We start from the raw sequence: 54375 nt of genomic DNA, 5'->3' as shown, positions 1-54375 counted from the left end.
CGTCGCGGGCGGGGGCGGCTTCTCGGGGGAGACTTCCGGACGGGGAGTCGTCTCGGAAGGCGCAGGCGAGACCGGTGCCGGGGCGATGGTCGACAGGCCCGGCCCCGCGGGCTGCACCGGCGTGGAACCCTCGCCGCCGCGACCGCCGACGGCGATCGCGCCGACCACGATCACCGCGACCGTCGCCAGCGAACTCCCCGCCACCGCCAGCCGTTTGCGTCGTCGCCGGATCCGGCCACCCCGCTCGATGATGTCCGCCGCCCGGATACCCAGCGGGGGACCGCTCGCCCCGTGCGAAAGCACGCCTTTGATGTCCTCGTCCATCTCCTCACCTCCCATCGTCGTGCGCTCCGCTCAAGGCCAGTTCGCTGAAATGCGGTCCGAGCCGCTTGCGCAGGGTCGCCAGACCCCGCGCAGCCTGGCTCTTCACGTTGCCGGTGCTGCAGCCCAGCGCCGCGGCCGTCTCTTCGACGCCGAGATCTTCGAAGTAGCGCAGCACCAGTACGGCCCGTTGCTTCGGGGCGATGCCGGACAGCGCGTGCCTGACCAGCATCTCCTGTTCGGTGCCCCCTGCCTCGCTCGGGACGTCGGGAAGGGCGTCGGTGAGCTTCTCCCGTTTGCGCCACACGCGCCGGTGCTCGGAGAGGAACGTCCGCAGCACGATCTTGCGCGCGTAGCCGTCGAGCGCGTCGTGCCGGGAGAGCCTCGGCCAAGCCAGGTACAGCTTCAGCAGCGCGGCCTGGGTGATGTCCTCGGCCTGGTGCCAGTCGCCGCACAAGAGGTACGCGGTGGCACGCAGGCTGTGCGCGCGCTCGTCGAAGTACCGGGCGAACTCGCCGTCCCACGGCGAGCCCGTCCCGGTCTTCGACGAGCGGCTCAGCGACACCTAGTTACCGGCTCCTTCGACGATGGCGGGGAGGTGCAGATCCCCGGTCGGCCCGGCGGGAACGGCCTTGGGCACGCGGTGCTCACCCGGCTTCACGACGGCGGCGCCGGTCTTCGCCGGGGCCGGCGCCGGCGGGGCGGCGGTGGCGCGGGTCGGTTCGCCCGGTGCCACGGTGGGCGCCTTGGTCGGCGGCTGGGGCGCCTGAGTGGTCGTCGGCGACGGGGCGCTCTGATCGGCCGACGCCAGCGACGTGGTCGCGAAGGCGGCGCCGCCCGCCAGCAGCAGCGCGCCGAGGGAAAGAGCGATACGAGTACGCAAGAGTGTCTCCTCGATCCGGGCGCCGCTCATTGGCCGCGGCGCCTTACGTCGTTAGACATGCGTCCCGCTCGTTCTGGGGTTGCATCGAGTTTCGGAAGTTCGCGGAAGGTGCCAGTCAGCGCACGGCAACGAACACGAACGGCCGGAGACCGCGAAGGTCTCCGGCCGCCCGGTTCCATGGAAGTACTTCAGCTCGCGAGAGCGGACAGCTTGGTCCACTCGTCCCAGGAGTAGGTCCAGTCGCTGTAGTCGCGCGCGCGGTTGATCTTCACCGTGCTGCCCTCGATCTCGACGGGGTCGCCGACCAGGGCGCCGTCCATGTACGCCTTGGCGTTCGCCGGCGCCAGGTTCACGCACCCGTGCGAGATGTTCTTCTTGCCTTGCGCCCAGATCGAGGGCGCGTAGCCGTGGATGAACTCGCCGTTGGTCGAGAACCGCACCGCGGACGGCACGACGATGTTCTCGTAGTTGTAGCGCTCGTTGGTCATCGAGTACGTGTCGTGCTTGGACATCACCACGTGCGTGCCACTCGGCGTGACGCGGCCCGGATCGGCGTCGAGGCCGTAGCTGGCCGGGTAGTCCGCGATCTGCTGCCCGTCACGGACCACCACGAGCCGGTGGGTCTGAGTGTTGCCCTTGACGATCTGCGAGCGGCCGATCGTGAAGCTCGCCGAGCGGTCTTCCTTGCCGTACACGCCTTCGCCGATCTTGACGCCGTAGATCTTGGCGTTGAACTTCACCGTGGTGCCGGGCTGCCAGTAGGCCTTCGGCCGCCAGTGCACCGAGGTGTCGTCGTGGACCCAGGCCCAGGACCCCTCGGTCTTCGGCGTGGTCTCGACCGAGAGCGCCTTCTCGACCGACGCCTTGTCGGTGACCTTGCTCGGGAACGTCAGCGTGATCGGCATGGCGACGCCGTACGTCTGCCCGTCGAAGACGTTGATGTTCGCGCCCACCTGCTTGCGCGGCTTGACGGTGGTGAAGTTCCCGCCGATCTCGACGGGCTTGCCGTCGGTGCCGGTGGCCTTGCCGGACCACGTGTAGGCCTTGCCGTAGCCGAGCTGTTCGGTGGTGGACCAGCTCTTCTTGTCCTCGGACGGCTGACCCGCGACCTGCTTGCCGTCCGGATTGGTCAGCACGACCTGGTCGAGCGTGCCGTCGGCGACGCTGACCTTGATGGGCTGCCCCGGTGCGACGTCCTGCGCGCCCGCCGCGGGCTCGTACGTCAGTTTGGCGGGCGCGGGCGCCTTCCCGCCGGTGTCACTGCTGACCGGCCCGCCGCCGTCCGGCCCGCTGGCCGACACGGTCGGCTCGCTGCTGCACGCCCCCAGCGTCAGAACCGCCACCAACCCCAGTGCCGCGAACGCCGCCCGGCGGCGCGCGGTTTCCGTGAACCTCAAAGCTTCCCCTTTGCTCCCCTGTACACCGACCATGACGTCCGGACCGCCCCTTAAGTTGATCCCACCGAGAGTGATGCGAGTCACAATCGGGTGGATCGTAGTTCACGATCGGGGCATGGCCGACTTCGTTCCGTGTCCGGCGATGACCTGAGGTCGGCGTACGGCGAAAGGGTAGCGAGGGGGTCCGACAGAAGCCGGATCCGCGTACGACGTTCCGGTGACCTTGGTACTTGGGGGCGCCCAGAGTCCGATCACGGGCTTCAAATATGGCCAGATCCCGGTACGCTGCCATCAGGCCGTCGTTTTGCGTGTTCGTGGCTTCACACTCGCGGAACTTCTGACGCGAGCCATGAGCCGGTGACGCGCTCTTCGCTCGACTCGTTGGAACCGCCCGGGACGGTCTGGGTGTCGCTTCGGAGGCACTCGAAGCGGATGTGCAACGAGGAGTACAGCGGTGGCGCAAGGCACTGTGAAGTGGTTCAACGCGGAGAAGGGCTTCGGCTTCATCGCGCAGGATGGCGGCGAGGGCGACGTCTTCGTTCACTACTCGGAGATCGAGGGTCGCGGGTTCCGCACGCTCGAGGAGAACCAGCGAGTGGAGTTCGAGGTCGGTCAGGGCCAGAAGGGCCCGCAGGCCCAGAAGGTCCGCGCGATCTGAGTCCGCCCTTCAGGCGTTGCTCAGACTGATCAGAAAAGCCCCCGGCGATCGCCGGGGGCTTTTCTCTTGTCCGAAGGCTTCTTCTGTTGTGCTGTTCCGTTCCGGGGGACCGGGGTCAGCGGGGGACGGGCTGCTCCCACGCGTTGGCGTCGAAGCGGAATTCGTCGGTGTGGGCTTCCTCGTGGCGGCGCTGCTGGGCCGAGTTGGCCTGCGATTCCCACGAGAGGCGCTCGAGGATCCATTCCTGCGCCAGCGCCTGCGGCGACAGGTTGCGCTCGGCGGCGGCGTCCTTGAGCTGTTCGCAGGCGATGAGGTTCATGCGCAGCTGGAACACCTGCGCTTCACCGAAGCGCTTGCCGGTGCCGGTGCTTTCCGGGTCGTTCTCAGGGGCGAGGGCACGAAGGTAGCTGGTGAGCTCCGTGTCTTCGACGACCGCTTCGGCCTCCTTGGAGGCGGAGTTGCGGTGACGACCGGGGTTGACCGGCTTCAGGTTCGTGCGGCTGCCGCTACGACGGCTCAGGGAAGGAAGGGGCACCGGGCCACGATAACGGTTCGGTCTCGGCAAACCAACCACAGTGAGCCACGACACACCCATTATTTCGTCTCGAATGGCCCAACCCCGACAGGAAACCCTTTTCCCATGATCACAACCCGCAATCACAAGCGCCCCGGAAGAAATTCGATCAAGGTTCCCGGTCCTGGGCTGCCAACCGCCGCCACAAGGAACCTGGGGTCTGGGGGTGGCCCCCAGAAAACGGAGCGACCCCCGCGCCAGGGGGAGGAACGCGGGGGTCGGAGGGGATCTCCACAGGCGCTGACCGGGGGTGTGTCAGCAAATCGATTGTTGCACGGTTTGCTGAGAAGGGCGAGTGGGCGCGGGCAGAATTCCGGGCAGGGCGCCACCTGTGGTTCGCCTGGGGTTCATGTGGCGCGGCCGCATGCGCGATCGCTCTGCGTTGTGCGGAGCGTGGCGACAGGTTCACTCTCCGGGGGGCTGTGTGTCGCGGCCGGCTCTGGCTAGCCTCGCGGCCAAGCTGTTCGTTGGCCGTCTGGAGGAACCATGGGTGGGTCTGTGGAAGTTCGGCAGTTCCTCCTTCGGTACGAAGGTGCCGATGGGGGAAGCTCGACGACGTTGGCCGGTGGTCTGCCGGCGCAGCGCACGGGTCAGGGGGACGCGCAGCGCGTGTCCGACGACCAGGTGCGCCGTGCCCGGCTGGCGGTGGCCAATGGGGCGTTGGGTGTCGATGACTGTGTCCAGCTGCTGGACATGCTGGGGTTGACGCTGGACGAGGACGGGCAGGCGCCCGTCCAGCGCTGAGTTCGTTCACGGGGCCCTGCCGCGCGGGGGTGTGCCGCGCGGCAGGGCTTCGTTTCAGGTCCGGGCGGCGGCTCGGGCCTGATATCCTGAACTCGCCGCGTTCTCGCAGGTCCCAGCCCTGTGAACAACTAAGGGACCCCCTGTGCGGAAGCGGAAACGGGGGTGTCCTATAGTTATGTTCGCTCCCGGGGACACCGGAGAGCGCGGGTCGGTCGGTTCGCCGAAACCGAACCGGGCTCCCATCGTCCAGCGGCCTAGGACTCCGCCCTTTCAAGGCGGCAACGCGGGTTCGAATCCCGTTGGGAGTACGCAGTACAGTTACACCGCAGTATGCAAGGCCCTGTGGCGCAGTTGGTTAGCGCGTCGCCCTGTCACGGCGAAGGTCGCGGGTTCGAGTCCCGTCAGGGTCGCAAGATCGTTCGGCTCCTTGCCGGCGTTCCCGGCCAGGTAGCTCAGTTGGTACGAGCGTCCGCCTGAAAAGCGGAAGGTCGCCGGTTCGACCCCGGCCCTGGCCACCGCTCAACGAACCGCCTCGATGCACATCGAGGCGGTTTTTTCATGCCTGGGGCCGGGTCCGCGGCCCCGCGCGGTGGCGTCCGATGTCGCAGGAGCATCGGGCGCCACCGCGCGGTGCGGGCTTGGCGTTCTACTTACCGGTCTGCTGCTTGACCCAGTCGGAGAACGCGGTCACGTCGGTGTAGATGCCCGGCATCTCCGGGCAGCTCGCGGTCTGACCGCGGCTGGTGGCGCCGACCAGCGTCCACTTGTCACCCGACTTCACGACGGCAGGGCCGCCCGAGTCGCCGTAGCAGGCGCTCGCCTTGCCGCCCTGGTTGTCCATGCACAGCTCGGTCTGCGCGTCGTAGGCGCCGGAGCCGGAGCACCCGGAGTCTTCGGCGATCTTGGTGTCGAGCTGCTGGAGCACCACAGGGGCGGAACCGCAGCCGCGCGTGGGGCAGGTCAGCCCCCAGCCGATCTCCCGCACGTCGGTACCCGCCGCCGGCGACTGGCCGATCTCGATCGGCGCCGCCTCCGCCGGCTTGGTCAGGTGCACCAGGGCGATGTCGTACGGGCCGGAGCCGTCGTACTTCTCGTGGACCACGAACTTGTCCACCTCGGCGACCTCGCCGCCCTTGGTGTGGTCGGTGGTGTTGAGGCGGTACTGCCAGTTGGCGGGCTGCTCACCCTCGACGCAGTGCGCGGCGGTCACCAGCCACTCCGGTGAGATCAGGGACGCGCCGCAGTTGTGGTCACCGCTCTTGGTCTGCATGGACGCCATGAAGCTGTAGGTCTCGGTCGCGTCCACACCGCCCACGATCAGCGGCTGAACGCCCGAGGGCGGTTCGGCGGCGGAAGCCGGCATCGCCAACCCGAGCACGGCGGCCGCTCCGGTCAGCAGACCGGCGACGAGGGTACGAGTCCTCATCTGCTTTCTCCTTCCACGCCGGTGTGTTTCACCGGCTCACTCCGGAAGGGTGGCCAATCGTCACTCGTCCGTGAACTGACGAAAGTCGGGGGCCGTTGCCAGTTACCAGTTGGGGTAACGGTTTTCCGCGGCCAAGATCGACCTTGACTTCAAGTAAGGTCGAGGTGTCAATCTCGAAGCATGACAATCGCACCTGAGCAGGTCGACGAATGGACCATCGACACCCTCGACCTCGACGCGTACCTCGGCCGGATCGGCCAGGACCGCGCGAAGCCCTCCGCCGCCGCGTTGCGTGAGCTGGCGAAGGCGCACGTCCTGGCCGTCCCGTTCGAGAATGTCGACGTTGTTTTGGGGCAGCACAAGGGAATCGCGCTCGAAGACGTGATCGGCAAACTCGTCCACCGCCATCGTGGCGGCTACTGCTACGAGCACGGAAGCCTGTTCGCGGCGGCCGCGGAGCAGCTCGGCTACCCCGTACGCCGCCTGGTCGCGCGGGTGCAGCCGCAGAAGAACGGGCCGTACACGCATATGACGCTCGTGGTCGAGGCGGACGGCGTCCCGCATCTGGTCGACGTCGGATTCGGCGCCGGGATGCTGGTGCCGATGCCGCTGGCCGATGGCGCCGTGGTGGATCAGGCGGGCTGGCCGCACCGGCTCGTCGCCGACGGCGACTGGTGGCGCCTGCAGAAAAAGGAGGGCGACGACTGGACCGACCTGCACGCCTTCACACTCACACCGATGCACCGGATCGACTACGAGGTCTACCACCACTACACGTCGACGCATCCGCGGTCGCCGTTCACTGGGCAGCTGGTGGTCATGCGGCTGGAGGAAGGACTCAGCCGCAAACTGGTCGGTGAGGAGTTCATCGTCGAACGCCCGGACGGGACCAAGGAGACCACCACGGTCCCGCCCGAGCGGCTCGACGCGACACTGCGCGAGCTGGACGTCGTCCTCACCGAGGACGAGCTCGCGAAACTGCTGACGATCTATCCGGGCTGAGGCTCAGAGTTCGAATTCGGCGCGTTTGTCCTCGGGGACGAGGTCCTCGTACTCACGGTGCTTCGCGATGAACGAGCGCACGTACGGGCAGTAGGGCAGGACGGATCTGCCCTGCGACCGGACGTCGTCGAGCGCCGCGGTCACGAGCTTGCCGGCGAGACCCTGTCCCGCGAAGTCGTCCGAGATCTCGGTGTGCAGGAACAGGATCGCGTCCGGGCGGGTGCGGGTTTCCAGGAACCCGGCGATCTTCCCGTCCACGACGATGTCGTAGCGGTCTTTTCCGGCTTTGATCTCGACACTCATCCCACGGCTCCGAAAAGTTCGTCCGGCGGCGCGGGGCGACCGAGATGGAAGCCCTGCGCCTGGTCACAGCGCAGCTCACGCAGGATCGTGAGCTGCTTATCGTCTTCGACACCTTCGGCGACGACGATCAGGTCGACGGCGTGCGCCATCGCGATGATGCTCTTGACGATCGCCGCCGCGTCGCGCGATTCCGCGATACCGGTGACGAAGGTGCGGTCGATCTTGAGCGTATCCAAGGGGAGCCGTTGCAGCTGGGCGAGCGACGAGTAGCCGGTGCCGAAGTCGTCGATCGCCAGTGAGACACCGAGATCGCGCAACGACATCAGGACTTCGGCGGCCGCGGCCCGGTCTCGCATCAGCGCGCTCTCGGTGACCTCCAGGGTCAGCGCGTGCGGCGGGAGCCCGGTGGTCTTCAGCGCGTCCTGCACCCCGGCGACCAGATGCGGGTCGTCCAGCTGGCGGGCCGAGAGGTTCACCTTGAGGTTGAGGTCGATGCCGAGTTGCTCGCGCCGTCTGGCGATCTCGCGGGTGGTGGTGCGCAGGACGTACTTGCCGATCAGGTTGATCAGGTCGCTTTCCTCGGCCAGCGGGATGAACTCGGCGGGCGAGACGCTGCCGTGCGCCGGATGTTTCCAGCGCAGCAACGCCTCCACGGCGACCATCTCGCCGGATTCGATGTCCACGACCGGCTGGTACGCCGTCCAGAGTTCCTCGTTCTGCAGGGCGTCGCGCAGGTCCTGCTCCATGCGCAGCCGCCGTTGCATCCGCTCGCGCAGCTCGACGTCGAAGAACTCGTAGCGCGCCCGGCCGAGCGTTTTCGCTTGGTACATCGCGACATCCGCGTCGCGCAGGAGATCTTCGGCGGTCCGGGTGTCGTCGTTTGCGGCGGTGACGATGCCGATGCTGGCGTCGATGTGCAGCTGCCTGCCGTTGACGGTGATCGGTTCGGTCAGCGCTTCGCGCAGATGCTCGGCCAGCGCCTTGATCTCGTGCGGCTCGGTGATCTCCGCGGTCACGACGACGAATTCGTCGCCGCCGAGCCTGCCGACGAGATCGTTCTCTCCGATCCCCCGCCGCAGCCGTTCGCCCGCGATGCGGAGCACCTTGTCCCCGACCGAATGCCCGAGGGAATCGTTGATCACCTTGAACTTGTCGAGATCGATGAACAGCAGTGTGGTCAGCTCGGCGCGGCCCGCGCCGGACAGCGCCTCGGCGAGGCTGTCGAGCACCAGCGTCCGGTTCGCGAGTTCGGTGAGCGGGTCGTGCGTCGCCTCGTGGGCGAGCCGTTCGCCGATGGCGCGGCGTTCGGTGATGTCGGTGAACGAGGCGACCACAGCCTGGGCCGACGGGTCTTCCGGCGGCAGCAGCCGCGAGGTCAGCGAGATCCAGACGTCGTCGCCGGCGGGCCTGCGCAGCCGCAGCACGAGACCGGTCAGCGTGACCCCGGTGCGCCGGGTGATCACCGACGGCATCCGGGCGGGCGGGATCCGGCCCTGTTCGTCGTACAGCTCCAGCGTCACGCACGGGACGCCGATGAGGTCGTCGTGGTCGATGCCGATGATCCGGCACGCCGCCGGGTTGGCCGATTCGATGAGGCCGCCGGGGCCGATCACGACCACGCCTTCGTCGAGGGACGCGACCACTGTGCTGTAGTGCTGTTCGGCGCGCCGCCGGGCCGTTTCGTCGGCGCAGACCAGGACGAACCCGTCGTTCATCTCCGCGGCCGAGATGCGGATGGCCAAGGTCGAACCGTTGCGATGGCGGTGGGTCGTCTGCATGACGCCGCCCCTGCGCAGCACCGTTTCCGGATCCAGCTCGGCGCCGACGAGATCGCTGACCGTGCCGCCGATCGCCTCTCCGGCCGTCCAGCCGTAGACGTTCTCGGCGGCGGGGTTCCAGCTGGTCACCACGCCGGTGCCGCTGGTCGCGATGATCGCGTCGCTGACGTGGCTGATCAGTGCGGCCTGGTAGCGCAGGGTCGCTTCGGCGGCCTTCTGCGCGCTGATGTCGCGCATGATGACCTGGAACGCGGGCCTGCCCTCCCAGGTCGTGCGCACCGAAATGCTCTGGACCAGGTACTTCATGCCGTCGAGGCGGAGCATGACGGTGTCGGCGGGGTCGGTCGACGCGCCTTGGCGGTGAAGCGACGCGATCCTGTCCAGCAGGGCCGGGAGCGACTCGTCGGCGACGAAGTCCATGATCGGCCGCCCGATCAGCTCGGCGGTCGAAGACGCTCCGAGCGCGGTGACGGCCGCCCGGTTGACGTACGTGACAACGCCGGCTTCGTGGACACAGACCGCGTCCGGGCTGAGTTCCACCAAAAGCCGGTAACGGTCAGTGAGATCTTCGAGGGCTTGCCGGTTCTCGCGGACGTCGGTCACGTCGGTGGCGATGCCGAGCAGGCCCGTCGAGCCGTTGTCGTCACCGATCGTGCGCGCACGCAGCCGGACCCAGCGGACCTCGCCCGCCGGGTTCAGGAACGACTGCTCGAGTTCGAACTCGCGCCACGGCGGGGAAGTGCGGGTGCCGGAGGTCAGCGGGGCCACCAGATCGGCGAGCCTGGACTCTATCTCGGCTTCGGTGAGGACGCCTCCGCCCAGCAGGTTCTCGAGTCCTGGCAGCCAGGACAGGGTCTCGTGCTCGAAGTCGTACGACCAGATGGCGGCGTGGTCGCCCGCGAGGCCGAGATCGCCGACCGGCCCGTTTCCGAGCGGGGCGCCTGCCGGGCGACCGGAATTACCGGCTCCGGGCACGGCGAGGGCGTCAGCCTCCATGATCCGTCCGAACCCCCTCTTCCGGTGCTGGCACCGTCGATTACACCACCCGCGGGGGACGCTGTATACGCGAACCGAAGGTCCGTCACCGCCGATATGAGCGGAAGCGGATGAATACACGCTGTGTGACTGGCCTACGCTGGCGTGTTCCATCGGGTGAATAATTTTTGGTTAACTTCACCCATTCGGCGGTGAGTTGCGGTAAAACTACTCTTCGCTCGTTCCCGGTGCGAAAGGTTTCAGCTGGTGGATGACGACGACGTTTCGGTCGCCGACCTGCTTATTCGCGAGGGCTGGGACGACCACGAGGAGTCACGGGCAAAGTCACGCTGGAGAGTTATCGCGGTGGTGATCGCCGTGGTCGTCGCCTGCGGCGCGGCCGCTGTTCTCGTCGGGTTCGATGCGGACCCCGAACCGAATGCGGCGCCGAACCAGATGAGCGTCATCGAGATGCCGAAGCGGCCTTCGGAAAACGGGGGAGCGGGCGCGACGTCGGCGGTCCCGTCCACCGAGACGGTCGAAACCGGCATCGGGGAGCCTTCGTCGCGCCCCAGCCGGACGACGTCCAGCCGCCGCACGTCGAGTTCGGCCGCGTCGACGTCCGACTCCCCGGATCCCACCACGCCGACGTCATCGAACGGGCCCGCCGATCCGCCGAGGACGACCGGGTCCACCGTCGTTCCGCAGCCGCCCAACCCGACGCCGCCGCCGCCCTCGACGACGCCGACCGAAGAGTGCAACCTGTGGCCGAAGTGGCTGTTCTGCTAGGGCGCTCGCAGTAGATCCGGCTCCCGGCGTTTGCCGAGGTGGTTGAACAACAGGTTGAGGGTGAAGGCGACGATCGCGGCGACCGTGATCGGGCTGCCGCAGATGGTCTGAAGCCACGCCGGGAAGTGCTGGAAGAAGATCGAGTTCCCGAACCGGTTCGTGGCGAACGCGGGCAGCAGCCCGACCCCGACCGACACCGCGACGATGAAAGTGTTGTGGTTGCCCGAGAACTCCACCTTCTTCAGGTTCTGCACGCCGACCGCGGCGACCATCGCGAACATGACCACCGCGACCGCGCCGATCACCGGCTCCGGTACGGCCGCGACGAAGGCGCCGACCTTCGGCACCAGGCCCATCAGCACGAGCAGGCCACCCGCCATCGCGACTACCCATCGGCTGCGCACCCCGGTCATCTGCACGAGGCCGACGTTCTGCGCGAAAGCGGTGTCCGGGAACGAGTTCATCGTGCCGCCGAGGATGGCCGAGAGGCCGTCGGTGGCGAGACCCCGCGCGAGGTCGGAGTCCGTCGCCGGCCGTCCGGTGATCTCGCCGACAGCGACCAGGTCCGCGGTGGATTCGGTATAGGTCACCAGCATCACGACGCACATCGAGAGCACGGCCGCGATCGGGAAGGTCGGCGGGCCGAAGTGGAACGGTGACGCGAGGCCGAACCAGCCGGCGTCGGCGATGCCCTTGAAGCTCACCAAGCCCATCGGGATGGCCGCGACCAGGCCGATCAACAGCGCCAGCAGTGGGCCGATCTGGCTCGCGAACCCGCGCAGGACCCGGGTGAACAGGACGATCACCGCGATCACGCCGAACGCGAGCGCGATGTTGGCGGGCTTCGCGTAGTCCGGTGAACCGGTGTCGTGTCCGGCGATCAGGCCGACGCCCGGGCCGATGAGCGAAATGCCGATGACCATGAGCAGCGTGCCCGAGACGAGCGGCGGGAAGAATCGGATCATCTTCGCGAACGGTTTCGCGATGAGCAGGCCGAAGACACCCGACGCGATCATCGCGCCGTAGACGGCTTGCATGCCGTACTGGGACGCGATCATGATCATCGGGTTGACCACGGTGAACGTCGCGCCCGCCACCACCGGCAACCGGATGCCGAAGATCTTCCCGATCCCGACCGCCTGTATCAGCGTCGCGATGCCCGCGACCAGCAGATCCGCGTTGACCAGCAACGCGATCGTCGCCGCGTCCAGGTTCAGCGCGCTGCCCACGACGAGCGGGACGGCCACCGAGCCCGCGTACATGATCGTCATGTGCTGCAGGCCGAGCAAGGTCAGCTTCGGCAGCGGCGGGCAGGCGTCGACCGGGTGGACCTCTGGCCTGCTCATGGAGCCCCCTTCTCAGTGCGGTAACAAGCAGTGGACTCGCCGGGCATGACCGTAGCGCGTCCGCCGCGTGAGGATCATGTTGCGAAGGGGCGGTGTTGAATGGACATCGGGTACAACGGAAGGAGCGCCGATGGAGACCGTCCTCGTCGTAGGGGCCGGGCAGAGCGGGTTCGGAGTGGCGACCTCGCTGCGGGACAAGGGGTTCGACGGCCGGGTGGTGCTGATCGGTGACGAACCCGGCCTCCCGTATCAGCGGCCTCCGCTTTCGAAGGGCTACCTCGCCGGGACCGCGGGCGACGCCCAGTTGCGTTTGCGGCCTGAGGACTTCTTCGCGGAGAAGGACATCGAGCTGATCCCCGGCCGTGTCGCATCGGTGGATCGCGATGACACGAAGGTGGTACTCGAGGACGGGAGTGCCCATGAGTACGACCATCTCGTCCTCGCGACGGGCGCGGACAACCGTGTCCTGCCGGTTCCCGGTTCCACTTTGGACGGTGTGTTCACCCTGCGAACCAAGGACGACGCCGATGTGTTGCGTGCCGCGCTGGAAAGCGCGGAGAACGTGGTGGTGGTCGGAGGCGGGTTCATCGGGCTCGAATTCGCCGCGCACGCCGGACGGCCCGTGACGATCGTGGAGGCGCAGGACAGGCTGCTGGCCCGTGTCGCGACTTCCGAGGTCTCGGCGTACTTCGCGGCTCTGCACGAAGGGGCCGGGCACACCATCCTGATCGGCACGGGGGTCGCCGCGTTGCACGGTGACGGCAGGGTGGCCGAGGTGGAACTGAGCGACGGCAGCCGTCTGCTCGCCGACCTGGTGCTGGTCGGGGTCGGGGTGGTGCCGCGGACACGACTGGCCGAAGAGGCGGGGCTCGCCGTGGCGAACGGTGTCGTCGTCGACGAGCACCTGCGCACGAGCGACCCGAAGATCTCGGCGGTGGGGGACTGCGCGAACTTCCCGTGTGTCCAGGCGGGGACGGCGACCCGGCTGGAGTCGGTGCAGAACGCCGTCGACCAGGCGCGGGCCGTCGCGGCCGTCATCGTCGGCGAACCCGCGCCCTACGAGAGCCTGCCGTGGTTCTGGACCGACCAGCTCGGCGCGAAACTGCAGATCGCCGGGCTGTTGACCGGCGCGGACAAGACCGTCGTGACCGGGGATCGGGAGGGCGGGAAGTTCTCGGTGCTGTCGTTCCGCGACGGCGTGCTCGTCGGGGTCGAGTCGGTGAACCGGCCGCCGGACCACATCGCCGCGCGTCGCCTGTTCGCCGCGGATCCGGAACCACGGTTCGAGACGCTGGAGGCCGACGGCTTCGACCTCAAGGCCGCCTTTGCGTCAACCCGTGGTTGACGATGGCTGATCGTCAACCTAAAGTTGACGATATGACGAATCCGGTCCGGCTCGACGACCTCATCTCCCATATCAAGCAGCAGCATCTCGACGGAGACGTGCTCGGCCAGTTGTCCGACGCGGTCTTCCTCGGCGAGCACCTCGGCGAAGTGGCCGACCATCTGATCGGTCACTTCGTCGACCAGGCACGACGTTCCGGCGCGTCCTGGACCGAAATCGGCAAGAACATGGGTGTGTCCAAGCAGGCAGCCCAGAAGCGCTTCGTCGACTCCAGCGGCTCTTCGCTGGAAGACCTGGTGAAGGTGTTCAGCCGCTACACCGATCGCGCGCGGCACGTCGTCGTCGCGTCACGGGACGCGGCGGTCTCGGCGAGGAGCCCGCAGATCGAGCCCGTGCATCTGGTTCTCGGTCTGCTCTCGGAACCGGCCGCGCTCGCCGCCGGGGCGATCGTGGCACAGAACGTGACTCTCGAGGCCGTCCGTGAGGCCGCGGAGGCCAGGCTGCCGGAACCCGCCGACGAACCGGCGGAGGCGGCGAAGATGGCGTTCGGCGCGCAGGCCAAGAAGGCGCTGGAACTGACCATGCGGGAGTCGCTGCGGCTCGGGCACAACTACATCGGCACCGAGCACATCCTGCTGGCTCTGTTCGAACTCGGCGACGACCTGCTGACCGGGCTCGGGCTCACGAAGGAGAAGACCGAGGCGGTGATTTCGCGGGCGCTGGCGGAGATAGTCGCGGCGCGCGGGGAATGACGCGGATCGCGCTCACCGTCCTGGTGTTCGTCGCCCTTGTCCTGTTGGCCGCGTGATGGCCCCCTGGCAGTCGGGGGCCATCACGGGACTCTGTCAGGCCGAGGCCTCGGGGCGGCCGTCGGCTGCCCAGGCGGTGTGGAACGAACCTTCGCGGTCGACGCGGCGGTACGTGTGGGCACCGAAGTAGTCCCGCTGCCCCTGCACCAGCGCGGCGGGGAGCCGCTCCGCGCGCAGACCGTCGTAGTAGGCGAGCGCGGTCGAGAAGCCCGGGGTCGGGATGCCGAGCCGCACCGCCGTGGAGATCACCGAACGCCAAGAGTCCTGGGCGTCCTCGACGGCCTTGCGGAAGCCACCTGAAGTCAGCAGCGTCGGCAGCGCGGGCTCTTCGGCGTACGCGGCCGTGATGTCGTTCAGGAACTTCGCGCGGATGATGCAGCCCCCGCGCCAGATCGACGCGACCTTGCCGAGATCGATGTCCCAGCCGTATTCGGCACCGCCCGCCTGGATCTGGTTGAAGCCCTGGGCGTACGCCACCACCTTCGACGCGTACAGCGCCTGCTCGACGTCGTCCGCGAAGGTGTCCAGAGCGGACCCCGTCAGCGGAGCGCGCGCGGGACCACCGAGTCCGCGGGAGGCCTCGCGCAGGTTCGACGAGCCGGACAGCGAACGCGCGAAGACGGCTTCGGCGATGCCGCTGATCGGCACGCCCAGGTCCAGTCCGATTTGGACGGTCCAGCGGCCGGTGCCCTTCTGCTCCGCCTGGTCCGCCACGATGTCGACGAACGGTTTGCCGGAGGCTGCGTCGGTGTGGGCCAGTACCTGCGAGGTGATCTCGATCAGGTACGAGTCCAGCCGCCCCGCGTTCCAGGTGCGGAACACCTCGGCGATCTCGGCCGGGGAGTAGCCGCCGGCGCCGCGCAGGAGATCGAACGACTCGGCGATCAGCTGCATGTCGGCGTACTCGATGCCGTTGTGCACCATCTTCACGAAATGCCCGGCGCCGTCCGCGCCCACGTGCGTGCAGCACGGTTCGCCGTCGACCTTCGCCGAGATGTCCTCGAACAGCGGCCCGAGCGACTGGTACGACTCCTTGGACCCGCCCGGCATGATGCTCGGCCCGTGCAGCGCGCCCTCCTCGCCGCCGGACACACCGGTGCCGACGAAGTGGATGCCCTTCTCGCGCAGCGCGGCCTCGCGGCGACGGGTGTCCGCGAAGTGCGCGTTGCCCGCGTCGACGATCACGTCGCCCTTCTCGAGGAGCGGGACGAACTCGTCGATCACGGCGTCCGTCGGCGCACCTGCCTTGACCATGATCACGACCTGGCGCGGCCGCTCCAGCGCGTCGACGAACTCCTGCGCCGAATACGCCGGGATGAAGTCGCCTTCGTCGCCGAACTGCTCGACCAGTTCCTTCGTCCGCTGCTCGGAACGGTTGTGCAGGGCCACCGTGTGCCCGTGCCTCGCGAGGTTCCTGGCCAGGTTGCGGCCCATGACCGCCAGGCCGGTGACCCCGATGCTCGCCTTCTTGCTCATCCGCACCCTTCCGCTTCGATTCCCGTGCCGAGCCTATCCCCGTCGAGGGATACGGCGCCGGGGCGAGAAGGGATCAACCGGGAGTTGTCCACAACCGGGCCTGGCTGTGGACAACTCGCCTTACGCGCCCCGGCCCGCCCCCTCTCGCCGGTACGCTGGGTTCGGGGTCGCCCCCCAGGGACGGGTGGGGGCTGCGTGTGGGGGCTGCGTGTGGGGCTTTCAAGACATCGGGTGCGGGTGCCCTGGGGAGGGCACGGGTGCCGGGAGGGTTGCTGTGGCTTTCGCAACAGCGGCGGCACCGTCAGCGGACAGGCGGCGGGGCCGTCAGGAGAAGCACCGGATCGGGGCGCCGTTGAAGGTGACCATGTCCGCCAGCGCGGCACCCAGGTCGATCGGCGCGCCCCACTCGAGACCGTCCAGTTCGGCATACGCCCGGTGCAGGTTCGCCGGCAGCCGCTCCTGTTCGGACAGTGCCGCGTAGGGCCCCAGATCCGCATCGCGAGCGGCCTGAAGCGGTGTCAACCCGGCGGCCTTCCCGTACGAAGCGAGTTTTTGCAGGAAGCCCAGGTATCCGTCGACGACGTCGATCGCTTCGGGGCCGCACACCGGCCCGTGGCCCGGCACGATCGTCTCCGGTTCCAGCTCGCGAACCAGGTCCAGCGCCTTCCGCCAACCGGCCGGTGAGCCCATCAAAGCGAACGGACTGCCGCCGTTGAAGATCAGGTCGCCGACGAACAGCACCCGCCGTTCCGGCAGCCAGACGAGGACGTCGTTGGTGGTGTGCGCGGCATGTCCGGGGTGGATCAGCTCCAGCCGGACGTCGCCGGCGTGCACGGTCAGCCGGTCGTCGAACAGCACCTCGGGCGGCCGCAGCTCCAGATGGCCCCAGTCGTTGCCGGTGAACGAGTTCTCGTAGGTGTTGATCCCGGTCGCGACCATCACTTCGCGCGTCTTCCGGTGCCCGACGATCGTTGCGCCGGTCGCCAGGTGGTTGCCGTTCGTATGGTCGCCGTGGTGATGCGTGTTGACCACGGTGGTCACCGGCGCCCCGCCCACCGACTCCGCCGTCGCCAGCAGCGCCCTGGTACGCCGTTCGGTGGAACAGGTGTCGATCACCACCGTGTGATCGCCCGCGGCGACGATCCCGCAGTTGTTGATCCACCACGAGCCGTCCGGCTGGACGTACCCGAAGACACCATCGGTGACTTGCCTGGCGAAGGGGGATTGGTCCACTCGGTCACTATGCCCGACCGGCGTGCCCGAAATGTGACGAGATCGATCCGCCACCAGGGTGACGTACCAGGTGACTGGTGTTTTCGGGCGTTTCCTGGAACGCTGCGCAATGTCATCATCGAACCCCTCAAGGTGAAGTACCCTGGGTGGGTTCGAGTATTCGCGCGCAGGACCGCGGGCAGCCGCGGTCCTGGTTATGTGGTCCGGGAGAGCAAGGCGATGGCCAGCACCGTCACCTCGCGCCGGAAGCAGCTCGGGAACGAGCTCCGGCATGCCCGCAACGCCGCGCGGATGACACAGCAGCAGGTCGCCGAGGTTCTCGGCTGCACCCAGGGCAAGGTCAACAAGATCGAGTCCGGTGCCGTCGGGGTCAAGCTCGGGGATGTGCGATCCATGCTGAACGCGTTCGGGATCAACGGCGACGAGGCCGACACGTTGATGAACCTGGCCCGCGCCGCGGCCGGGCAGCGCGGCCACTGGTCCGGCTACCGATCCGTGGTGCCGCACTGGTTCCGCACCTTCACCGACCTCGAACCCGCGGCCGCGGAGATCCTCACCTGGCACGGCGAGCGCATCCCCGGCCCGTTGCAGTCCGAGCACTACATGCTCAAGCAGTTCACCGAAGCGGGCGCCACCGACGTGACCTCACTGGTCCGCAACCGGCTGGACCGCAAGGCCGTCTTCGAACAGCAGCAGCCGCCCTACTACCGGTTCATCATCAGCGAAGGCGCCTTGCGCCGCGCTCCCGGCGGCTCCGCCCCGGCGGTGATGCTGGATCAGGTCGAGCATCTGCTGGCGCTGGACAGGCATCCGCGCGTGTATGTGCACGTGTTGCCGTTCGGCGCGCGGCTCGCCGCGGTGCCCAACGACTTCACCATCATGCGTTTTCCCGATCGCACCAGGGATTTCGTCTACATCGAACATTCCGCGGGCGGGTTGTACCTCGACGACGTCAAGGACTTCAACATCTTCGTCGACTCTTGGGACCGGCTGCGCGGCGCCGCGCTGGAGCGTCAGGAGACCCGGCAGTTCCTCAAGGAACTCGCCGAGCTGTACAGAACCCAGATGCAATCCTGAGATGGACCCGCGATTCCTGCCCGACGGCGTGGATCTCGAGCGGCCCAACGCCGCCCGGATCTACGACTGGGCGCTCGGCGGAACCGCGAACTGGGCGGTGGACAGGGAATTCGGCGAACAGCTGGTCAAGACCTTCCCGCTCATCCGCTCGCTCGCCAGGGCCAACCGCGCCTACCTCGGCCGCGCGGTGCGGCATTGCGCCGAGCATGGGGTGAACCAGTTCCTCGACCTCGGGTCCGGCGTGCCGACGGTCGGCAACGTCCACGAGATCGCCGACGACGTCGACGGCGACAGCCGGTGCGTGTACGTCGACAACGAACCGGTCGCCGTGGCGCACGCCAGGATCCTGCTGGAGAAGAACGGGAATCCCGCCAGGCACGCGGTGCTCGGCGGCGACCTGCGCGACGCGGACGACATCTGGGAACGCGCCATCGACACCGGCGTGCTCGATCCGGCGAAACCGGTGGCCCTGCTCACCGTCGCGGTCCTGCATTTCGTGCCGGACCCCGGGCTCCCCGACGTCATCGCGCGATACCGGCGCCTGCTGCCCGCGGGCTCCTTCTATGTCCTGTCCCACGTCACTATGTCCGGCGTGGAAGGTGACGAGCTGGACCAGGTCCAGCGCGTCGTGAAGCAGTACGAGCAGTCGAGCACGCCCGCGTCCTTTCGCGACAAGGGAGAGATCCTCGGTTTCTTCGGCGATTTCGACCTCGTGGCACCGGGTCTGGTCCCGGTCGGCGCATGGCGGCTGGACGACCCCCACTCGCCTGCGCTTAACTGCGCCATCGGCGGGGTCGCCCGCAAACCCGGTTTCTGACGAGGTGTGACGGTATGACGACGCAGCAGGACCCCGAAGTTCCCGAAGGTGTCGATCTCGAACGGCCCAACGTGGCCAGGGTGTACGACTGGTTCCTCGGCGGTTCGGCCAACTGGGCCATCGACCGCGAGTTCGGCACGCAGGTGCTGAAGCAGTTCCCGGAGGTCAAGACGTTCGCCCGCGTCGGCCGCGACTTCCTCGGCCGCGGCGTGGGTTACCTGGCCCGTCAGGGGATCACGCAGTTCCTCGACATCGGCTCAGGCGTGCCCACCGTCGGCAACGTCCACCAGATCGCGAGCGCGATCAACCCCGATTCGCGGGTCGTGTACGTGGACATCGAGCCGGTCGCCGTCGCGCATTCCCAGCTGCTGCTGGAACGGGAGGGGTTGCTCGGGCGGCACGCGGTCCTGCAGGGCGACGTGCGGGATCCCGCCGACATCTGGAAACGCGCCCTCGAGACCGGGGTGATCGACCCGCGGCAGCCGATCGGGCTGGTGCTGGTCGGCCTGCTGTACTTCCTCGGCCCGGAGGAGCCCGTGCACGAGATGGTCCAGCGGTACCTCGATTTCCTGCCGTCGGGTTCGTACTTCCTGTCCTCGCATCTGACCGAGGACGGCGTCACCCGCAAGGAAGGCGACAACCGGGAGAACGTCCAGGAGCTGTACAAGAAGACGAGCGCGCCGTTCCATCTGCGGTCCCGCGCGGAATTCGCCGCGTTCTTCGACGGGCTGGAGATGGTGGAGCCGGGCATCGACTGGATGGCCACCTGGCATCTCGACGAAGCGGATTCCCGGGCGAGCGACCGGTTCGCGGACGACCCGACCTTCACCGGCGGACTCGGCGGGCTGGGCCGCAAGCCCTGAGTGTCTGTAGGTGAACCCGCGTCCGCGATCGACGTCGGCAGGACGTGACCTGGTCTTTCAGGTTACGAAGGTGGTGAAGGGCGCCCTGCCACCGCGATAGCGGGGCCTTCGGCCGGGCGGGTTCACGTCTATGGCCACTTTCCGGACGAAACCTCAGCTCCGCCAACAGGCCCTGAGCGGTCAGGCCCGGCCGGTCAGATGCCCGATCAGGGGCGTCAGCTCGAACTGACCTTCGAGCGGCCGGCCGGTCCTGATCAGGTCTCGGTGCGCGCCGGGCGCGTCGACTTCGGAGTTCCACGGCGGCTGTTTGCGCAGCGGGGCCTGGATGAGGCTGAACCCGAACCGCTGACGCAGTTCGAGCCCGATGGTGCGGTGGTGCTTCGCCGAGGCCAGGCGTTCGTCCTCACGGCGGAACAGCAGCGTGGTGAGACGGACGGCCATGGCGGTCACACCCCCCGGCTCGGACGCGGCAACCGCGCCTGGTCGGCCGAACCGGCGAGGCCGAGGCAACGCTCACAGGGCATCCCCGAACCGACGGGTACCCATTCCAAGTGGTCGTACGGCATCGCGGCGCCGCAGCGGGCGTGCAGGAACTCGGGGTGCGAACCCCCGGTGTGCAAATCGAAGAGATGCGCGGAGCGGCGGCTTTCGCCCGCCGTCCCGGCCATGAGCCTGCCGACGGCGAGTACCGTCGCCGGCATGGTGTCCTGAATGATCACGCTGATCCTCCCCCACGAGGTCGGCGGTGGGTGGTCATGCGCCGCGGGGTGGGTGTCCCCGCCGGTCACCTGCCGTCGGTGGCCTGCCGGAACGGCGAAACTCCCTGCTGACGCACCCGGTGACGTCCGTCGCCGGGATGTCCGCGTACTGCGAGCGAATCACCAACAACCGAGCCCCGGCCGCTGCGATTAATCCTACTCCTGGAATAATCTTCATGTCGAGGGTGGGCGGAGTTGATCACCCACTTGGCCGTGCGGGATAGTCCCGTTGAGGCAGGGAGAAGCCGGGACGGTGACGGTTCGCGCAGGTCGCGGCCCGCACCCCCGACCGACGTTCGGAGGTACGACCAATGGCCGATTATCCATCGGCGGTGGATTACGATCCGACCACGGCCGTGTCGCTGTTCGACGACTCCGCGTGGGAGAAATCCTTCGCGAGTGAGCCCAACGGGGGGAACTGCGTCGAGGTCAATCTCGGCAGGGAAGGCCTGGTGGGGGTCCGTGACACCAAGCTGGCCCAAAGTCCCGTCTTCGTCTTCGATTCCGGTGAGTGGAACGCCTTCCTCGAGGCGGTCAAGGCCGGACAGTTCGATTTGAGCCCATGACGAAAGGCTCGCGTGCCCATCGGGACACGCGAGCCATCCGACCTTCGGTCACTTCGAGTCACACCGTGGCGGGGAGCCCGTTCCCGCGCAGCCTGGATTTCGTTCTGCGCCAGGCGACGGCGATCAGGACGGCGAGGACGATCAGCGGGATCAGGCTGATCGACCAGCTCACCGCCATCGGCGGACCCGGCTGTTCGAGCACCGCCAGATCCCGCAGTTCTCCCGTGCCCTTGCCCGCGGGGCCCTCGATCTCGAACCGGAACGTCCACGAGCCCTGTGTCTGCAGGGCACGGATGTCCAGCCCCCACACCTCCAGTTTCCGCGGATGCTTCGCGAGCGGCTGCGGACGCCCCAGCCGCCCGGTCTCCGGATTGACGAACGCGAGCGTCCCCGACTTGCCGGCGATCCCGTCGTCCGGGATGAACGTGAAGTCCAGCGATTGCATGGCGCGCAAGGGCCACGTGCTGAATCCGACCGTCATCCCGTACGGACCGACCTGGACCCGTTCGGTGTGGACGATGTTCACCGGTTCGTAGGCGTTCGCCGTGGGCGTGGTCGCGAACAGCAGACCGATCACCGCCGCCAGGGCCAGCAGTGTCTTACGCATGCGCGTTGTCCCCCTTCGCCGGGGCCAGCAGCCCCAGCATCCCGCCGAAACGCCACCCGGCGAACCCGCCGAGCAGCCCGGCCACCGCGCCGGCGGCGGCCGTCGCGAACACGACCGCCCACGGCATCCGGTCGGCGCCGTAGACGATCGCGTTCTGGATCGGCATGCTCGCGCCGACCAGGAGGCCGCCGATCGCGCCCGCCGGCACCGAAACGCGGCCCGCGGACCAGCCGCGTCGCGAAAGCAGATATACCGCCTCGAGCACGGCCGCGATGGGCAGCAGCGCCATCGGCATCATCGAGGGCATCGCGGGAACGCCGTCGATGTAGTCGCGCATGGGCAGACCGACGGCTCCCGCGTACGCCTCCGCGGCCCAGGGCGAGAACCACCACGTGATCGCCTGGATGACCGCCAGTGCCGCGGCGACCCGGACCGCGCCGCCGGGCCGTGCCCAGAATCCGGCGCCCGCCGAGACCAGCAGCACCGAAAGCAGCGCGATGCCGACGGAGACGACGTCGAGCCCGTCGACGTCGATCTGCTGCAGTCCCAGCACGGTCACCGTGCTGAACGCGATCAGCACACCGAGGCTGCCGACCACGCCGACGGTGCCCCAGCGGTGTTCCCGAGCGGCCGCGAACACCATGACCGTGCCGATGATGCTCAGCGTGATCGACAGCAGCAGCCCGATGTGCGGCGGCGAGTCGATCACCGCGTCGAAGCCGTAGAGGCCGTGCCACCACTGGTCCCACAGGCCGTACAGCAGGAACATCGCCGCGCCCGCACCGGTCACCAGGTAGCCGGCCGGTGCGGCGAAGACCTTGCCGAAGACATTGATCGCGCGGCCGCCGACCCTGGCATCGACCGGGCGGCCTGCCCGGCGCGCCGCCGTGGTCATCAGCACGACCGCGAGGCTCGCGAGCCCGGAGATCGCGCTGCCCGAATACAGGAACAGGTGCGGCATCGTGAAGAAAGTGTCCGGACCGACATCGCCGTGCCATTGGATGTCCCAGGTCAGCCCGATCAGCGAGATCACCGATCCGGCCAGCACCGTGCCCGCCGGTACGAGACCGGTGCGTTCACTTCGCGCCACCGAGACGGCCCTCGCTCCTCCCGCGGTGAGTTCCATACCCCCGACCTCTCTCTTTACTTGACCAGCAAAGGAAAAACGTGCTGCGTGGCGCCGGACGGCCCGCGCAGTGAAACGGTGATCTCCCATTGCCCCGACATCGGCAGCAGGACGTCGCCGGTGCGGAACCGGCCAGGCCCCTCCGCGATCGCGGGCGAAGGGGCGAGCGCGTGCCCCATCTGCGGCATCACGGGTTCGAGGGTGACGACGTCCGGCGTGGCGCCCGTGACGGTCAGCGCGAAGACATTCTCGCCTTGGTGCGGATCTTCGACCGACAGCTGCACCGTGTACGGGCCCTGTGTCGAGCGCTGGACCTGCGCGCCGCCGCTGCTCGGCCAGACCAGCCAGGCCACGATCGCCACCACGAGCACCGAGACGACGGAAATCAGCAGGACGGGCTTGCGTCTGTCCACGGTGGAACTCATTGCGGTACCCCTTCCTGCGGGACCTCGATCTGCAGGGGCACGGTCAGCACCGTGTAGTCGCGTTCGGCCTGCAACCAGATCCGGTACTTGCCGGGCGCGGAGAAGGTGTAGGTGAACGGGACGTCGGGCCCGTACGCGGCGACGGTCTCATCCGGCTTCCCCGGCATACCAGGGGATTGCGGGATCATCGAGTGCACATGGGCCCAGGTCGGCGCGGCAGCGGCATCCGCGCCGACCCGGCTGTCGTCGGTGATCGGGCCGACGACGATCAGGTGGCCGAGCATCCCCAGCCAGGGTTGAAGATCCGCTTTGCCGAACCGCGCGGTGATCGTGGTCGGCTTTCCCGGTTTGACCTCGACGTCGACCAGGTTTCCTTGCACGACTCGCTTTCCTGCTCCGGCGGGAACGGGTTCGGCGGCGGAATCCTTTCCGGCCGCGACATCCAGCGTGGTGCGGGCCAGTTGCACGCCGCCGCCTCGCCGGGCGAGTTCCGCGGCGACGGCGTAGGTCCCGGCCTCGGGCGGGGTGAACTTCACCCGGTAGTCACCGGGGCCGACCCGCACCGGATGCAGATGCCACAGCCTGCCTGTCGGCGAGATGACGACGAGATGGATCAAGGCGTTGTCGTGCACCAAAAGGTCGTCGACGGGGCGGCCGGTCGCGCCGTCGGCGACGGCGATCCGGACCTCGGCGAGACCGCCGGATCGCGCGTTCGGCGAGTGCGCGGCCAGATTCACCGGCGGCCGGGAGAAGTCCACAGTGGACATCTGCGCGTTCGCATACGGGTCCCGGATGTTGTCGATCGTCGGGTCCAGCGCGGTACCGGGCGCGGGCGGCGGCGGGGTGGACGCGGAGAGCATCGCGCCGGTGATCGCGACCGCGAGCGCGGCGACCATCCCGCCGGCGGGGATCAGCGCGAGCTGTGGCCGCTTGCCCCGCAGCGCGACGACGAGGCCGAGCACCAGGAACACGCCCGCGGCGACAAAACCGCCGAAGGTGGCCTTCTCCCACGGCGGGATGACCCTGGCCGGGACGATGAACGGGATCGACGCGGTGTCCGTCCCGTCGTCGAGGCCGAGCTCCCACGGCCCCGGCTGGTCCACCCGCAGCTGCGCCGCGTGGGCGCCGGGTTTCCCGTCCAGGCGGATCGTGGTTTCGGAAAACGTCGTCCCGGCGGCCGACGCGCGCAGTTTCAGTGTTCCCGGCGCGCTTCCGGTGTGCGTGACGACGTCGACGTGCAGCGGCCCGGGCGCGATGTCCATCCGCCGCAGGATGACCGTGAGATCGCGGGTGCCGAGCGTCTGCGCGACTTGGACGTCCGCGCCGCTCGACACGCCGTCCGCCTGGGCCGTGCCGCCCAGCAGAAAGGACGCCAGCGCGCAGAGCGCGAGTACACGGGCGATGACCAACAGCGTCGTGCGCCGCCCCCTCGGTGAATTCCCCATCCCGGTTGAAGTTAACGACGATGGTCCGGGAAAACGTCACGGTGCGGGGTGAACCGGGGTCCCCCGTAAAGGGGACGGCGTCCCTTACTCCGGTGGGGCAGGGCAGGGGGAATTCCCCCAGGTGACCCGGCCCCCAATACGGAACTCGCGTGCTTGACCCCGGAACTCGCGTGCTTGGAGCCGGAACTCGCGAGTTCCGGCTCCAAGCACGCGAGTTACGTCCCGAAGCACGCGAGTCACGTGTTCCCGCCCAGGTACCGGTAGGCGCGTGGATGCGCCCGGAACCAGACATTGAGCCTGCCGATCCGTCGCACGAGCGAAGACCGCAACGGCACCGGCACCAGCCCGCCGGCCAGCCGCACCACCGTGCGGAACCGGTCGAACCGGCGCTGGTCCCGGTCCGTCCACTGTAGACCGAGGCGATCCCGCAGCGCGGGCGGCAGCGTGGCGCGGATGACGAACATCTGCCCTTGGTGTTGCCGCCGCTGCAAGCGCACCCACCGATTGTCGGGCAGCCATCGCCACGGTTTCTTCACCGTGCGGATCGTTTCGAACAACGTCGAGATCGTCTCGTTCGGGCCGAAACCGTCGATCATTTCCGCGTAGTACCGCTCGAATTCCGGCCACGTCGGCGGCATGTCCTGCTCGCGCAGACCGAGGAGCCGTCCGACGTCGCACATCTGCGCGTAGTACTCGTCCAGTTCGGACGGGGTCATCGGGGTGCCGTAGAACCGTTGTGTGTCAACGGGAACCATGACGAGCGTGGCGTGCACCCAGGCGTACGCGCGCGGGTTGAGCGCGCTGTAACGGTGACCGTCGTCGACGCCGGTGAACGACCGGTGCAGCTCGCGCAGCCGGTCCGCCTCGTAGCGCGCGCCCTCGGGGCCGCCGTAGATGTAGATGGACAGCGACGCGGCCGTGCGCATGAGCCGGGTCCACGGATCTTCGACGTAGTCGGAATGATCCCGCACCCCGGCCGCGACGACCGGATGCGCGACTTGCAGCACCAGCACCTGGCCCGCCAGCAGCCCGGCCCGGAAGTCGCCGAAGTACCGCCACGCCGCCGTCCCCTTGACGATCGGCGGACCGCTCATGACGCGCCGCGGACGAGCATCATCAACGACTGCGCCACCCCGACGCCGTCGTCGCCCGTGGCCAGCCTGCGCAACTGGAGGCCGGCGATCAGCGCGACGACCGGGCCGGTCAGCCGCTCGGGGGACGGCACGCCGAGCGTTTTCAGGATCACCAGCGCCAGCTCGTCGTAGGCGGCGAAACACCGGGCGGCCGCGTCCTGGAGCCCGGGGTCGCGCGCGGCTTGCAGGTACAGCTCGTGCGCGCCGAGTTCGTCGGTGCCGAAGGGCAGCTGCGCGATGACCTGCTCCACCACCGACGCGGCCTGCTCGACACTCAAGCCCTGTTCGCGGTACGCGTCTACGAACCCGGTCAGCTTCGTGGTCTCTTCTTCGACGAACAGCAGCATCGCCTCGCGCAGCAACGCCGTCTGGCTGGGGAAATGGTAGGTCAGCGTGCCGAGCGAGACCTCGGCCTGCCGGGCGATCCGGCGGTTGGTCAGCCCGCCGACGCCCTGTTCCCCGACCACCTTGAGCGCGGCGTGGAGAATGGCTTCGCGGGTGTTCACCAAGCGGTCTCGGGTTTGCGGTCCTGCCACCGTTCGACCTCTTCCAGTTGCGCGGCCAGCGAGATCAGCCGTTCCTCGGCGTGCGAGGGGCCGAGCAGTTGCCCGCCGAGCGGCAGTCCTTCCCGGCTCAGTCCGGCGGGGACATTGACGCCCGGCCAGCCCAGCACGTTCCACGGCCAAGCGTAGGGGCACGCGGCGATCATGGCCTGGTCGGTCTGCCAGCCGGAGAGCGCGTCGAAGCTGCCGATCCGCGGTGGCGGCGTGGCCGTGGTCGGCGTGAGGACGACGTCCACCCGGCCGAACACCGAGCCGATCTGCCGTTGCAGCGATGGTTCCGTGGCGCGGGCGAGCCGCAGCGCCGGTCCGGCCAGCACCGAGCCCTGGCGGGCGTTGGCGCGCGTGCGCGGGTCGAGCCGCGCCTGGTCCGGCACGCGACGGGACCAGTCGCGCACGCCGACGAGCGAACGCGGCAGGAAGGTGAGGCCGATCAGCCGGTAGTCGGGTTCGATCTCGACGATCTCGTGGCCGAGTTCGGCGAACCGCTCCGCGAGCCGGACGACGGCCGCGTGCGCTTGCGGATCGAGCCGGGTTTTCGTTGCCGTGAAAGGGATCCTGGTGGAGAGCCCGATTCGCAGGCGGCCCGGTTCACGGCGGGCGGCCGCCTGGAACGCGGTGCCGGTCCCGGCGGCGACGTCGAGCAGCAGGGCCGCGTCGGCGACGGTGCGCGCGAGCGGGCCGACCACGGTCAGCCCGTGGAAGAGTTCGCGTTCGGTCGGGACGCGGCCGCGCTGCGGTTTGATCCCGACCAGATCGGTCCACGCGGCCGGGATCCGGATCGACCCGGCCCCGTCGGAACCCAGCGCGGCGGCGATCACCCCCGACGCGATGGCCGCCGCCGCGCCGCCGGAGGAACCGCCCGGGGTGCGCTCGGTGTCCCACGGATTGCGGGTCGCGCCGAACGCCGGGCCTTCGGTGAACGGCCACTGGCCGAGTTCCGGGGTGTTGGTCTTGCCGATGAGCACCGCGCCCGCCTCGCGGAGCGCGGCGACAGGCGGGGAGTCCGCCGTCGCGGCGGCGAAGTCGCCTTCGCAGCCGAACGCCGTCGGCAGGCCGGTGACGTCGAGGTCGTCCTTGATGGCGGTGGGGACGCCGAGCAGGGGAGCGGTCTCGCCGGCGGCGAGACGTCGGTCGGCTTCCTCCGCCTCGCGAAGGGCTTCTTCGGCGCGAAGGCATTTGAAGGCGTTGAGAACGGGCTGACTCGCTTCGGCCCGCTCCAGCGCTTGACGGGTGAGTTCGACGGAAGTGACCGCGCCACTGGCGAGCAGCGAGGCCTGTTCGGCCAGGCCGGTGAACGCGAGGTCCGGTTTCGAGGTGGTCATGATTCCCCCTGCGCGTCTCGTTCGTTCAAACGAACGATACCACCGGGTAGCTTCGGTGTGGTTACGTGACTTTCATGAACTTCGATCGCTTCCCCCGCGTCGACCTCGGCGGCTACCCCACGCCGCTGCATCCCGCACCGCGGCTGGGCGAGGCCCTCGGCCTGCCGAACCTGCTGCTCAAACGGGATGACGTGCATCCGCTCGGGGTGGGTGGGAACAAACTGCGCAAACTCGAGTTCCTGCTCGGCGCGGCGATCGAAAAGGGCGCCGACACGGTGATCACGTTCGGCGCGCTTCAGACCAACCACGGCCGCCAGACCGCCGCGGCCTGCGCGAAGCTCGGATTGCGATGCGAGCTCGTGCTGACGGCGAAGGTCCCCCGCGAAGGCGACGCGTACGAACGGTCCGGCAACGTCTCCCTCGATCATCTCTTCGGTGCGAACGTGCACATCTGCCGCGACGGCGAGGAGACCGGCAGGACCTACGAGCGGCTGATCACCGAGGCCGCGGCCGAGGGCCGCGAGGTGGCCACGTTCCCGGTCGGCGGTTCCGACGGCGTCGGGGCGCTCGGGTACGTCGCGGCCGCGCGGGAGATCGCCGGGCAGCTCGGTGAGCTGGGCATCACCAAGGCGCGGCTGGTCGCCCCGCACGCCAGTGGCGGGACCTCCGCCGGGCTCATCGTCGGAACGGCGGACATCGATTGGCTGACGCTGGACATCGCCTGCGTCAGCCATCCGGTCGACGAGGCCCTCGACAACCTGGCCGACCTCACCATCGCGGCCTCCGTGCTGCTCGGGAGCGAGCCGCCGTCACTCGACGGCCTGCGCATCGACGACCGCACGATCGGTCCCGGTTATGGGATCCCGACCGCCGGGACGTGGGACGCGGTGCGGCTTTTCGGCCGCACGGAAGGGATCGCGCTCGATCCCGTGTACACCGGCAAAGTGGGCGCCGCGCTGATCGAGTGGGCCGCCGAAGGCCATTTCGCGCCCGGCGAGCACGTTGTCTTCCTGCACACGGGCGGTCTGCCCGGCCTCTACGGTTACGCCCCCGAATTCGCCGACGCGGTGCGCCGCTGACGCGACCTTCAGCATCCCGGCGATCAGGATCACGTGCGCCACCAGCGAAACCCGCTGCATGACGCCGACCGGCGCGATGTCGGTCAGTGTCATGAAGAACGGGATGTCGGACAGGCGCACGAAGATGAAGCTGAGCCCGAAGACGATCAACCCGGCGGCGCTTCCCCACGCCAGGCGGCCGACCAGCTTGGCCGCGGGCGTGCCGCGCAGGTTGTCGCGCAGGGTGAACCCGGCGGCGGGCAGGCTGAGGAACGCGATGAGGCAGGCGTACAGGTGGATCTCGCCGCTGACCGGATCGGGGAATTCGGGGTAGCTCGCCGGGAAGATCGCGGCCGCCGCCAGCCCGAGTGACCACAGCACGAACAGCAGTTTCGTGGTGCGGCTGAGCGGGATCCCGGCCGCGGCCAGCGCGCCGAGCGCGGTGAGCGAGCCGATGGACAGGGAGAGCACGCTGGCGCCGAGCATGCCCGTGCCGCGATCGACGTAGGCGTAGCTGGACAGCGTGTCGAACACCGGATCGCGTGAGCTGATCAGGTGGAGCACGACCATGGTGAACAGTGCCCAGCCGATGGCCGCGCCCGACGCGATCAGCCAGGGCTTGGTCCGCGATCTCTCCCCAGGGAACGTCATGCGTCCAGCGTGCTCGCGCGGGCGCGGATTTCCGATCCGGGAAGCCCCCGGTTTTACCCTGGGGCTACCCCGAAGTCGACGAGTACCAGTAGCTGGTCATCGTGCCTTTTCGCGCGGGGCCAGCGCTCGCCGTCCGGGTCCTGTTTCTCCGCCGTGCGCACCGCGTCGAGGACGGCGTCCGGGCCACGCTCCCGGCTGATGGCGAGCACCTCGGGCCAGTCGAACAGGTCGTATTCGTCGACACCGATCGCGACGCCGTCCGTCGCCAGCAGCAGGGCGTCGACCTCCGAGCGCGGCCAGCTGCGGCGGATGGCTTCCGCGGCCGCCTTCGGTTCCGCCTCGGCGACCCAGAAGCCGCCCGGAGCGTTGCGTTTCGCGCGGACGTCGGCGCCGGTGCGGAGCTGGCCGCGTTCGCGCAGCGAGACGAGCCTGTCGTCGGTCAGCGGGTCGGTGCCGGAAGGCCCGAAGGCGATGATCGGGCTGTCCGCGAGTACCAGCCCGTCGACGGTGTCGTCCGTCCAGCGCGCGATCGCGACCGTGCTCGACGGCGATCGTCCCGGTTCGAGGCCCTCGCGGTGGGCGACGTCGGCGATCGACTCGGCCAGCAGCACCGCGAGATCGGCCTGGGGTTCCGCGCTCAAGGCCCGCGACAGGCTGTGCACGAGCAGACTCGCGTACCAGCCGCCGGACGGCAGATCCGGCCGCGGTGCGGTCGCCCCGTCGAGCACCACCACGGCGTTGCCGAGTACGGCGACATGGTCTTCGGTCGGGCGCGTCGCTCCGTCCGCGCCTACTCCGTCCCTTTCCGCCACTGCGATTTCGACCATGACCCGACCCTAACTGTCAACCGAGGTTGACGCGGACGAGATGTCAACGTAGGTTGACGTCATGACCGAAGCGACAGATCTGGCCGCGCGAGCCGGCGACCGCGATCCCCGCGTGGGATTGCGCGCCGTCGCCGCCTTGCGCCGGCTGTTGGAACAACTCGAAGCCGTGCAGGTCCGCAGCGCGCGGGTGCACGGCTGGTCCTGGCAGGAGATCGCGGCCGAGCTGGGGGTCAGCAGGCAAGCGGTGCACAAGAAGTACGGGAGGCACTGATGTTCGAACGCTTCACCACCGAAGCCCGCGAAGTCGTCGTCGGCGCCCAGCGCGTCGCGTCGGACGAGGTGTCCGGGAACGTCGACCCGCTGCATCTGCTGACGTCCCTCGCCCGGCACACCGGCGTGCTCACCGCACTGGGCTGCCCGGCGGACGAACTGGCCGACGACCTCCGCCGCGTCCGGCGGCGGGGCGGGATGAGCGACGCCGATGTCGAAGCCCTGAGCGGGTTCGGCATCGACGTCGAGCACATCGTCGAGCGGGTCGAGCAGCGCCACGGCCCCGGCGCGCTGACCGGTGGCCGTCGTGTGGGGCGCGGTCATCGGCCGTTCACGCCGGAGGCGAAGAAGGTACTGGAGAAGAGCCTTCGCGAAGCCATCGATGTCGGCAGCAAGCGCATCGAAGGCGAGCATCTGCTGCTCGCGCTGACCGCTGTCCCCGGTGTCGCGGCCGACGTGCTCGCGCAGCGGGGCATCGACTACCTCGCCGTCCGGCGGCTGCTTGAGCAACGGGAGGCCAGCTGAGGAGCGCCGCCGGCTCACGCGAGTCCCGGCGAGCGGCTAGCCGGCGGAGCGCTCTCGCCAGATGACGTACGGCAGGAAAGCCTGCGTCAGCGGTCCGATCGCGAGCGCGTAGAGGACCGTGCCGACACCCACGGTGCCGCCGAGCAGCCAGCCGGCGACCAGGACGGTGATCTCGATGAGCGTCCGGACGAGGCGGATCGACTTGCCCGTCCGGGCCGAGAGGCCGGTCATCAGCCCGTCGCGCGGGCCGGGGCCGAGTCGCGCGCCGACGTAGATCGCGGCGGCGAGGCCGTTGAACACGACCCCGGCGACGAGGTTGAAGATCTGCCAGCCGAGCACGTCCTGGTCCGGCAGGAAGACCCGCACGAGGTCGACGGTGAGCGAGATGACCACGACGTTGGCCGCGGTGCCGATACCGGGCCGCTGCCGCAGCGGGATCCACAGCAGCAGCACCAGGACCGAAGCGATCGCGGTGACCGTGCCGAACGAGAGACCGGTGATCTTCATCAGCCCTTCGTGGAGCACGTCCCACGGGTCAAGGCCGAGTCCCGACCTGGTCAGCATGGCCATACTGCCGCCGTAGAGGGCGAGTCCGCCGACGAGCTGGATCGAGCGTCGGGTGGTGTCCTGGGAGATGCCGACGGGCCTGAGGTCGAGTTTGAGTGCCACGGGTCCACCATCAGGGGTAAGTGGCTACCTTGACCATGACCAATCTGAAAGAATTGGCCTTATGGAACCGCTGATTCCGCTGACTGGACGCGTTTCAGGCACAAAATTGGCCCTTTTGCTGGGAAGTTGGCGGCAGAGTGGTTCTCGACACGGTGCCGCGGATCTCGCGGCGGCCGTCGAGCTGCTGGTCCTCGACGGCAGGCTCCCGCTCGGCACGAAGCTCCCGGCCGAACGGGAACTCGCCGACGCGCTGGAGGTCAGCCGCACGCTGATCGGCGCCGCGCTGGACAAGCTGCGGGCCGACGGCCTGGTCGCCAGCCGTCGCGGTGCGGGCTCGTGGATCGCTTCTCCCGGCGGCCGGGGCCGGGACGCGATCCTGCCGACCGGCGAGGACCTCATCGACCTCGCCCAGGCCTGCCCGCCCGCTGTCGCCGGCCTGGTCCCGGCCGTGGACGCCGCGCGGAAGGCGCTGGTCGACCACCTCGGCGAGAACGGCTACCAGGTGCGCGGCCTGCGGGTCCTGCGTGAGCGGATCGCCCGCCGCTACACCGAACGCGGGCTGACGACCAACGCCGATCAGGTGATGGTCACCAACGGCGCGCATCACGCGTTCGTGCAGGTGCTGCGGATGCTGGCCGGTCCGGGCGACCGGGTGCTGGTCGAGCAGCCGACGTACCCGAACTCGCTGGAGGCCATCGGCGCCGCGCACGCCATCCCGGTGCCGGTGCCCCTGGATCCGGCCACCGGCTGGGACATCGTCGGGATCGAGGCCGCCTTGCGGCAATCCTCGCCGAGGCTCGCGTATTTCGTCGCGGACTTCCAGAACCCGACCGGCCTGCGCATGGACGCGGACAGCCGTCAGCGCCTCGCGGCCGCGCTGAACCGCGCCCGGACCCCGGCGATCGTCGACGAGACGCTGGTCGAGCTGGACCTCGAAGGCGATCCGGCCGACGGGCCGCCGCCGCTGGGCGCGTACCTGGGCGACCTCGGCATCACGATCGGCTCGGCGTCCAAATCGCATTGGGCGGGCCTGCGGCTCGGCTGGATCCGCGCTTCCGAGGACGTCATCGGCAGGCTGATCGCGGCCCGGTTCGCCGTCGACCTGGGGTCGCCGGTCTTCGAGCAACTCGTCCTCGCCGAACTGCTCGACGACGGCGGGGCCGCGCTGGCGCACCGCCGTCAGGAGACGCTGGCGCTGCGGGACGCGTTGACCGGGGCACTGAACTGGTACTGCCCCGAGTGGACGTTCACCGTACCGCGCGGCGGGCTTTCGCTGTGGTGCCGTCTGCCGGAGCCGATGAGCACGCGGCTGGCCGTCGCCGCGGCGGGGCACGGAGTGCAGGTGGCGCCGGGCTCGCGGTTCGGTGTCCACGGTGGACTGGAGCGCTGGCTGCGGCTGCCGTACGCGCTTCCGGCCGAACGGCTTTTCGAGGCCGTGCGGCGGCTGGGCACGGCCGCCGCTTCGGTGGCCGCGACCCCCGCCACGGCCGCCCCGGCCACCGTCCAGGTCACCTGACTCTCCGCATTTCGTCCTCTGAATGCGGTACTTGCACGCGCAACTACCGCATTCAGAGGACGAAACGCGGGGCTGGAAACGGAAATAGCCGGTGCGCCGGCGGGGCGGCCGATGCTCCAGGGAGGGCATCGGCGCCGCGCGACCAGCGCACCGGCTATCCGGCCCGCCCCAAGGCCGAAACCTTGGGACGGGCACCGCGGCGGTTACCCGGCACAGCCCCTCGACGTGCCGGGAACCGCCCGCGGTTCAGGCGGGCTTCGAGCTTGACCGGCTCCTGCTCGGCGCGGTGAGCAGAAGCCCCCGAAGTCCACCCGGTGCTGGTCCCGGCGCCGCAGGGGCAGCGCGGCGCCGGGGCCGGGATCCGAACCGGCCGGGCGCGGTCGGCCGTTCGGGAAGACAAAGGGGATGCCTGAACGAGGGCAGGCGGAAAGCGGCTTGTGCCAGAGGAATCAGCGGACGTCGAAACCCGAAGTTGATCTTGGTTTGGACGAGGTTCTCCCCGGCGACCTGGTCAGGTCAGTCGGGGGAGGTGGCGGGAAGCGCGGCTTCCCTGCCGGTGCGCTCGCCTTCGTGGTCGCAGCCGGTGCCGATGAGCTTCAGCTGCGTGGCGGGCATGCCGGAGTCGAGCACGGCGAGCGGCCCGCGGCCGCCGCCGGTGTTGTCGTGCCCCGGCTGGGCGGTCGTCGTGGGCGCGATCGGAGCCACCGGGGAGTTCGGCAGGCCACCGCCGCCGCCGCTCGAGCCGCCGCCGTCCGGGGACGCGTGCGTGTCGGATTCGGCGGGCGCGGGCGGAGCGGGCTTGGCGTCGGTCTTGACCTGGACGGGCAGGGTGACGCGGTGGTTCTGGCTTGCCGTCGCCGGAGCGGGACTCTCGACGGGAACGACCGGGCGCGGGGCCGGAGTGGCAGGCGCGGGCACCTTCTCCGTGACGGCCTTGGCCGGGACGGCGATGGTGACCGAGCCGCTCGCCGACTCGCCGGAGCCGCCGCCGAAGACGGGGTCGAGCATGTCGCCGGTGCCCGGCAGGATCACCGGGGCGCCCGTGCCACAGCACGGTTCCGGCGTGATGATCGGCGCGACTACCTGGTCGCCGATTCCGTCGACGACCCCGCCGACGGTGTGGACGACGCCGCCGACCGTGTTCGTGACGACATTCAGCACGCCGCCGATGAGGCCGCCCAGTAAGCCATTGGACGCCTGGGTCTCTGCGGTTTTCGTGGCCGGTTCCGAAGAAGTACCCGCCTCTTCCTCCACAGTGGCCTCAGGCTCCTCGTGCACGACGGGAGCGGGCTCTTCCTGGGAGGATTCAGCGGTCTCAGTGGGTTTCGCGGTCTCGGTCGCGGTGGGGTCCGAAGTGGACTCCTGGGGAGTGGTCGTTTTCCCGGACCCGGTTTCGTCCGCGGGCTGGACCACGGAGGTCTCCGGCGTCACGGGTGCCTGTTCGTCGGCTGAAGCCGGGGTGCTCAGCACGGCGCCGAGGATCCAGCCGGTGAGCACAAGCCCGCCCGCGAAAAGGATTCGCTTCGGGGCGGTGAGGCCGCCACGGCGCACGACTGCCGTACCACTCACAGCAATCACCACCGTCCGCGCCTGAAACCCACGTTTCCCGCGTGAGTTCGATCTTGCTTGGGGTCTCTTCCGGCCAGGTCGCAGTTCCCCCGGGGCTGCACCAGTTTTAGCACCGGAGGGGAGTGTTTCACTTCAGCCGCCGTCGATCCAGCCCGTTAGGCGGAACGACGCAACCGGCTCCGGTGCCTGGAGTACCGGAGTTGATCACTCTCGGTATGTGCCCGGCGGCCATCCGGTGAGAGGTGGAACTACTCAAATCCTCGGTGACCTGACCTTTTCCGGATCCCTGCTGCGGTGCGTGCCGTCGAAGTCGCGTTCGGTGAGCGGCTCGGCGGACGCGAGCCGCCGGGAGGGAAGGGTCCGGGATGTGGGACGTGAACGCGCTGTCGGCGGCGGTGCTCAGGACGCTGAAGGCGTATCGGCTGAGCGAAGCCGACGCCAGGGACGTCTGTCAGGACGCGTGGCTGGAACTGCTTCGTGCGCCTGGCGCACTACGCGACGAAGCGAAGCTCGGTGCTTGGCTGACGACCACCGCGCGGCGCCGCGCGCTCCGGATGATCACCAGGACCAGGCGCGAAACGCCGCGCCCGCTGCCCGACGAGGAGACGACCCCGGAGGCCGAGGTCGTCCGTGCCGAACGTGATCGCGCGCTCTGGGCGGCGGTCGATCGCCTGCCGGACTCGCATCGGCGGATGATGCGGCTCCTCGCGTACCGGCCGGAGCTGTCCTACGCCCAGCTCGCGGGTGAGCTGGACATCAGTCCGGCCAGTGTGGGCAGGCTGCGAAGACGGTGTCTGGACCGGCTCAGACGGACGCTCGAAAAGAGCGGCTGGGCGTGAACATCGGACGAGTCACCGAAGTTTGCGCAATCGGGTGACCGCTTCGTCGATGACCTCGTTGCGTTTGCAGAACGCGAAACGCAGGAGGTGTTTCCACTCTTCCGGGTGATCGGTGAACACCTTTACGGGCACGGCCGCCACGCCCACCCGTTCGGGGAGCTCCCAGGCCAGTTCCGCGGCGTCGTCGAACCCGAGCGGCCGGACGTCGACGCAGACGAAGTACGTCCCGGCGGTCGGCCGGACCGCGAACCCGGCTTCCGCGAGCCCCGCCGAGAGCCGGTCCCGCTTGTCCTGGAGGCTCGTACGCAGGTCTTCGGCCCACGGCAGTTCGTGGTCCAGCGCGTGGGCGACGGCAGGCTGGAACGGGCCGCCCGAGACGAAGGTGATGAACTGCTTCGCCGCCTTCACCGCCGCGACCAGTTCGGGGCTCGCGCAGACCCAGCCGATCTTCCAGCCGGTGCAGTTGAACGTCTTGCCCGCGCTGGAGATCGAGACGGTCCGGTCGCGCATACCGGGAAAGGTCGCCAGCGGCAGGTGCTCGGCGTCGTCGAAGACCAGGTGCTCGTACACCTCGTCGGTGATCGCGATCAGATCGTGCGTCACGCAGAGCGCGGCGACGGCTTCCAGCTCGGCGCGGGTGAACACCGTGCCGGTCGGGTTGTGCGGCGAGTTGATCAGGATCGCCCTGGTCCGGTCGGTCACCGCGGCGCGCAGGCCCTCGATGTCCAGCGCGAACCGGCCGTCGCGTTCCACCAGGCCGACGACACGCCGCTCCGCGCCCGCCATGGCGACCGCGGCCGCGTACGAGTCGTAGTAGGGCTCGATGACGATGACCTCGTCACCCGCCTGCGTCAGCGCGATCAGCGACGCCGCGATGGCCTCGGTGGCGCCTGCGGTGACCAGGATCTCCGTGTCCGGGTCGTACGCGGTGCCGTACCGCAGCCGGTGCCGCGCGATCGCCGCGCGCAGTTCGGGACGCCCCGGTCCCGGCGGATACTGGTTCGCACCCCCGAACAGCGCGTTCTTGGCGGCGTCGAGCATTCCGGCGGGCCCGTCGGTGTCGGGGAAACCCTGGCCGAGGTTGACGGCTTCGTGACGGACGGCCAGTGCCGTCATCTCCGCGAAGATGGTCGACGTGAAGGGCTGGAGGCGGGGTACGAGGACAGGTTCGCGCACGATCAGCCATCCTCACGGACAATGGCGGTGTGGAGCAACTGACGCCCGCCAAGGTGACCCCAGCCGATCCGCCCGGTGGAACCGCCGCCGAGGAGGAGAAGCGCCGCGGCCTGCGCAAGATGAAGATGGTCGCGCTGTCGTTCCTGCTCGGCGCGACGGTGATCTTCCTGCTGACCAGCTGGGCCGAAGCCGCGGGCTGGCCGGCCTGGGTCGGCTACGTCCGCGCCGCCGCCGAAGCCGGGATGGTCGGCGCGCTCGCCGACTGGTTCGCGGTGACGGCGCTGTTCCGGCATCCGCTGCGGATCAAGATCCCGCACACCGCGATCATCCCGAACAAGAAGGACGCCCTTGGCAGCAGCCTCGGTGACTTCGTCGGCTCGAACTTCCTGTCCGAGTCCGTGATCCGCGAGAAGCTGAGCCGGGTCGCAGTCTCGAAGCGGCTCGGCGGCTGGCTTTCGCAGCCCGCCAACGCGGAGCGGGTGACGTCGGAGCTGGCCACCGTCGTGCGGGCGGCGGTCAAGGTGCTCCGCGACGAAGACGTCCAGGCGATCATGGAACAGGCCGTGGTCAAGCGGATCGTGGACAAGCCGTGGGGTCCTCCGCTCGGCAAGATCCTGGCCGGCGTGTTCGCCGACGGGGCGCACCACAAGCTGGTGGACCTGATGTGCGACCGCGCCTACGAATGGGTGCGGGACAACCACACGACGATGCTGCGCGTGGTCTCGGACCGGGCGCCGAGCTGGTCGCCGAAGTTCGTCGACGAGATGCTCGCGGACAAGGTCTACGGCGAGGTGCTGTCGTTCGTCTGGGCGGTGAAGACCGACGTCAACCACCCCATGCGGCTGGCGCTGGACAAGTTCCTCGGCGAGTTCGCCCAGGACCTGCAGACCGACCCCGAGGTGATGGCGCGCGCCGAGCAGGTCAAGTCCCAGATGCTGGGGCACGACGAGGTGCAGAAGCTGATCGGCTCGGCGTGGGCGACGGCGAAGGAGATGCTGCTCAACGCCGCCGAGGACCCGTCGAGCGAACTGCGGCGCCGTGTGCGCACCGGCCTCGAGACCCTCGGCGGGCGGCTGGTCTCCGACGACCACATCCGGTCCAAAGTGGACACCTGGGTGGAGGGCGCGGCGGCCTACGTGGTCACGCACTACTCCAAGGAGATCACCACGATCATCACCGACACCGTGGAGCGCTGGGACGCCGAGGAGACCTCGCGCAAGATCGAACTCCAGGTCGGCCGGGATCTGCAGTTCATCCGGATCAACGGCACGGTGGTCGGCGCGCTCGCCGGGCTGGTCATCTACGCGGTCGCGCAGCTGCTTTTCTGAGCCGCCGCGCTTATACCACACTCCGGAGGCCTCACTGGGAGTTGTCCACAGGAAGTGGAGTCATCCCCAGGGTTATCCACAGCTTTTCACGTTTTTGGCCTAACGGTGTGCACAACCCCTGGGGGTAACTCGGGGGTGGGTGACACCAGAAGTTGTGGTCGCGCGTCCCCGGCGGGTCACGACGCTTGCCGGATCTCGCGTGCTTGAAGCCGGATCTCGCGTGCTTGGAGCCGTGACGCCCCCAAGCACGCGAGATCCGCCGTTCAGGTCGAGATGTCCGCCGTCCGCGCCCGCCAGGCCCGCGCCTTCTCCCGGTTCCCGCAGGCCCGCATCGAGCACCACGTCCTCGACCGGTTCCGCGATTCGTCGTAGAACGCCCACAGGCAGTCGTCCGCCGGGCAGATCTTGAGCCGGATCCATTCGCCGAGCACGGTCAGCCGGGTCGACGCCGCCATCACCGCCTCGCAGACCGTTTCCGAGACCAGTAGCGGGCCTTCCGGGCCGAGGACGATCTCCGCCGGCGCGCGCAGGCCGGGCCGTGGGAGCCGCGGGTCGCCGATCGCGGCGCGCAGCGCGTCCCGGGTTTCGCGCGCGGCCGCGGGGGTATCCGCGCGAAGCCGGTGATCCCGGGCCCAGTGCTGCCAGGACTCCAGATCGTCCAGGAGGTCGGTGCCGCGTTCGACGTTCACCGTGTTCAGAAACTCGACCACCAGGGACGCGTCGGTGTTCACCTCGCCCAGTGTACGGGCGAGACCGGTTGTCATCGGCTCCGATAACCTTCATACTCATTTCACTGGTTACTCGATCCTTCTGGAGGCTGAACCATGGGTGCGGTACCGACCTTCGGCGCGGTGGCCCTCGACTGCCCGGACCCGGTCGCGCTGGCGGAGTTCTACCGCGAGCTGCTCGACTGGAAGGCGGCCGAAGTCGCCGAAGACGGCCATTGGGTGACTCTGCGGAACCCGGAGGGCGGCGCTCGGTTCTCGTTCCAGCGCGTGCCCGACTACCGGCCGCCCGCATGGCCGTCCGCCGAGAACCCGCAGCAGGCCCACGTCGACCTCGACGTCGCCGACATGGAGGCCGCCCACGAGCGAGCGCTGGCCATCGGCGCGAAGCTGCTCGACGACTCCCCGGAGACCTTTCGCGTGTACGCGGATCCGGCCGGGCACCCGTTTTGCCTGTGCGCCTGCTGACCTCGGACGAGAAAGATGCGTAATCTCTGATACGTGATTTGTCCGAAGTGTCAGAACGTCATGAAGACCGTCGACAAGAACGGCATCCACATCGACCAGTGCCAGGGGTGCCGCGGCATCTTCCTGGACAGGGGTGAGCTGGAAGCCATCGCCGGTGCCGAGAACTCGTACTACGGTGGCGGGCACCAGCCGCCCCCGCCGTACCAGGGAGGTGGACACGCGCCGGCTCCGCACTACGGACGGCCGGACTCCCCGCGGCCCCATCGCGGCGGCTACGCGGACTCGCCGAAGGGCTACCGGGGTGGTTACGCCGACTCGCCCAAGGGTTACCGCGGCGGCTACGCGGACTCGCCGCACGGCTATGGCCACAAGCGTCGTAAGGGCGGCTTCCTCGAGGGCCTCTTCGACTGACCGTGGTCCTCGATCTCAAGATCTGCCCGGCCTGCGGTGATCGCGCCGAACGGCCACGAGTCGAGAACGGGCTGCTGGTGTGCGCGGTATGCGCGCACCAGTGGCCGTTCCGGCGCCTTCCGCTGTTCGCGCTGACCGGGCCGAGCGGCGCCGGCAAGTCGACGGTCGGGCCGCGGCTCGCGGAACGACTCGGCGATCTCGCGCTCGTGGTCGAGCAGGACGTGTTGTGGACCGGGGCGTTACGGGACGACGTCCCCGGCCATCCCGCGTTCCGCTCGACCTGGCTGCGGATGGCGGCGATGCTGCACCAGAACGGGCGGCCGGTCGTGCTCTGCGGCACCGTCGCGCCGCCCGAGTTCGAGCGGCTGCCCGAGCGCGTCTTCTTCTCCGGCATCCACTACCTGGCCCTCGTCAGCGAGCCCGACGCCCTGCGCAAGCGTTTGCTGGCGCGGCCCGCCTGGCGCGAGTGGGACGATGAGCGGGTCGAGGAGATGCTGGAGTTCAACGAGTGGCTGCAAGCGGAAGCGCCCTCGATGGATCCGCCGGTCGAGTTGTTCGACACCACCCGCATCCCGGTGGACGACGCCGTCGACCACGTCGAGAAGTGGGTGCGAGGCCTGCTTTCAGGGACGCAACGGCCAAGTGCGGCCGTCGGGTGAATCCAGCCAGATCACCTGGTCCTCGCCGTCGAGGCTGAGCCCGAACCGGTCCCGCCCCGGCTCGCCGAGGCCGAGCCAGTCCTCGTGCGCCACTTCGACGATCTCCCACAGCCGCCGCGGGCCACCTTCGGCCACTTCGAACTCGCTGCCCCGCTGCCGATGGCGCATCCATGAGCCGTCCGGATGGACCAGCGTGGTGCTCTGGCCCGTCCGCGCGGCCGTCACGCCCGGAAGGTGGAGCCCGGCGAAGAACTCGAAGCGGCTGCGGCCTTCGGTGAGCACGCCCATCGGCAGCCGGGTCGGCCGCCAGGAGACATCACCTTCGAGCGCCTTCGACGGCTTGAAGCGGTGCGCGCGCAGCGGCATGAAGCGACCGTCACGGGCGAGCACCCGCCCGTGTCCCGTCGCGCCTTCGCCCGCGACGATCCGGACGAGTCCGCCGCCGATCGGCCGGTGCAGCGTGGTGACGATCAGCCCGCCCGGCATCGTCTGCGCCAGCCACGCGGGCGGGATCGACGACACCGAGCACGTGCACAGCACCCGGTCGTAGAGCACGCCCGCCGGGAAGCCATCGGCGCCGTCGGCCGCCGCGCACGAGGGCGCGTACCCGATCTCCGCCAGGCGTTTGCGCGCGGCGTCGACCAGTTCCGGGTCGATGTCCACTGTGTACACGAGCCCGGAACCGAGCCGATGGCACAGCAGGGCGGTGTTGTAACCGGTGCCCGTGCCGATCTCCAGTACGCGATGCCCGTCGGCGACCCGGAGCTCTTCGAGCATGATCGCCATGATCGACGGCTGGCTGGACGAACTCGTCGGCGTTCCGGGCTGGGCGCCGAGATAGCGCGCCCGTTCCCAGAGCCCGGAGTCGTCGTCGAGCTGGACGACCAGTACGTCGGGGGAGTACACGCGCCGGAGCCACTCGTCGTCGCCGCTTTCGACCGCGGCCCAGCCGTTCGCCGCCGGGACGAAGAACCGCGGCAGGAAGACGTGTCTCGGCACGGAGCGGAACGCGGTCATCCAGCGCGCGTCGTGCAGCACGCCCTCGGCGAGCAGATGCTCGACGAGGCGCCGCCGCAGCCGCGTCGCGTTCGACATCCCCCCACGGTAGCGGGGTGAGCACCAACACACCCGATGATTGCAAGCAGAGTGCTTGCAATTGCTAGCACCCGCGCGTAGCGTTGACGACGTCGCGAGGAGGTGACCGATGTCAGACATCGACCGGGATCAGCCCGCATCGGGTGGACCGATGGAGAAGGTCGCGGACATCGCTTCCGACATCGGCGAGTACATCCGCCAGCAGCGCAGCAACGCGAAGATCTCCTTGCGGCAGCTGTCGAAACTCGCCGGCGTGTCCAATCCGTACCTGAGCCAGATCGAGCGCGGGGTCCGCAAGCCCAGCGCGGAGATCCTCCAGCAGATCGCCAAGGGCCTGCGAATCTCGGCCGAGGCGCTCTACGTGCAAGCGGGAATCCTCGATCTGCCCATGGGTGGCCCGGTCGGCGACGCGATCCGCGCCGACACCGAGCTGACCGAACGGCAGAAGCAGGTCCTGCTCGACGTCTACGAATCGTTCCGCCGCGAGAACGCCGCCGCGAAACCCGAGCAGGCGGCCAAGGCGAAAACCGAAGACCAAGTCACAGAAACCAAGGAGTCAGCATGACCACGGCCACCAAGACCGACCGCAAGCACACCGCCCTCGACCAGGTCCGCACGCCGCTGCTGGCCGCCCTGGGTGCCGGCAACCTGGCCGGCCAGGCCGTCGTCGACGCCGTGTCCAAGGCCAAGGAGAAGGTCGTCGAGGGCAGCGAGACCGCCCGCAAGAACATCGAAGAGCTCCCGCACGACGTCGAGGGTCTCCGCGAGAAGCTGGACCCGGCCGAGCTGCGCAAGGTCATCGACGAGTACACCGAAGCCGCGCTGAAGCTGTACAACAAGCTGGCCGAGTCCGGTGAGCAGGCGTGGGACAAGATCGCCGCGCAGCCGCAGGTCAAGAAGGCCATCGAGCAGCTCGAAGACGCGATCAGCACCGCACAGGACCGCGTCGAGGGCGCGACCACCGACGCCCGTGAGCGCATCGACACCGTGCTCGGCAAGGTCACCAAGGGCACCCGTTCCGCCGGCGAGAAGACCGCTCGCAAGGTGACCGAGCTCGCCGGCGAGATCGCCGACGAGGTCGAGGAGATCGGCGACGACCTCGCGCACGAGACGCGTTCGGCTTCGCGCAAGGTCGCCAACAAGACCGCGCCGAAGACCACGACCACGACGCGCCGTACCACCACCAGCCCGGCCGCCAAGAAGCCGGCCACCGCGCCGAAGACCACCGAGAAGTAAGTTCCGCGTGAATTCCCGGGCCCCCGGCGCCGCTTCGGTGCCGGGGGCCCGGGTCATTCGCCCGGTTTGACGTAAGCTGAGTTCGTGTTCGTTGCCACCTGGATCCTCATCGCCATCCATTGGGGCGGCGCGCTGACGGGGCTGTTCGCTTTCGTGCATGCGCTGTTGCAGCGCGCGGACGCGTACTCGGCCGCCGATCGGAAGACCAAGCCCATCTGGATGCTCATCACCGGCGGATCGACCGTGGTGCTGACCTTCTTCCAGTTCTACGGCGGCGGCATGATCCTGTGGCTGCCCGCACTGGTCGCGGTCCTGGTCTACCTCGTGGACGTCCGCCCCAAGCTCATCGAGGTGCAGCGCGGCGGCCGCAACTGGTGATCGAGTGCCGGTTCGGCGGAGCTGAGATGTACTCGGACAAGTCACCGAACGCGTGAACCCGCCCGGCCGAAGGCCCCGCTATCGCGGTGGAAGGGCGCCCTGATCGCCCATCGTGCGCGTTCTCCCGGGCGGCGCCCTGCCGACATTAGGGTGGCCCTGTGACTAACTGGACCATCGCCGGAAGCCTCACCGTCGTCCCCGCCCTCTCCCGCACGGACCTGCTCGCCGAGCCCGTCGCCAAGGCACTCGCCGCCCTGCCCGATCCGGATGCCGTCGGCGTCGTCGAGATCGACGCCGACCTGGCCGACACCGCCGCTTTCTGCGAGGCGTACGGCTCACCGCTCTCCGCGTCCGCGAACTGCGTCGTCGTCGCCGGCAAACGCGCCGGTGAGGTCCGGTTCGCCGCCGCGATGATCCTCGCCACCACCCGCGCCGACGTGAACGGCGTGATCAAGCGCCGTCTCGACGTCCGCAAGGCCTCCTTCGCCCGGATGGACGAGGCCGTCTCGCTCACCGGAATGGAGTACGGCGGCATCACGCCGGTCGGCCTGCCCGCGGAATGGCCGATCCTGATCGACCAGCGCGTCGCCGACGAGCCCGAACTGGTCATCGGCAGCGGTATCCGCGGCGGCAAGCTGCTGATCTCGGGCGCGACCCTCGCGGCCCTGCCCGGTGCCGAGGTGATCGACGGGCTCGCGCGCCCCGTCGAGTGAGGCTGTCCACAAAGGACTTCTCGCTGGCCTCGGCCTTCGAGGCCGCGTTCCTCGCCCCGCCGTGCCGCGGACGGGGCTGGGCCGCGCCGGTGAGATCATCCCGCTGGCGCACGCCTTCCAGGCGTTCGCGTGGGCGGCGGTGAACGCTCAGGAGCGGGCAGCCGCGCGGGACTGGATCGCCAGCCCGCGCGGGGTCACCCAACGCGTGACGAGCGCGAAAACGCCTTCGCACACCAAAGCCAGTACGACGACCGCGATGCCACCCGCCAGGATCTCGCCGTGGCCGGGTTCGCCGAGGGCGAAACCGTCCACAATGTACCGTCCGAGCCCGCCGCCGTCGTTGACGATCGCGCCGATCGCGACCGTCGCCACCAGTTGCAGGAACGCGACGCGGGCACCCGCCAGGATGACCGGAGACGCGAGCGGCAACTCCAGGCGCAGCATGATCTGCCACTCGCGGTAGCCGGTTCCGCGCGCGGCGTCGACGGTTTCCTGCTCCAGTTGGACGACGCCCGCGTAGGTGTTCGTGAACAACGGCGGCAGCGCCAAGGCCACCAGCGCGAGCATCAACGGCCAGAACGTCGTGTCGACTTCGAGCCGGGCTGCCAGGAACCAGAACAAGATCACCAGCCCGAAGCTGGGGATCGCGCGGCCGATGTTCACCGCGCTCGTGGCGAGGAACTGCGCGCGGCGGTAGTGCGCCAGCCATAACGCGGGCGGGATCGTCAGCACGGCCGAGATCGCCAGCGCCAGCAAGGAGAACTGCAGATGCTCGACCGTCCGGTACGGCACGCCCGCCGGGTCCGTCCAGCTCCAGCGGTTCGGTTCGCCGAACCACTCGATGGTCTGGTCGATGATGCTCATCGCGACGCCGCCTTCCGCGACCACGGCGCGAGCGCGCGCCCACCGAGCCACAGCAACAGATCCACCACCACGGCCAGCACCACGGAAAGCACCACGCCGACGATGATCGACGTCGGGTTCGGCGTCGCGGTCTGGATCCCGTTGCGGATGAAGTACCCGAGACCGCCCTTGCCGAGCATGGAAGTCACCGTCACGAGCCCGATCGTGGTCACCGCCGCGACCCGCAGGCCCGCGATCACCACCGGCAGCGCGAGCGGGAGTTCGACCTGCCACAGCAACCGCGAACGCGTGAAACCCATGCCTATCGCGGCTTCGCGGACTTCCTTGGGTACTTGTTCGACGCCGGTGACGATGTTGCGGATGAGGATCAGCAACGTGTACGTGGCCAAGGGAATCACCGCGGTGGTGAAGGACGTCAGACCGGTGAAGGGCACCAGCACGGCGAAGGCACCGAGGCTCGGGATGACGTACAACGACCCCGCCGTGCTCAGCGCGATGACGTAGAACCACCTGCGGCGCAGCGAAACCACGGAAACACCGATCGACACCACCAGCCCGATGGCGAGCGCCGCCGCGGTCAGCGTGAGGTGCTCGCCGAGCCGCTCGAAGATCTCGTCGAGATGGCGGTCCACCCACCGCCACTCGAAGAGCGGCCGTCCACCTTGGGTGGCAACGGGGAACACGGAGGAGGCTCGCACCGGCAGACCTTACCCCGATCGGGCGGCCGGATTCCGCTCTCTGGGAGCAGAAGGGGCGGAACTCTCAAAATGTGGATTCTGTCGTGACCCGGGGATACGGTTCGTTCCTCTGAACGAGTCATAGGAGTGTGTGCACGTGCGCTGGACACGGAATGTTCGAGTGGGCGCGGTGCTCGCCGCCGCCGTCCTCGGTATGACCGCCTGTGGGGGAGGCGACGACGCGGCGGCCCCGGCCGCGCAGAGCAAGGGCGGGGCACCGATCGTGGTGGCGTCCTTCAACTTCACCGACAGCGTGATCCTCGCCGAGCTGTACGCGAACGCGCTGGAGGCCAAGGGTTATCCGATCACCCGCAAGCTGAACCTCGCTTCGCGCGAGCTGATCTACCCGGCGCTGAAATCCGGCGAACTCCAGTTCATCCCGGAATACCAGGGTGCCGCCATCACCACCGGATACGGCAAGGAAGCCGCGAAGGACGCGCAGGCCGAACACGAGCAGCTCGAGAAGTTGTTCGAGCCCGACGGCATCGCCCTGCTGGAGCAGTCGCCGGCGGAGAACAAGAACACCTACATCGTGAAGGCCGACCTCGCCAAGGAGAAGGGCCTCAAGAAGATCAGCGACCTGTCCAAGGTCGACAACGTCATCGTCGCGGGCGGGCCGGAGTGCGCGGAGCGGCTTCCCTGCTTCAAGGGCTTCACGGACGTCTACAAACTGAAGGCCACGTTCCAGACCGTGCAGGAGGCGGGCCCGCGCGTCGAGCAGCTGCGGTCCGGCAAGGTCACCGTCATCCCGGTCGACTCGGTGAGCCCGCTCGTCGGCGACCCGCAGTTCGTGGTGCTGGAGGACGACCTCGCCATCGTGCCGACCGAGAACGTCGTGCCCGCGGTGAACAAGAAGGTCCTCGACGAACGCGGCGCCGACTTCGCGGCCGCGGTCAATGCCGTGAGCAAGGCCCTCGACACCGTACAGCTGCGTGAGCTGAACAAGCGCGTCGACTCGGACGGCGAGAAGCCGGCCGACGTCGCGAAGGACTGGCTGAAGGAGAAGTCCCTCATCTGAGGCTCTTCGCAAGTGAGATGAAGGGGCCTTTCATAGCAAATTTTGCTATGAAAGGCCCCTTCATTGCAGTCGGAGGAGGGCCGCCCGCTCCGGCTGCGGGCGTCGGTGGAATCGTGGACGCTGTCGTTGCACCACGGGTGAAAGGGAGTGGGATGGGAAAGGTCACGGCCATCGCGGAGCGCACCATCGAGGCGCCGGCGGACAAGGTCAGGGCGCTCGTCGCCGACTACGCCGAAACCCGGCCGAAGCTGCTGACCGAGCACTACCGCGACTACGAGGTCACCGAAGGCGGAGCCGGCGCGGGCACGAAGGCGCGCTGGAAGCTGCAGGCCACGTCGAAGCGTGTGCGTGACGTCGCCGCGACGGTGACCGAGCCGTCCGAAGGCACCCTCGTCGAGACCGACGCGAACTCCAGCATGGTCACCACCTGGACCGTCCGCGAGGTGCCGGGCGGCAGCGTCGTCCGCATCGAGACGATCTGGGACGGCGCGGGCGGCATCGGCGGCTTCTTCGAGAAGACCTTCGCGCCCGGTGGGCTCAAGCGGATCTACGAGGGAGTGCTCGGCAAACTCGCCGAGGTCGTGTAGTGCTCGCCACAACCGGAATGGCCGCCCCGGTTCGCTCGTTGTACCCGGCGTGAATACGGGGCGATCGCCCCGCTTGGGCAACAGACTTGGAGTTACCTCGTGAACGCAACCGAGATCCGGCTCGCCTCCCGTCCGCACGGCGTCCCCACGCTCGAGAACTTCGAGATCGCCGACGTCGAGATCCCGGTGCCGGGCGAGGGGCAGATCCTGGTCCGCAACCAGGTGCTGAGCGTGGACCCGTACATGCGCGGCCGGATGAGCAGCGCGAAGTCCTACGCCGAACCGTACGAAGTCGGCAAGGTCATGCACGGCGGCGCCGTCGGTGAAGTGCTCGAGTCCACCGTGGACGATTTCAAGCCGGGCGACATCGTGCTGCACGGCCTTGGCTGGCGCTCGCACGCCGTCGTCGCCGCGAAGCACGCGGTGAAGGTCGACCCCGAGGCCGCGCCGATCACCGCGTACCTCGGCGTCCTCGGCATGACCGGGCTCACCGCGTACGCCGGACTGCTCGAAGTCGCGGAGTTCAAGGAGGGCGACACCGTCTTCGTGTCCGGCGCGGCGGGTGCCGTCGGGTCCGTCGTCGGCCAGCTGGCGAAGCTGAGGGGCGCGAAGCGGGTCATCGGCAGCGCGGGCACGGACGAAAAGGTCAAGTGGCTGACCGGCGAGCTGGGCTTCGACGCGGCGTTCAACTACAAGGACGCCCCGGTCGCCGAGCAGCTGCGCGCGGCGGCACCCGAGGGCATCGACGTGTACTTCGACAACGTCGGCGGCGAGCACCTCGAAGCGGCGATCGACTCGATCAACCTGCACGGCCGGATGGCGATCTGCGGGATGATCTCGGTCTACAACAACACCGAACCGGCCGCGGCGCCGCGCAATCTCGCGTCGATCATCGCGAAGCGGTTCACCATGCGCGGCATGCTGGTCGGCGACCACTACGCGCTTCAGCCGCAGTTCGTGAAGGAGGTCGCTCCGCTGGTCGCCTCCGGGAAGCTCAAGTACTCGGAGACCGTTGTGGACGGTATCCGCAACGCGCCGCAGGCCTTCCTGGACTTGCTGGGCGGGGCGAACACCGGCAAGATGCTGGTCCGCGTCTGACCCCGCCTCACGTGCAATGAAGGGGCCTTTCATCGCAAATTTTGCGATGAAAGGCCCCTTCATTGCACGCGCGGAGGCTCAGTACTGGGTGGTGAGCGCGCCTTCGGTCAGCGCGGCGTCCAGCGCCTCCGCCGACATGTCCAGCTTCATCTGGTCACGGAAGATCTGGCCGGCGGTCGGCAGGCTGGAGCGCTCCGGCCAGGTTTCCGGCTTCCACAGCGAGGACCGCAGGAAAGCCTTGGCACAGTGCATGTACAGCTCTTCGACCTCGACCATGATCGCCAGCGCGGGCCGCTTCCCCTTGACCACGAGGTCGTCGAAGAACGGCGCGTCCGCGACCAGTTTCGCGCGGCCGTTGATCCGCAGCGTCTCGTTCATCCCCGGGATCAGGAACAGCAGTCCGGCGTGCGGGTTCTCGAGGATGTTGGTCTGGCTGTCGAGCAGCTTATTGCCCGGCCGGTCCGCCAGTAGCAGCGTCTTGTCGTCGAGCACCTTCACGGAACCGGCCGGGTCGCCCCGCGGAGAGACGTCACACGTCCCGTCGGACGACGCCGTCGCCAGCAGGTAGAACGGCGAGTGTTCGATCAGCGTGCGCGCGTGCGGATCGAGGAAGGGGATGATCTTCCCCTTGGTGCGCTCGGCCGGGTGGCCGAGGTGTTCACGCAGCGCTTCGCGCGTCTCGATCACTTTGATCTCTGAGGTCCCCATGACCCCAGTGAACCACTAGAACACGACAGTCCGGTTCCCGTGCACCAGCACGCGGCCTTCCAGGTGCCATCGCAGCCCGCGCGCCAGCGTCACCTTCTCGATGTCGCGGCCCTTGCGGACCATGTCCTCGACGGAATCGCCGTGGTCGACGCGGATGACGTCCTGGTCGACGATCGGACCCGCGTCGAGGTCCGCGGTGACGTAGTGGCAGGTCGCGCCGATGAGCTTCACTCCGCGCGCGTGGGCCTGGTGGTAAGGCCGCGCGCCGACGAACGACGGCAGGAAGCTGTGGTGGATGTTGAGCGCCCGCCCGGCCCACGCCTCGCACAGTTCCGGGGGCAGGACCTGCATGAACCGGGCGAGGACGACGGCGTGCGGGTCGTGCTCGTCGACGATTTTCCGCACTTCGGCGAACGCGGACGCCTTGGCCGCGGCGTCACCGGCGGGGAACGGGACGTGGTGGAACGGGATGCCATGGGCGCGGGTGATGTCGCCCAGCGAAGCGTGGTTGCCGATGACGGCGGCGACGTCGATGTCCAGTTCGCCGGAGGCGACCCGGCCGAGGAGGTCGTAGAGGCAGTGCCCGGCCTTGGAGACGAGGATCACGGCGCGACGGCGCTCACCGGTGTCGCTGACTTGCCAGCTCGACTCGGCCGAAAGCGACTTCGCGACGTCGGCGAATCGGGTGCGCAGTTCGGCGGCGTCGAACGGGAGCGAGTCGGCGCGCACGACCTGGCGGGTGAAGAACCAGCCGGTGTCGGGGTCCGTGTGGTACGCCGCTTCGACGATCCAACCGCCGTGCTCGGCGAGGAAACCCGAGATACGGGCGATGATGCCGGTGCGGTCAGGGCAGCCGAAGGAGATCACATAGCGACGTTCAGGGTTCGACACGGACTCCATTGTCGCTGGTCTCGGCCGCGGCGCGGCGCCGGGTCAGTATCCGGACGCGGACCCGCCGCCCGACCTCGATCGCCGCGACCAGCAGCAGGCCGAGCGCGAAGGACAGCAGAAGGCCCTTCTCCGGTTCGTCCGCGAAGGCCGCTCCGCCGACGAGACCGATGAGGACGCTGTAGACCGCCCAGATGCTCGCACCGAGGGCGTCGAGCGGGACGAACTTGCGCGGCGGGTAGCCGAGGCTGCCGTTGGCGAGCCCGCTCGCGACCCGTCCGCCGGGCAGGTATCGGGCGGCGAGGATCAGCAAGACGGCGTTGCGCCGCACTTGGATCTTCGCCCATTCGTAGCGCCGGACCCCGTCCGGGCCGCGCTGCAGGCGGGCGAGCGCTCGCGGACCCGCGGCCGCGCCGACGGTGTAACCGAGACAGTCGCCCAGCCAGGCCCCGAGCGCGGCGACCAGCGCGAGCAGCGCCAGCTGGGAGAAGTCCGTGCCGATCAGGACGGCGACGGTGATGACGGTGGTCTCGCTCGGCATGAACGGCAGGAGCGCGTCCAACCCGGACACGAGGAACACGATCACCCACAGCCAGGGCGATCCGAGCGTGCCCTCGAGCAGCTCGGTGACGTACTCCAGCAGTTCCACGGTTCCATGGTGATCACCGCAGGTCGCTTTGGGGTGACGGAGCGGGGTTCGACCGGTGAATTCCTAGTCCGGGGCGACCGACGACCACGGCACGGTGAGCTCACCGAGCCGCCACCGCGACGGCCGGTTCAGCACCGGCCAGCCCCGGGCGGTGAGGAGGTGGACGGCGTGCGCCCAGCGGGCGCGGACGCCGAAGTTCTGGTGCGGCGCCGCCGTCGCCCAGCATATGTCCAAAATAGACAATAGCTCGTGGACACGTTCGCCGGGAACGTTGCGGTGGATGAGGATCTTGGGCAGTCGTTCGGCCACTGTGGACGGACGTTCCAGGCTGGCGAGATGGACGGACAGGGTCAGGCTGCGCGGTCCGCCGGAGTCGACCGCGACCCACGTGCTGAGCCGCCCGATCTCGTCGCAGGTGCCTTCGACGAGCAGCCCGCCCGGCGTCATCGCGTCCAGCATCAGCGACCAGGCGCCATGGACCTCGGCTTCGTCGTACTGGCGCAGCACGTTGAACGCGCGCACCAGCACCGGCCGCGTCCCGGCGAGTTCGAAGCCGCCGCGCCGGAAGTCCAGCCACGGCCGGTCGACGGCGGCTTGCGCGACGGCGACCCGTTCGGCGTCCAGCTCCAGGCCCAGTACCCGGACGTCGCGCCGGACCGTGCGCAGCCGGCGCGCCATTTCGACCGTGGTCACCGGTGAGGCGCCGTAGCCGAGGTCCACCACGAGCGGTTCGTCCGCGCGGTGCAGCAGCCGGGTCACGTCAGGGTCGCTCGCGAGCCAGCGGTCGACGCGGCGGAGCCGGTTGGGGTTGGTCGTGCCCCGTGTCGGTGCCCCGACCGGTTTCAGCGCTCGGCCAGCCACTTCGCGACGAATTCGGCCTCGCGTTCCAGCAGCTTGGTGACCTGTTCGGCGATCACGCCTTCCAGCTTTCCGCCGACGAACGGGATCCGCACCTTGACCTCGCCGCTGTTGACCAGCGTCACCTGCTCGCCTTCGCCGGTCAGCGACGTCTTCGCGGTGATCTCGCCCGGCACGCCCGAGACCGACGCCGTCGCGGTGCCGGTGTAGCCGGATCCGGCGGTCTTCCAGGTCTGCTCACGCTCGACGATCAGATCGCCCCGGTGCAGCGTCCGCACGGCAGACGGGAGCTTGTCCGAGCTGATGCCCTGGCGCAGCTTGTAGCGCACGCCGTCCCCGGCCGGGACGTACTCCAGCAGCTCCGCGTCGTCGCCGCCGATCTCCTCCAGCCTCGCCCGCAGCGCCGCCTCGCCGGCGACCGCGTCGAACGTGGTCGCGAGGTCTGCGGAGAACGTCGATCGGTGCTCGATACGGGAGGCCATGGCGCCAGACAGTACCGTTCACGGGCGTGAGCACTGCCGAAACTCCCACCCAGCACGCCGCCCTCGCCGACCACACCACGTTGCGGCTCGGCGGTCCGGCACGGCGTTATGCCGAGGCGAAGACCGTGCAGGCCCTGGTCGACGCGGTCCGCGAGGCCGACGAAGCGGGCCAGCCGGTCCTGCTGCTCGGCGGCGGTTCGAACCTCGTCGTCGCCGACGACGGCTTCGATGGCGCGGTGCTGAAGGTCGGCAACACCGGCTGGACACGTGACGGGGATCTCGTCGAGGTCGCGGCGGGGGAGAACTGGGACGGTTTCGTCGAGGGCCTGGTGGCCGACGGCGTCGGCGGGCTCGAATGCCTGTCCGGGATCCCCGGTTCGGTCGGCGCGACGCCGATCCAGAACGTCGGCGCGTACGGCTGCGAGGTGGCCGAGTCCCTGGTCTCGGTCGACCTCTACGACCGTGCCACCCGCGAGATCCGCACGCTGACCGCCGACGAGCTCGGTTTCGGCTACCGCACGTCGATCCTGAAGGGGACCGACGCGGGCGTCGTGCTCACCGTGCGTTTCAAGGTCACCGAAGACGGCCTCTCCGCTCCGATCCGCTACGCCGAACTCGCCCGCACGCTGGGTGTCGAGATCGGTGACCGGGTCCCGGCGGCCGAAGCACGCCAAGCCGTCCTCGGCCTGCGTCGCGGCAAGGGCATGGTCCTGGACGCCGACGACCACGACACGTGGAGCGCGGGCTCGTTCTTCACCAACCCGATCATCGGTGAGGCACGGCTGGCGAAGGTGCTGGCGGGGATCGTGGACGTCGTAGGCGAGGACGTCCGCGTGCCGCAGTACCCGGCGCCCGGCGGTACGAAGCTGTCCGCCGCTTGGCTGATCGAGCGGGCCGGGTTCGCGAAGGGCCACGAAGGGCCCGGCGGCAGGGTCTCGCTGTCGACGAAGCACACGCTCGCGCTCACGAACCGGGGCAAGGCCTCGACAGAGGACCTTCTCGCTTTGGCGCGCGAAGTGCGCGATGGCGTCGAGGCTCGCTTCGGCGTGTCACTGCACCCGGAACCCCTGTTGATCAACTGCTCGCTCTGAACCCCTGCCCGCATTCAGAGGACTAAATGCGGGTGGTGAACAACCCCACGCCGTCCCGTGCGTCTATTCCTGTAAGGGGCGCGGGTGACTTCCGTCGCCGCGGGTAACGTCGGAGAGGTTCCCAGCGCTGAGCGGGTAGGGGCTCGCGGGGAGACGGGGATCTTCATGGGAGGTACACGTGATCGAACGGCGCACGGTGTTCAAGGCCGCGCTCGCCGCGGGGACGGCCATGCTGGCCGCTGCCTGCTCCAGTGGTGAAGGCGGCAACGCCAAGCCGGAAGGCAGCGGCGGCGGAGAGCAGAACGCCGCCCCGGTCGCCAAGATCACCGCCGAACCCGCCGCCGACGCCAAGGACGCCTCCGTGGTGACGCCGGTCGTGGTGAAGGTCGCCGACGGCAAGCTCACCGAGGTCAAGGTCACGGGGGACAGCGGCAAGGACGTCAAGGGTGAACTTTCCCCCGACGGGCTCACCTGGACCAGCATGGAGGTCCTCGGCTACGGCAAGACGTACACCTACGCCGCGAAGGCCACCGGCAGTGACAACAAGCCGGCCGAGTTCAAGGGCTCGTTCAGCACGGTCAAACCCGCCAAGGAGGTTCGCGCCACGCTGAACCCGACCGACGACGCCGAGGTCGGCGTCGCGATGCCGATCAGCGTGAAGTTCGCGTCCCCGGTCAAGGACAAGGCGGCCGCCGAAAAGGCACTCAAGGTGAAGACCGACAAGGACGTCGAGGGCTCCTGGGGCTGGCTGTCGGACACGCAGGTCGACTGGCGGCCCAAGGAGTACTGGCCCGCCAACATCAAGGTCAACGTCGAGGCGAAGCTCTACGGTGTCGCGCTCGGCGGCGGCGCGTACGGCAAGGCCGACGTGACCACCGAGTTCAAGATCGGCCGCAACCAGGTGGTCAAGATCAACACCCCGGACCACGTGATGAAGGTCTACCGGGGCGGCGCGGAATCGGCGAGCTACCCGTGCTCGAACGGGCTCGACTCCGACGTCCAGCGCAACACCCCGAACGGCACGTTCATCGTGATGACGAAGGAGCCGACGGCGCGGTTCGACAACGCGCGCTATGGCTACACCAACGTCAACAAGAAGTGGGCCTGCCGGATCTCGAACAACGGCGAGTACATCCACGAGAACCAGGACAACGCGGCGAACATCGGCAAGGCCAACACCTCGCACGGCTGCGTGAACCTGCTCGACGCGGACGCGAAGAAGTACTTCGATTCGGCCATGATCGGCGACCCGGTCGAGATCACCGGTTCGAAACTGAGCAGCCCGACCAAATCGGACGTCAAGGACTGGTTCTACGACTGGAAGTCGTGGAAGGCCCTCTCGGCGATCAAGTAGCGAGGGCGCGGGTGGCCGTTCGGTACAGGTGGTCGTGAGTGGGGTTTCTGGTTTTCCCCCCAAACACCCCCCCCCACCCCCCCCCCCCCCCCCCCCCCCCGGCATCCACCCGAAACTTAGTCAACAAAAAAGGTCCCTCGTGGAAACCCCAGGGGAGAGGTCGGGTC

General features: G+C 68.8%; 61 protein-coding genes, 3 tRNA genes and 1 pseudogene (1 of these 65 only partly in view). 31 read left to right on the top strand and 34 right to left on the bottom strand.

The annotated features are described in order from the left end of the window. The 4 genes from AC0685_RS00325 to AC0685_RS00310 all read right to left on the bottom strand — a co-directional run. Nucleotides 1-324, bottom strand: the 5' portion of a protein-coding gene (locus AC0685_RS00325; RefSeq protein ID WP_478223586.1) for a hypothetical protein. The gene continues 135 nt to the left of window position 1, outside the view; only the first 324 of its 459 coding nucleotides appear in the window; the start codon lies at nucleotides 322-324; the stop codon falls past the left edge of the window. A gap of 4 nt (nucleotides 325-328) precedes the next feature. Next, nucleotides 329-886, bottom strand: a complete 558-nt coding sequence (locus tag AC0685_RS00320; protein WP_340686793.1) for a SigE family RNA polymerase sigma factor — start codon at nucleotides 884-886, stop codon at nucleotides 329-331. Then, nucleotides 887-1234: a hypothetical protein gene (locus AC0685_RS00315; RefSeq protein ID WP_478223585.1), complete on the bottom strand. Its 348-nt coding sequence runs from the start codon at nucleotides 1232-1234 to the stop codon at nucleotides 887-889. Between the two features lie 158 nt (nucleotides 1235-1392). Beyond that, complete coding sequence (locus AC0685_RS00310) at nucleotides 1393-2634, bottom strand: L,D-transpeptidase (RefSeq protein ID WP_340686795.1); 1242 nt, start codon at nucleotides 2632-2634, stop codon at nucleotides 1393-1395. Between the two features lie 421 nt (nucleotides 2635-3055). On the opposite strand from AC0685_RS00310, the gene AC0685_RS00305 reads away from it, so the two are divergent. Beyond that, on the top strand, nucleotides 3056-3259 hold the full coding sequence (locus AC0685_RS00305; protein WP_003097368.1) for a cold-shock protein: 204 nt from the start codon (nucleotides 3056-3058) through the stop codon (nucleotides 3257-3259). Nucleotides 3260-3374: 115 nt separating this feature from the next. On the opposite strand, the gene AC0685_RS00300 is transcribed toward AC0685_RS00305, so the two are convergent. Beyond that, entirely contained in the window at nucleotides 3375-3794 is a 420-nt protein-coding gene (locus tag AC0685_RS00300; RefSeq protein WP_034310430.1) for a hypothetical protein, read from the bottom strand. 525 nt (nucleotides 3795-4319) lie between these two features. Here AC0685_RS00300 and AC0685_RS00295 point away from each other — a divergent pair. From AC0685_RS00295 to AC0685_RS00280, 4 genes are all read left to right on the top strand, one after another. Next, the gene (locus AC0685_RS00295) at nucleotides 4320-4577 is read left to right on the top strand and encodes a hypothetical protein (RefSeq protein ID WP_020633070.1); all 258 of its coding nucleotides are present in this window, start codon (nucleotides 4320-4322) and stop codon (nucleotides 4575-4577) included. Nucleotides 4578-4812: 235 nt separating this feature from the next. Further along, nucleotides 4813-4885: transfer RNA gene (locus AC0685_RS00290), tRNA-Glu, on the top strand. 28 nt (nucleotides 4886-4913) lie between these two features. Continuing rightward, nucleotides 4914-4987 (top strand) — tRNA-Asp (locus AC0685_RS00285). Nucleotides 4988-5018: 31 nt separating this feature from the next. Beyond that, nucleotides 5019-5092: transfer RNA gene (locus AC0685_RS00280), tRNA-Phe, on the top strand. Nucleotides 5093-5223: 131 nt separating this feature from the next. On the opposite strand, the gene AC0685_RS00275 is transcribed toward AC0685_RS00280, so the two are convergent. Further along, nucleotides 5224-6003, bottom strand: a complete 780-nt coding sequence (locus tag AC0685_RS00275; protein WP_478223584.1) for a S1 family peptidase — start codon at nucleotides 6001-6003, stop codon at nucleotides 5224-5226. Nucleotides 6004-6183: 180 nt separating this feature from the next. Between AC0685_RS00275 and AC0685_RS00270 the strand changes: the two genes are divergently transcribed. Then, nucleotides 6184-7005 carry an arylamine N-acetyltransferase family protein gene (locus AC0685_RS00270; RefSeq protein WP_478223583.1) on the top strand — a complete coding sequence of 274 codons (822 nt, stop codon included), beginning with the start codon at nucleotides 6184-6186 and terminating at the stop codon, nucleotides 7003-7005. A gap of 3 nt (nucleotides 7006-7008) precedes the next feature. On the opposite strand, the gene AC0685_RS00265 is transcribed toward AC0685_RS00270, so the two are convergent. Further along, nucleotides 7009-7308, bottom strand: coding sequence for a GNAT family N-acetyltransferase (locus AC0685_RS00265; RefSeq protein WP_478223582.1), 300 nt, complete (start codon nucleotides 7306-7308; stop codon nucleotides 7009-7011). Continuing rightward, nucleotides 7305-10082, bottom strand: a complete 2778-nt coding sequence (locus AC0685_RS00260; RefSeq protein WP_478223581.1) for a sensor domain-containing protein — start codon at nucleotides 10080-10082, stop codon at nucleotides 7305-7307. Before AC0685_RS00260 ends, AC0685_RS00265 begins: the two co-directional genes overlap by 4 nt. 246 nt (nucleotides 10083-10328) lie before the next feature. Here AC0685_RS00260 and AC0685_RS00255 point away from each other — a divergent pair, with 246 nt between their 5' ends. Next, nucleotides 10329-10850, top strand: a complete 522-nt coding sequence (locus AC0685_RS00255; RefSeq protein WP_478223580.1) for a serine/threonine protein kinase — start codon at nucleotides 10329-10331, stop codon at nucleotides 10848-10850. Here the strand turns inward: AC0685_RS00255 and AC0685_RS00250 are convergent. After that, a complete protein-coding gene (locus AC0685_RS00250) occupies nucleotides 10847-12196 on the bottom strand; it encodes a nucleobase:cation symporter-2 family protein (RefSeq protein WP_478223579.1) in 1350 nt (449 codons plus the stop codon). The genes AC0685_RS00255 and AC0685_RS00250 overlap by 4 nt on opposite strands. 130 nt (nucleotides 12197-12326) lie before the next feature. On the opposite strand from AC0685_RS00250, the gene AC0685_RS00245 reads away from it, so the two are divergent. Together AC0685_RS00245 and AC0685_RS00240 are read left to right on the top strand one after the other, a co-directional pair. After that, the gene (locus AC0685_RS00245) at nucleotides 12327-13541 is read left to right on the top strand and encodes an NAD(P)/FAD-dependent oxidoreductase (RefSeq protein WP_478223578.1); all 1215 of its coding nucleotides are present in this window, start codon (nucleotides 12327-12329) and stop codon (nucleotides 13539-13541) included. A gap of 32 nt (nucleotides 13542-13573) precedes the next feature. Further along, entirely contained in the window at nucleotides 13574-14293 is a 720-nt protein-coding gene (locus AC0685_RS00240) for a Clp protease N-terminal domain-containing protein (protein ID WP_478223577.1), read from the top strand. Between the two features lie 93 nt (nucleotides 14294-14386). Here AC0685_RS00240 and gndA read toward each other — a convergent pair whose 3' ends face one another. Beyond that, the gene (gene gndA, locus AC0685_RS00235) at nucleotides 14387-15826 is read right to left on the bottom strand and encodes an NADP-dependent phosphogluconate dehydrogenase (RefSeq protein WP_478223576.1); all 1440 of its coding nucleotides are present in this window, start codon (nucleotides 15824-15826) and stop codon (nucleotides 14387-14389) included. Between the two features lie 324 nt (nucleotides 15827-16150). Then, a complete protein-coding gene (locus AC0685_RS00230; RefSeq protein ID WP_478223575.1) occupies nucleotides 16151-17059 on the bottom strand; it encodes an MBL fold metallo-hydrolase in 909 nt (302 codons plus the stop codon). Nucleotides 17060-17278: 219 nt separating this feature from the next. Here AC0685_RS00230 and AC0685_RS00225 point away from each other — a divergent pair, with 219 nt between their 5' ends. Genes AC0685_RS00225 through AC0685_RS00215 form a run of 3 tightly spaced genes read left to right on the top strand, consistent with a single transcriptional unit; the run spans nucleotide 17279 to nucleotide 19816 of the window. Further along, on the top strand, nucleotides 17279-18136 hold the full coding sequence (locus AC0685_RS00225) for a helix-turn-helix domain-containing protein (protein WP_478223574.1): 858 nt from the start codon (nucleotides 17279-17281) through the stop codon (nucleotides 18134-18136). Nucleotide 18137: 1 nt separating this feature from the next. Next, nucleotides 18138-18953: an SAM-dependent methyltransferase gene (locus AC0685_RS00220; protein WP_478223573.1), complete on the top strand. Its 816-nt coding sequence runs from the start codon at nucleotides 18138-18140 to the stop codon at nucleotides 18951-18953. A gap of 14 nt (nucleotides 18954-18967) precedes the next feature. Continuing rightward, a complete protein-coding gene (locus AC0685_RS00215; protein WP_340686807.1) occupies nucleotides 18968-19816 on the top strand; it encodes an SAM-dependent methyltransferase in 849 nt (282 codons plus the stop codon). Nucleotides 19817-19996: 180 nt separating this feature from the next. Here the strand turns inward: AC0685_RS00215 and AC0685_RS00210 are convergent, their stop codons facing one another. After that, entirely contained in the window at nucleotides 19997-20257 is a 261-nt protein-coding gene (locus AC0685_RS00210) for a hypothetical protein (protein WP_478223572.1), read from the bottom strand. A gap of 5 nt (nucleotides 20258-20262) precedes the next feature. Continuing rightward, nucleotides 20263-20535, bottom strand: coding sequence for a hypothetical protein (locus tag AC0685_RS00205; protein ID WP_034310462.1), 273 nt, complete (start codon nucleotides 20533-20535; stop codon nucleotides 20263-20265). A gap of 350 nt (nucleotides 20536-20885) precedes the next feature. Here AC0685_RS00205 and AC0685_RS00200 point away from each other — a divergent pair, with 350 nt between their 5' ends. Further along, nucleotides 20886-21140, top strand: coding sequence for a DUF397 domain-containing protein (locus AC0685_RS00200; RefSeq protein WP_478223571.1), 255 nt, complete (start codon nucleotides 20886-20888; stop codon nucleotides 21138-21140). 58 nt (nucleotides 21141-21198) lie between these two features. Here the strand turns inward: AC0685_RS00200 and AC0685_RS00195 are convergent, their stop codons facing one another. From AC0685_RS00195 to AC0685_RS00165, 7 genes are all read right to left on the bottom strand, one after another. Next, on the bottom strand, nucleotides 21199-21747 hold the full coding sequence (locus AC0685_RS00195) for a hypothetical protein (RefSeq protein ID WP_478223570.1): 549 nt from the start codon (nucleotides 21745-21747) through the stop codon (nucleotides 21199-21201). Next, nucleotides 21740-22873, bottom strand: a complete 1134-nt coding sequence (locus AC0685_RS00190; RefSeq protein ID WP_478223569.1) for a hypothetical protein — start codon at nucleotides 22871-22873, stop codon at nucleotides 21740-21742. The genes AC0685_RS00195 and AC0685_RS00190 overlap by 8 nt, the downstream gene beginning before the upstream one ends. Nucleotides 22874-22890: 17 nt before the next feature. After that, on the bottom strand, nucleotides 22891-23298 hold the full coding sequence (locus AC0685_RS00185; protein ID WP_478223568.1) for a FixH family protein: 408 nt from the start codon (nucleotides 23296-23298) through the stop codon (nucleotides 22891-22893). Then, nucleotides 23295-24743 carry a hypothetical protein gene (locus tag AC0685_RS00180; protein ID WP_478223567.1) on the bottom strand — a complete coding sequence of 483 codons (1449 nt, stop codon included), beginning with the start codon at nucleotides 24741-24743 and terminating at the stop codon, nucleotides 23295-23297. Before AC0685_RS00180 ends, AC0685_RS00185 begins: the two co-directional genes overlap by 4 nt. A 236-nt stretch (nucleotides 24744-24979) precedes the next feature. Next, nucleotides 24980-25837 (bottom strand): oxygenase MpaB family protein, encoded by an 858-nt coding sequence (locus AC0685_RS00175; RefSeq protein ID WP_478223566.1) that lies wholly within the window; start codon nucleotides 25835-25837, stop codon nucleotides 24980-24982. Next, nucleotides 25834-26382, bottom strand: coding sequence for a TetR/AcrR family transcriptional regulator (locus AC0685_RS00170; RefSeq protein WP_478224421.1), 549 nt, complete (start codon nucleotides 26380-26382; stop codon nucleotides 25834-25836). The genes AC0685_RS00175 and AC0685_RS00170 overlap by 4 nt, the downstream gene beginning before the upstream one ends. Next, nucleotides 26379-27761: an amidase gene (locus AC0685_RS00165; protein ID WP_478223565.1), complete on the bottom strand. Its 1383-nt coding sequence runs from the start codon at nucleotides 27759-27761 to the stop codon at nucleotides 26379-26381. The genes AC0685_RS00170 and AC0685_RS00165 overlap by 4 nt, the downstream gene beginning before the upstream one ends. Before the next feature lie 74 nt (nucleotides 27762-27835). Here AC0685_RS00165 and AC0685_RS00160 point away from each other — a divergent pair, with 74 nt between their 5' ends. Continuing rightward, complete coding sequence (locus tag AC0685_RS00160) at nucleotides 27836-28840, top strand: D-cysteine desulfhydrase family protein (protein WP_478223564.1); 1005 nt, start codon at nucleotides 27836-27838, stop codon at nucleotides 28838-28840. 78 nt (nucleotides 28841-28918) lie between these two features. Here AC0685_RS00160 and AC0685_RS00155 read toward each other — a convergent pair. Further along, nucleotides 28919-29389 (bottom strand): annotated as a pseudogene (locus AC0685_RS00155) (DUF998 domain-containing protein); the annotation flags it as partial. Nucleotides 29390-29523: 134 nt separating this feature from the next. Further along, nucleotides 29524-30297 (bottom strand): protein phosphatase 2C domain-containing protein, encoded by a 774-nt coding sequence (locus AC0685_RS00150; protein ID WP_478223563.1) that lies wholly within the window; start codon nucleotides 30295-30297, stop codon nucleotides 29524-29526. A gap of 61 nt (nucleotides 30298-30358) precedes the next feature. Between AC0685_RS00150 and AC0685_RS00145 the strand changes: the two genes are divergently transcribed. After that, nucleotides 30359-30568 carry a sigma factor-like helix-turn-helix DNA-binding protein gene (locus tag AC0685_RS00145; protein ID WP_004559389.1) on the top strand — a complete coding sequence of 70 codons (210 nt, stop codon included), beginning with the start codon at nucleotides 30359-30361 and terminating at the stop codon, nucleotides 30566-30568. Beyond that, entirely contained in the window at nucleotides 30568-31092 is a 525-nt protein-coding gene (locus AC0685_RS00140; protein ID WP_478223562.1) for a Clp protease N-terminal domain-containing protein, read from the top strand. The genes AC0685_RS00145 and AC0685_RS00140 overlap by 1 nt, the downstream gene beginning before the upstream one ends. A gap of 36 nt (nucleotides 31093-31128) precedes the next feature. On the opposite strand, the gene yczE is transcribed toward AC0685_RS00140, so the two are convergent. Further along, a complete protein-coding gene (gene yczE / locus AC0685_RS00135; RefSeq protein WP_478223561.1) occupies nucleotides 31129-31761 on the bottom strand; it encodes a membrane protein YczE in 633 nt (210 codons plus the stop codon). A 61-nt stretch (nucleotides 31762-31822) separates the two neighbouring features. On the opposite strand from yczE, the gene yczR reads away from it, so the two are divergent. Beyond that, nucleotides 31823-33277, top strand: coding sequence for a MocR-like transcription factor YczR (yczR, locus tag AC0685_RS00130; protein WP_478223560.1), 1455 nt, complete (start codon nucleotides 31823-31825; stop codon nucleotides 33275-33277). A gap of 516 nt (nucleotides 33278-33793) precedes the next feature. On the opposite strand, the gene AC0685_RS00125 is transcribed toward yczR, so the two are convergent. Continuing rightward, nucleotides 33794-34846, bottom strand: a complete 1053-nt coding sequence (locus tag AC0685_RS00125) for a hypothetical protein (protein WP_478223559.1) — start codon at nucleotides 34844-34846, stop codon at nucleotides 33794-33796. 365 nt (nucleotides 34847-35211) lie between these two features. Here AC0685_RS00125 and AC0685_RS00120 point away from each other — a divergent pair, with 365 nt between their 5' ends. Beyond that, complete coding sequence (locus tag AC0685_RS00120) at nucleotides 35212-35685, top strand: sigma-70 family RNA polymerase sigma factor (protein WP_478223558.1); 474 nt, start codon at nucleotides 35212-35214, stop codon at nucleotides 35683-35685. Between the two features lie 12 nt (nucleotides 35686-35697). Here the strand turns inward: AC0685_RS00120 and AC0685_RS00115 are convergent, their stop codons facing one another. Next, on the bottom strand, nucleotides 35698-36861 hold the full coding sequence (locus AC0685_RS00115; RefSeq protein WP_478223557.1) for a pyridoxal phosphate-dependent aminotransferase: 1164 nt from the start codon (nucleotides 36859-36861) through the stop codon (nucleotides 35698-35700). Nucleotides 36862-36890: 29 nt separating this feature from the next. Between AC0685_RS00115 and AC0685_RS00110 the strand changes: the two genes are divergently transcribed. Continuing rightward, a complete protein-coding gene (locus tag AC0685_RS00110; protein WP_478223556.1) occupies nucleotides 36891-38189 on the top strand; it encodes a DUF445 domain-containing protein in 1299 nt (432 codons plus the stop codon). A 263-nt stretch (nucleotides 38190-38452) separates the two neighbouring features. On the opposite strand, the gene AC0685_RS00105 is transcribed toward AC0685_RS00110, so the two are convergent. Next, nucleotides 38453-38953 (bottom strand): CGNR zinc finger domain-containing protein, encoded by a 501-nt coding sequence (locus AC0685_RS00105; protein ID WP_125678940.1) that lies wholly within the window; start codon nucleotides 38951-38953, stop codon nucleotides 38453-38455. A gap of 60 nt (nucleotides 38954-39013) precedes the next feature. Between AC0685_RS00105 and AC0685_RS00100 the strand changes: the two genes are divergently transcribed. From AC0685_RS00100 to AC0685_RS00090, 3 genes are read left to right on the top strand one after another with little or no spacing between them, the layout of a single operon-like run. Beyond that, on the top strand, nucleotides 39014-39382 hold the full coding sequence (locus AC0685_RS00100) for a VOC family protein (protein WP_478223555.1): 369 nt from the start codon (nucleotides 39014-39016) through the stop codon (nucleotides 39380-39382). A gap of 33 nt (nucleotides 39383-39415) precedes the next feature. Next, entirely contained in the window at nucleotides 39416-39793 is a 378-nt protein-coding gene (locus AC0685_RS00095; protein ID WP_126733187.1) for a zf-TFIIB domain-containing protein, read from the top strand. 2 nt (nucleotides 39794-39795) lie between these two features. Then, entirely contained in the window at nucleotides 39796-40452 is a 657-nt protein-coding gene (locus AC0685_RS00090; RefSeq protein ID WP_478223554.1) for an AAA family ATPase, read from the top strand. Here AC0685_RS00090 and AC0685_RS00085 read toward each other — a convergent pair. After that, nucleotides 40417-41547, bottom strand: coding sequence for a methyltransferase domain-containing protein (locus AC0685_RS00085; protein ID WP_478223553.1), 1131 nt, complete (start codon nucleotides 41545-41547; stop codon nucleotides 40417-40419). The genes AC0685_RS00090 and AC0685_RS00085 overlap by 36 nt on opposite strands. A gap of 151 nt (nucleotides 41548-41698) precedes the next feature. Here AC0685_RS00085 and AC0685_RS00080 point away from each other — a divergent pair, with 151 nt between their 5' ends. From AC0685_RS00080 to AC0685_RS00065, 4 genes are all read left to right on the top strand, one after another. Then, nucleotides 41699-42112, top strand: a complete 414-nt coding sequence (locus tag AC0685_RS00080; RefSeq protein WP_425342040.1) for a helix-turn-helix domain-containing protein — start codon at nucleotides 41699-41701, stop codon at nucleotides 42110-42112. Next, nucleotides 42109-42783, top strand: coding sequence for a hypothetical protein (locus AC0685_RS00075; RefSeq protein ID WP_478223552.1), 675 nt, complete (start codon nucleotides 42109-42111; stop codon nucleotides 42781-42783). The genes AC0685_RS00080 and AC0685_RS00075 overlap by 4 nt, the downstream gene beginning before the upstream one ends. A gap of 84 nt (nucleotides 42784-42867) precedes the next feature. Then, nucleotides 42868-43161: a DUF2516 family protein gene (locus tag AC0685_RS00070; protein WP_034310520.1), complete on the top strand. Its 294-nt coding sequence runs from the start codon at nucleotides 42868-42870 to the stop codon at nucleotides 43159-43161. A 158-nt stretch (nucleotides 43162-43319) separates the two neighbouring features. Beyond that, on the top strand, nucleotides 43320-43874 hold the full coding sequence (locus AC0685_RS00065; protein WP_478223551.1) for a YbaK/EbsC family protein: 555 nt from the start codon (nucleotides 43320-43322) through the stop codon (nucleotides 43872-43874). A 147-nt stretch (nucleotides 43875-44021) separates the two neighbouring features. On the opposite strand, the gene AC0685_RS00060 is transcribed toward AC0685_RS00065, so the two are convergent. Then, nucleotides 44022-44738, bottom strand: coding sequence for an ABC transporter permease (locus AC0685_RS00060; protein WP_478223550.1), 717 nt, complete (start codon nucleotides 44736-44738; stop codon nucleotides 44022-44024). Continuing rightward, nucleotides 44735-45421, bottom strand: coding sequence for an ABC transporter permease (locus tag AC0685_RS00055; protein WP_478224420.1), 687 nt, complete (start codon nucleotides 45419-45421; stop codon nucleotides 44735-44737). Before AC0685_RS00055 ends, AC0685_RS00060 begins: the two co-directional genes overlap by 4 nt. A 175-nt stretch (nucleotides 45422-45596) precedes the next feature. Between AC0685_RS00055 and AC0685_RS00050 the strand changes: the two genes are divergently transcribed. The 3 genes from AC0685_RS00050 (at nucleotide 45597) to AC0685_RS00040 (ending at nucleotide 48178) form a co-directional block, all read left to right on the top strand. Further along, nucleotides 45597-46493 carry an ABC transporter substrate-binding protein gene (locus tag AC0685_RS00050; protein WP_478224419.1) on the top strand — a complete coding sequence of 299 codons (897 nt, stop codon included), beginning with the start codon at nucleotides 45597-45599 and terminating at the stop codon, nucleotides 46491-46493. A gap of 152 nt (nucleotides 46494-46645) precedes the next feature. Continuing rightward, on the top strand, nucleotides 46646-47080 hold the full coding sequence (locus tag AC0685_RS00045) for an SRPBCC family protein (protein WP_478223549.1): 435 nt from the start codon (nucleotides 46646-46648) through the stop codon (nucleotides 47078-47080). A 99-nt stretch (nucleotides 47081-47179) separates the two neighbouring features. Beyond that, on the top strand, nucleotides 47180-48178 hold the full coding sequence (locus AC0685_RS00040) for an NADP-dependent oxidoreductase (protein ID WP_478223548.1): 999 nt from the start codon (nucleotides 47180-47182) through the stop codon (nucleotides 48176-48178). 78 nt (nucleotides 48179-48256) lie between these two features. Here AC0685_RS00040 and AC0685_RS00035 read toward each other — a convergent pair whose 3' ends face one another. The 5 genes from AC0685_RS00035 to AC0685_RS00015 all read right to left on the bottom strand — a co-directional run bounded on the left by AC0685_RS00035 (nucleotide 48257) and on the right by AC0685_RS00015 (nucleotide 51763). Continuing rightward, nucleotides 48257-48886, bottom strand: a complete 630-nt coding sequence (locus tag AC0685_RS00035) for a pyridoxamine 5'-phosphate oxidase family protein (RefSeq protein WP_478223547.1) — start codon at nucleotides 48884-48886, stop codon at nucleotides 48257-48259. Between the two features lie 15 nt (nucleotides 48887-48901). Next, nucleotides 48902-49786, bottom strand: coding sequence for a formyltetrahydrofolate deformylase (gene purU / locus AC0685_RS00030; RefSeq protein WP_478223546.1), 885 nt, complete (start codon nucleotides 49784-49786; stop codon nucleotides 48902-48904). Then, on the bottom strand, nucleotides 49764-50423 hold the full coding sequence (locus AC0685_RS00025; protein ID WP_478223545.1) for a DedA family protein: 660 nt from the start codon (nucleotides 50421-50423) through the stop codon (nucleotides 49764-49766). The genes purU and AC0685_RS00025 overlap by 23 nt, the downstream gene beginning before the upstream one ends. Before the next feature lie 63 nt (nucleotides 50424-50486). Then, on the bottom strand, nucleotides 50487-51284 hold the full coding sequence (locus AC0685_RS00020) for a class I SAM-dependent methyltransferase (protein WP_478223544.1): 798 nt from the start codon (nucleotides 51282-51284) through the stop codon (nucleotides 50487-50489). Further along, nucleotides 51266-51763 carry a DUF2505 domain-containing protein gene (locus tag AC0685_RS00015; protein ID WP_478223543.1) on the bottom strand — a complete coding sequence of 166 codons (498 nt, stop codon included), beginning with the start codon at nucleotides 51761-51763 and terminating at the stop codon, nucleotides 51266-51268. Before AC0685_RS00015 ends, AC0685_RS00020 begins: the two co-directional genes overlap by 19 nt. Nucleotides 51764-51789: 26 nt before the next feature. On the opposite strand from AC0685_RS00015, the gene AC0685_RS00010 reads away from it, so the two are divergent. Further along, complete coding sequence (locus AC0685_RS00010) at nucleotides 51790-52854, top strand: UDP-N-acetylmuramate dehydrogenase (RefSeq protein ID WP_478223542.1); 1065 nt, start codon at nucleotides 51790-51792, stop codon at nucleotides 52852-52854. Between the two features lie 178 nt (nucleotides 52855-53032). Then, nucleotides 53033-54208 (top strand): L,D-transpeptidase, encoded by a 1176-nt coding sequence (locus AC0685_RS00005; protein WP_478223541.1) that lies wholly within the window; start codon nucleotides 53033-53035, stop codon nucleotides 54206-54208. Nucleotides 54209-54375 lie beyond the last annotated feature (167 nt).

The sequence above is a fragment of the Amycolatopsis sp. NPDC043889 genome (genome assembly GCF_056435645.1).
This window is presented reverse-complemented; position numbering and strand designations above follow the sequence as displayed.

Coding starts and splice junctions, on each gene's coding strand:
- AC0685_RS00315 (WP_478223585.1), bottom strand. CDS start 1,234: ATGAGCGGCGCCCGGATCGAGGAGACACTCTTGCGTACTCGTATCGCT.
- AC0685_RS00310 (WP_340686795.1), bottom strand. CDS start 2,634: ATGGTCGGTGTACAGGGGAGCAAAGGGGAAGCTTTGAGGTTCACGGAA.
- AC0685_RS00295 (WP_020633070.1), top strand. CDS start 4,320: ATGGGTGGGTCTGTGGAAGTTCGGCAGTTCCTCCTTCGGTACGAAGGT.
- AC0685_RS00275 (WP_478223584.1), bottom strand. CDS start 6,003: ATGAGGACTCGTACCCTCGTCGCCGGTCTGCTGACCGGAGCGGCCGCC.
- AC0685_RS00270 (WP_478223583.1), top strand. CDS start 6,184: ATGACAATCGCACCTGAGCAGGTCGACGAATGGACCATCGACACCCTC.
- AC0685_RS00265 (WP_478223582.1), bottom strand. CDS start 7,308: ATGAGTGTCGAGATCAAAGCCGGAAAAGACCGCTACGACATCGTCGTG.
- AC0685_RS00260 (WP_478223581.1), bottom strand. CDS start 10,082: ATGGAGGCTGACGCCCTCGCCGTGCCCGGAGCCGGTAATTCCGGTCGC.
- AC0685_RS00250 (WP_478223579.1), bottom strand. CDS start 12,196: ATGAGCAGGCCAGAGGTCCACCCGGTCGACGCCTGCCCGCCGCTGCCG.
- AC0685_RS00245 (WP_478223578.1), top strand. CDS start 12,327: ATGGAGACCGTCCTCGTCGTAGGGGCCGGGCAGAGCGGGTTCGGAGTG.
- AC0685_RS00240 (WP_478223577.1), top strand. CDS start 13,574: ATGACGAATCCGGTCCGGCTCGACGACCTCATCTCCCATATCAAGCAG.
- gndA (WP_478223576.1), bottom strand. CDS start 15,826: ATGAGCAAGAAGGCGAGCATCGGGGTCACCGGCCTGGCGGTCATGGGC.
- AC0685_RS00225 (WP_478223574.1), top strand. CDS start 17,279: ATGGCCAGCACCGTCACCTCGCGCCGGAAGCAGCTCGGGAACGAGCTC.
- AC0685_RS00220 (WP_478223573.1), top strand. CDS start 18,138: ATGGACCCGCGATTCCTGCCCGACGGCGTGGATCTCGAGCGGCCCAAC.
- AC0685_RS00215 (WP_340686807.1), top strand. CDS start 18,968: ATGACGACGCAGCAGGACCCCGAAGTTCCCGAAGGTGTCGATCTCGAA.
- AC0685_RS00210 (WP_478223572.1), bottom strand. CDS start 20,257: ATGGCCGTCCGTCTCACCACGCTGCTGTTCCGCCGTGAGGACGAACGC.
- AC0685_RS00200 (WP_478223571.1), top strand. CDS start 20,886: ATGGCCGATTATCCATCGGCGGTGGATTACGATCCGACCACGGCCGTG.
- AC0685_RS00195 (WP_478223570.1), bottom strand. CDS start 21,747: ATGCGTAAGACACTGCTGGCCCTGGCGGCGGTGATCGGTCTGCTGTTC.
- AC0685_RS00190 (WP_478223569.1), bottom strand. CDS start 22,873: ATGGAACTCACCGCGGGAGGAGCGAGGGCCGTCTCGGTGGCGCGAAGT.
- AC0685_RS00185 (WP_478223568.1), bottom strand. CDS start 23,298: ATGAGTTCCACCGTGGACAGACGCAAGCCCGTCCTGCTGATTTCCGTC.
- AC0685_RS00180 (WP_478223567.1), bottom strand. CDS start 24,743: ATGGGGAATTCACCGAGGGGGCGGCGCACGACGCTGTTGGTCATCGCC.
- AC0685_RS00175 (WP_478223566.1), bottom strand. CDS start 25,837: ATGAGCGGTCCGCCGATCGTCAAGGGGACGGCGGCGTGGCGGTACTTC.
- AC0685_RS00165 (WP_478223565.1), bottom strand. CDS start 27,761: ATGACCACCTCGAAACCGGACCTCGCGTTCACCGGCCTGGCCGAACAG.
- AC0685_RS00160 (WP_478223564.1), top strand. CDS start 27,836: ATGAACTTCGATCGCTTCCCCCGCGTCGACCTCGGCGGCTACCCCACG.
- AC0685_RS00150 (WP_478223563.1), bottom strand. CDS start 30,297: ATGGTCGAAATCGCAGTGGCGGAAAGGGACGGAGTAGGCGCGGACGGA.
- AC0685_RS00145 (WP_004559389.1), top strand. CDS start 30,359: ATGACCGAAGCGACAGATCTGGCCGCGCGAGCCGGCGACCGCGATCCC.
- AC0685_RS00140 (WP_478223562.1), top strand. CDS start 30,568: ATGTTCGAACGCTTCACCACCGAAGCCCGCGAAGTCGTCGTCGGCGCC.
- yczR (WP_478223560.1), top strand. CDS start 31,823: ATGGAACCGCTGATTCCGCTGACTGGACGCGTTTCAGGCACAAAATTG.
- AC0685_RS00120 (WP_478223558.1), top strand. CDS start 35,212: ATGTGGGACGTGAACGCGCTGTCGGCGGCGGTGCTCAGGACGCTGAAG.
- AC0685_RS00105 (WP_125678940.1), bottom strand. CDS start 38,953: ATGACAACCGGTCTCGCCCGTACACTGGGCGAGGTGAACACCGACGCG.
- AC0685_RS00100 (WP_478223555.1), top strand. CDS start 39,014: ATGGGTGCGGTACCGACCTTCGGCGCGGTGGCCCTCGACTGCCCGGAC.
- AC0685_RS00085 (WP_478223553.1), bottom strand. CDS start 41,547: ATGTCGAACGCGACGCGGCTGCGGCGGCGCCTCGTCGAGCATCTGCTC.
- AC0685_RS00080 (WP_425342040.1), top strand. CDS start 41,699: ATGGAGAAGGTCGCGGACATCGCTTCCGACATCGGCGAGTACATCCGC.
- AC0685_RS00075 (WP_478223552.1), top strand. CDS start 42,109: ATGACCACGGCCACCAAGACCGACCGCAAGCACACCGCCCTCGACCAG.
- AC0685_RS00060 (WP_478223550.1), bottom strand. CDS start 44,738: ATGAGCATCATCGACCAGACCATCGAGTGGTTCGGCGAACCGAACCGC.
- AC0685_RS00045 (WP_478223549.1), top strand. CDS start 46,646: ATGGGAAAGGTCACGGCCATCGCGGAGCGCACCATCGAGGCGCCGGCG.
- AC0685_RS00035 (WP_478223547.1), bottom strand. CDS start 48,886: ATGGGGACCTCAGAGATCAAAGTGATCGAGACGCGCGAAGCGCTGCGT.
- purU (WP_478223546.1), bottom strand. CDS start 49,786: ATGGAGTCCGTGTCGAACCCTGAACGTCGCTATGTGATCTCCTTCGGC.
- AC0685_RS00015 (WP_478223543.1), bottom strand. CDS start 51,763: ATGGCCTCCCGTATCGAGCACCGATCGACGTTCTCCGCAGACCTCGCG.